Below are 57,424 nucleotides of genomic sequence, written 5' to 3' on the forward strand. Positions count from 1 at the left end.
AATAACTGTTTATTCGTAATGAATTTACTGTCAGTCACTCTTCAAGACTTTTTTATATCGTTTGCCGATATTGTCTTGTGAGTGCCCACACAGATTGTCTGATTAAATTGTTAAAGAGCAGTGCCACAGCAAGCTGTGGCGCGGGCCGCATATGTTATGCAATTCCGCTGTGAAGTCAAGTGATTATTGCCTGACTTCTTACCGTCACCCCAACCGCGTAATCGCCGTTGCCGTGTCAGTGGAGGCGCATTATAGGCACTTCCCCGCGGCTTACAAGCGCTAAATGCAAAAAAGCGACCAACCGCCTACTATTTATCCATAACTGTATTAAAGCGGCAGTTTTTCCAGCGAATAAAAACCATAACGCTGTAATACCGGCCAAAGCGTGGCGACATTAGGCGTGATCTTCAGACAATACACCAGGTTCTTTTCTGTCGAGAGCGGCGGCTGTTCAAGATTCGCCACCAGCCATACGGTTCTTCTCGCAATCGCTGCGCCTGAATCCACAAACCGGGTGCCGTCAGGTAGAGCTAGTTGCAGTTCATTCGTTAATAACGGGAAATGTGTACAGCCGAGCACAACCGTATCGGGAGGCTCCGGTAAACGCAGCCACGGACGCAGGGTTTTCCGCAACTCTTCTATCGGGATCGTTTCCCCTTGCAGCTTAGCTTCAGCCAGTTCAACCAGTTCGGAAGACCCAAGTAAAAGTATCTGGCAGTCATTGGCGAATCGAGCGATAAGCTCATGCGTATAAGACCGTTGCACAGTGGCCCGCGTAGCCAGCAGACCAACGATACCGTTACGCGTCAGTTTGGCGGCAGGCTTAACGGCAGGCACCACGCCGACGACCGGAAAAGCGAATCGCTCCCGCAAGGCCGGGAGAGAAATGGTGCTGGCGGTATTACAGGCAATGACTACCAGCGCCAGCTGGTGACGTTGCTGAACCGCGGTAACAATTTCAACGACGCGTTCGATAATGAACTGCTGCGGTTTTTCGCCGTAGGGAAACGCTTCATTGTCGAATGCGTAGATATAGTGGAGATCCGGCAACAACTGCCGAATCTCATTGTAAACAGACAACCCGCCCACACCGGAGTCAAATACCAGAATAGTGGGACGGGCTGGCAGGTCAGAAAGTATAGCTTCCGGTGAGATAATATTCTCGTCCTGCCGTTCGGTAGCCATATGCCGTCTCATAATCTTTATCAAACAGGTTGGCGATTCTACCACGAACCGTTAGCTGAGAGGTTATCGGATATGATGCGGCGAGATCGACGGTGCTGTAGCTTGGCAGACGGCGCTGCTGAGAGTTAAACATATTTGGACTGTTATCATATCGTTTACCGTTGTACTGATAAGCGATATTCATATCAATATCAAACATGGTCCAATCAACCTGATAGGAAGCTTTTTGCTTGGATCGACGCGGCAATAGCGTATTATCGGAATCCCGTCGAGGATCCAGATACTCTAACGTCAAGCGGTGACTAAATATCCCCGTATCAATATTACCTGTCCACTCAACGCCTTTAATGGTGGCTTTATCTGTATTGAAATACTTATTGGTAACGAAATCGTAATCTATTAGGTTATCAATTTTGTTGCGATAAGCGGATAAACGCCATGACAAAGATCCCGTCAGCCCTTCCACGCCGGCTTCCCATTGGGATGACTCTTCTGCCTTAATATTTTCATTGCCCCAGATACCGTATATCTGGCCGAAAGCAGGAGCACGAAACGCAGTCCCGTATGATACGGTGAAACGATAATCGGGTATAAACTCCCAGCCCGCAGCTGCCTGCCAAGTGTTATGACGATTATACTGGCTACTATCGTCTGTACGTATAGCCCCCTCTAATGTTACTTGATCAAAATATTGTTGCTGCGCGGTAAGGTAGAGTCCCGTGTTTTCACGCGCATGTCCTTGATTACTCGTTCCCGGCTTATTTTCCTCTCTGCGCCAATCAACACCAGCACTGACCGAACCCTTTAATATCTGTAGCGTATTGCCCCACAGCAAACTTCGTTGCGTCACTTCATTTAACGAATAACCGGGGGCATAGTTCCCCTTGGCAGATTCAAAGTTATAATCCTTATATGTCTGATAACTCCCAATAAGCTGCGATGCAAAATCGCGATTCTGGAATTGTAAACCACCGTCAAAATTTCGGCTGTATAGCTGCCGCCGATCGCTGGAATCAGCAAACACCTGATCATAATCGGTCTTATTGCCGTAGCCATACGAACGCACAAAACCAGAAACCGAATCACTGAATTTCTGCTCTACGCTTCCCCACAGAGACTTACTACGAAAACCGTCATTATCGCTGTCTGCCGGAACAGATGACGTAGGATACACATTGAAACCCTGCGTCTCTTCAAAAGAGCCAGCTAAACTTATCGCGGTATTGTCACCAACATGCTGGCGTATGCCGCCATCGTAAATTTGATATTTATGTGAACCGACACCCGCTTCCAGTTTTCCTCCGTCAGCCTCTTTCTGGGTAATGATATTAATTACCCCACCGATGGCTTCCGGGCCATAAACGGCTGAGCGAGGGCCTCGGATATACTCAATACGCTGTACCAATGACATCGGTATCTGGTTGAAATCCACGCTACCGGTCACACCCGGGGAAGCCATACGAATTCCGTCAATTAGCACAAGTACATGGCTGGAATTTGTGCCGCGAATAAACATTGATGCACTTTGTCCACGCCCCCCGTTCTGGGCAATATCCACGCCGGGCAGTCTACGCATCACATCAGTCAGACTTTTAGCCTGCCAACGATCGATATCATCACGGGTAACGATATCCATCGGCGCCAGTACAGATGAAACAGGCTGCGGAAAACGATTTGCCGTCACCACCATCGTGTCAGCCCCCTCTTGCGCCCAGGAGGAAAAAGCCGCGGCGGAGAGCGCGGCCAGCAACGTTATTTTTTTATTAAACATGAATCGAGCATCCAACCATAGATAAGGATGCCGCATTACCATGATGAATAGCACGCGATGATCATGGTCACTGCGACGTATACCGGCAGGTCTTCGGGCTTGGGGCCGTTGTTACCATGATGCAAAACAGACATGGTGGAACAACAAAGAGCGATGACTTCCCATCTTCAAAAGACAGTGTCTGCATAAATGCTATCGTTCAGGCTACCCTTACCGCTGCGCGTCAGCTCCAGATTCACACTGGATTCCCTTTTAACTCAGATTGCGAGGCCGGACGACCATGCTATGATCGCCTTACGCAGATGTCTAGACTTCCATTTCACGACCAACCGTTCGCGCGACAAAACTGGACATCCCGACCGGATTCCCTACAATTCCGGCCAATAAAATCCTTTTAGATGCCGTTCAGACGAGAAAACCATGACGCCAGAAACCCTGCCCATTGATCAGTACGACGACCAGCTCGCACAAAAAACGGAACGTCTGTGCGGGATGATGGCGCAGTTTGATGCGCCGGCGCCGGCCGTTTTCCGTTCCCCAACCAGCCATTACCGGATGCGCGCCGAGTTTCGTATCTGGCATGATGGTGACGATCTCTACCACATTATGTTCGATCAGCAGACCAAGCAGCGTATCCGGGTCGATCAATTTCCTGCGGCCAGCGAGTTGATTAACCGACTGATGCCGCTGCTGATTGCCGCATTACGGCCCAATCCGATCCTGCGCCAGAAGCTATTCCAGATTGACTATCTTTCCACATTAAGCGGCGAAGTGGTGGTTTCCCTGTTATATCACCGGGCGTTGAATGACGAATGGCGACAGCATGCCAGCACGCTGCGGGACGCGTTACGCTCACAGGGTTTTCAGCTCCAGCTTATTGGGCGAGCGACAAAAACCAAAATTTGTCTGGATCGGGATTATGTAGACGAATGTCTGCCCGTCGCAGGACGGAATATGGTTTATCGCCAGGTGGAAAACAGCTTCACCCAGCCTAACGCGGCGATGAATATTCAAATGCTGGAATGGGCGTTGAAAGCCACTGAAGGCGCAACCGGTGATTTGCTGGAATTGTACTGCGGCAACGGGAACTTCTCACTGGCGCTGGCGCGCAATTTTGATCGCGTTCTGGCGACCGAAATCGCCAAGCCTTCGGTGGCTGCGGCGCAATATAACATTGCCGCCAATCATATTGATAACGTGCAGATTATCCGCATGGCGGCGGAAGAATTTACGCAAGCGATGAACGGAGTGCGTCAGTTTAAGCGTTTACAAGGCATTGATCTGACGGGCTATCGCTGCGAAACCATTTTCGTCGACCCGCCGCGCAGCGGGCTGGATACAGAAACGGTCAAACTGGTACAAGCTTATCCGCGTATTCTCTACATTTCCTGCAACCCGGAAACGTTGTGCCAAAATCTGGAGACGCTGACTGAAACCCATAAAATCAGCCAGTTGTCGCTGTTTGACCAATTCCCCTACACCCACCACATGGAGTGCGGCGTGCTGTTGGAGCAACGCCGGTAATCGTTGTCATGCAGGCGGTCTCAACCGCCTGTGTTCATAATTCGGGCGGCTCGCGCTCTTCGGCTGATTTACGGCCCCTCAGCTTAAGACCAATCCAGAATACCAACGCCACGCAAAGAATCGAGGGAACAAAGTTTGAGCCGATGGCGGGGTACTCAACACGTACAATCGCGCTATAGAGTAACAATCCTAACAAGAAACAGGCGGCCGCCAGCATAGGAATACCTTCCGGCATGCTGTGGTGCATATAACGCTGGTGCAGACAATATACGGATAAGACCAGCGCAATCAGGGGGAATATCGAAAAAGGAACGAGGGTGCTGAACAATGCCGCAAATGAGCCGTTAACCGACAAACCGGCGACCAGCGCCAGAAGCAGCGTACCTTTTTCCCGATGATGATGAGGTTGTTCTGTCATGGCCTTTCCTTTCTCATGCCTGTCTACACCTAAAATTTACGACGTACCGGATGTGTTGTCCTGCTCTTTGCGATACCAGTAGTAAGCGCCTTTAGAAATCATACGCAGTTGCAATACCAACCGCTCCTCCAACTGCCTCCGCTGTTCCAGGCCGACATCCAGCGCCTCCGCCCCGGCGCTGAAAACAATGGTGACCATCGCTTCCGACTGCGCTTCCGCAAAACTACGCGGGATATGATTTTCGACTTCCAGATAGTCCGCCAGTTCAGCGATAAAATGCTGGATCTCACGGGCCACCGCCGCACGAAATGCGGCGGAAGTTCCCGAGCGCTCACGTAATAACAGCCTGAAAGCATTTGGGTTATTACCAATGAACTCCATAAAGGTTGAAACGGATGTTTTTATTACGCTGCCGCTTTTGGCAATCCGCTGCCGTGCCTGACGCATCAACTGACGCAACATGAGCCCGCTTTCATCCACCATCGTCAGCCCCAGTTCATCCACGTCACGGAAGTGACGGTAGAAAGAGGTGGGCGCGATACCGGCTTCACGCGCGACTTCGCGTAAACTCAGGCTGGCAAAACTGCGTTCAGCGCTTAACTGGCTGAACGCCGCCTCAATAAGGGAACGACGAGTCCGTTCTTTTTGTTGTGCTCTGACACCCATTATCCTGCCTAAATCATCTGCTTTCCTTTCCAGAAAGGCACTATAGCAAACTTTATTGTCAGCATACTGAGACAAAGTTTGTCATATTAAAAATGTGATAACCGCTTTCCATAATAACAATAAGGATGATTGGGTTCCTTTACGGCAGATGTTACAATTACGTTATTGTTTTGTATAACCCAGGTTTCCCCTACTATGACTATGCAACAGCAATTCGATTATGACGCCATCGTTATCGGTTCCGGGCCCGGCGGTGAAGGCGCCGCCATGGGGTTAGCCAAACAGGGCGCAAAAATAGCGGTGATTGAACGGCACTATAATGTCGGCGGCGGTTGCACCCATTGGGGAACGATTCCCTCCAAAGCGCTGCGCCATGCCGTCAGCCGTATTATTGAATTCAACCAAAACCCGCTATACAGCGATAACGCCCGCGTTATCAGCTCTTCATTCGCCGACATTCTTCGCCACGCAGACAGCGTTATCGGCCAACAAACCCAAATGCGTCAGGGATTTTACGAACGTAATCAGTGCGACCTGTTCTCTGGCGAGGCGCGGTTTATTGATGCGCATACCCTTGCCATTCATTACCCGGACAATACCCACGATACGCTGACCGCGGCCAATATCATTATTGCCACAGGTTCGCGCCCCTACCATCCGGCAGAAGTCGACTTCAACCACGCCCGAATCTACGACAGCGATTCCATACTGCAACTCGATCACGAACCTCGGCACGTCATCATCTACGGGGCGGGGGTAATTGGCTGTGAGTACGCGTCCATTTTCCGTGGTCTTAACGTCAAAGTTGATCTGATCAATACCCGCGATCGCCTGCTGGCCTTTCTCGATCAGGAGATGTCGGACGCTCTGTCTTATCATTTCTGGAACAACGGCGTGGTGATCCGCCATAACGAAGAATTTGAAAACATTGAGGGCGTGGATAACGGGGTCGTCGTTAACCTCAAGTCAGGTAAAAAGATGAAGGCCGATTGCCTGTTGTACGCCAACGGTCGCACCGGCAACACCGAAACGCTCGGTCTGGAACAAATCGGCCTGAGCACCGACAGCCGCGGTCAACTCAGCGTCAACAGCATGTATCAGACCGGGCTGGCGCACATTTACGCCGTCGGCGACGTCATCGGCTATCCCAGTCTGGCCTCCGCTGCTTACGATCAAGGTCGCCTTGCCGCCCAGGCCATCATCAAAGGCGATGCCAGCGCCCATTTGATTGAAGATATTCCCACCGGGATTTATACCATTCCTGAAATCAGTTCCGTGGGGAAAACCGAGCAGCAGCTCACGGCAATGAAAGTACCTTATGAAGTAGGCCGCGCGCAGTTCAAGCATCTGGCGCGCGCGCAGATTGTCGGAATGAACGTGGGAAGCCTGAAGATCTTATTTCATCGGGAAACGAAAAAAATACTGGGGATCCACTGCTTTGGCGAGCGAGCGGCGGAAATTATTCATATCGGGCAGGCGATTATGGAACAGAAAGGTGAAGGTAATACTATCGAATACTTCGTTAATACTACCTTCAATTATCCAACCATGGCAGAAGCCTACCGGGTTGCGGCGCTAAACGGGTTAAACCGCCTGTTTTGACACGGATTCCATATAAACTTGCATATGCTCGCGGATGGTATCGGCCAATTGTTCATAGCGTCCGCGCAGCGGCGAGCCGGGGCGATAAACCAGTGCAATGGTGCGCTTCGGCTCGGGTTTATAGCAGGTCAAATAGCAAACGCCGTCGCGCTCGCGCTCATGCGGCACCGATAGCGATGGCAACAGCGTGATCCCGCTGCCTGCCGCCACCATGTTGCGCAGCGTTTCCAGGCTGGTCGCGCGGAAATGCGTATCTTCGTCGGCGCCGGCCTGAAAACAGAACCCCATTGCCTGATCGCGCAGACAATGCCCGTCCTCCAGCATCAGTAGTTTTTCACCGGCCAGATCGGCCATCGCCACCCGTTCCCGATTCGCCCAGGGGTGATCCTGATAAATGGCCAGCTTCATCGGCTCATCAAACAAGGGCACTTCGATAAAGGCTTCGGACTCTTTCACCAGCGCCAATATGGCGCAATCCAGCTTGCCGCTGTCCAGTTGCGCCAAAAGCTGATGGGTCTGTGCTTCATGCAGATACATTTCGAGCTTGGGGAACGTACGGTGCAACATCGGAATGATTTGCGGCAGCAGGTAGGGGCCGACTGTCGGGATCAGGCCGATATGCAACGGCCCCGACATCGTTTCGCCCTGCTGGCTGGCCATCTCTTTCAATACTTTCACCTCGCGTAATACGGTACGAGCCTGTTCAACCAGCAATAAACCCGCCTGGGTAAACAGGACTTTTCTACTGGTTCGTTCCAGCAGCATAACCCCTAATTCATCTTCCAACTTACGGATTTGTCCACTGAGTGTTGGCTGACTAACGTGGCAAGAATCCGCGGCACGTCGAAAATGACGATGTTCTGCTAACGCCACCAAATACTCTAAATCCCGAATATTCATTTATTATTCTCCTTATCATGATAGCAAACAACGATAGATAGAGTGGCAACGAGAGATTATCCCTATCAATATCTAAAGTAAATAATACCTTCCATCGAAGCATATCTATTTATTTCTACCTAAATAAAACAATATTTTACTATTAATAGGTCGAGTCCGTGTCTATCAGTCAGGAACCGCCGCCAATGACTTCCTAAGCGTCAGAGCGCTCAATGAAATGCGGTCAGAACAGCGAGTTGTTCAGTAATAAACCGTCATGGTTTTCGATTCATCGGCCAACGCTTCCCGCTATCCGTCACGCTATAACGAGTTAGCAGACGTATTCAAGCAATTTGGCATTGATAGCATTTTGTGTATTTCGATTAACAACGCATTTGTGATGAATGCCGGGAAAACAGGCCAACATGCGCATATATCGCATTCATGCGCGACGAAAAAGTGAACTCAATAATGGCATGAATATGCCGATGGTAAAAACCAACTTTGGATTTTTACCCGGTGAAAGGAGGTATTATCCGGGGTGGAGCGCGAAAGGACGGTTCAGTGCAAGCAGGATGGAGCCAGGGAGATTTTTCAGCGGCGTGAAACCCTGCCGCCGCAGGGTTTTCATTCATCCATCCCGTTCAGGCGATAGCGGGGCGCACGCCCAACGTATGACAAATCGCGTAGCTCAATTCAGCGCGATTGAGGGTATAGAAGTGGAAATCTTTTACTCCTTCACGGCTCAGGATTTTCACCATATCCATAGCTATGGATGCGCCGACCATTTTACGGGTCTCAGGATCATTATCCAGACCGTCAAACATCGCCGTCATCCAGTTCGGCACACGAACGTTAGTCAGGGTGGCGAAGCGCTGTAACTGCTTGAAGTTGGATACGGGCAGGATACCGGGCACGATCTCGACATCAATGCCGGTGGAAACGCAGCGGTCACGAAAACGGAGGTAGCTTTCCACATCAAAAAAGAACTGGGTGATCGCCCGATTAGCGCCGGCGTCGATTTTACGCTTCAGATTGATCAGGTCAGCCTGAGCGCTTTTGGCCTCCGGGTGTACTTCCGGGTAGGCCGCAACGGAAATATCAAAGTCGCCGACTTCTTTTAGCAGCGAGACTAAATCGGCAGCATACATTTTCGGTTTGCCGCCGCCTTCAGGTAAATCTCCGCGCAACGCCACGATATGTCGAATACCGCTCTGCCAGTAATCTTGCGCGATTTCACGCAGATGGTCGCGAGATGCGTCAATGCAGGTAAGATGCGGCGCCGCTTCCAGACCCGTGCGTTCTTTAATCGTCTTAATGATGCTATGAGTACGGTCACGCTCACCAGAATTCGCTCCGTAGGTGACGGAAACAAACTTCGGCTTGAGGCTGCTCAGACGGTCAATGGAATTCCACAGCGTTTTTTCCATTTCATTGGTGCGCGGTGGGAAAAACTCAAATGAAACATTAATTTGTCCCTGTAGTTCCGCGAGACTTTGATTCAGCGCTTCCCGCTGGTTTGCGTGAAAAAAACTCATCCTGCCACCCCATCAACCGTTGCCGTGATTATTATTTGCAAACGTCTATACGTTTAGACGTCTATATAGAAAATGACGCAATCTGCCTAAAGAGTCAATGCTTTTAATCGGGATAGACGGTGATGATTACTCATGTAACGTGAAGGATATTCATGATGGCGCGCGACGGCGGCAACGAACGGCGAGTCGCTCGTTACCGCCGTGATCATTGGCCTTAAAGCAGCTGCGCCAGACGATTTAAATCCGACTGGATAGCCCCGGCCGTTACATCCCGTCCGGCGCCCGGACCGCGGATCACCAGCGGATTATCCCGATACCAGCGGCTTTCAATGGCAAATACGTTATCGCACGGCAACAACGACGCCAGCGGGTGATCGGGTCTTACCGCCTCAACGCCGACGCGGGCCTTACCGTTACTGTCAAAGCGGGCGACATGACGCAAGACCAGCCCCATTTCCTGCGCCGCCTCCAATCGTTGCAGCATCTGCTCATTCAGCGATTCGCCATTCTCAAAGAATTGATCGACGGAACCTTGCTCTCCCCCCGCCGGAACCAGTGATTCAACACGAACCTGGCTCGGTTCAATTTCATATCCGGCCTCACGCGCCAGGATCACCAGCTTACGCATGACATCCTGACCTGACAGGTCGACGCGCGGATCGGGTTCCGTCAATCCTTGCTGACAGGCCTGATCGACCAGCTCGGTGAACGGCACTGAACCATCAAATTGCAGGAATAGCCACGACAGCGTGCCAGAGAAAATGCCGCTGATCGCCAGAATACTATCGCCGCTTTCCCGCAGATCCCTGACGGCAAAGTTCACCGGCAAGCCCGCGCCGACAGTGGCGTTGTATAACCAGTGGCGGCCGGTTTTGGCGAAAGCATCCCGGATCTGGCGATAATTATTGCCGCCGGAAGCGCCCGCCAGCTTATTCGCGCTGATCACATGGAAACCGTAGCTGGCGAAATCAAGGTATAAATCGGCAACCGACTCGCTGGCGGTCACATCCAGCACCACTAAATCGTCAAACGGATGCGCGCGCATCCACAGGAACAGATCTTCGCCATCATGCTCCCGCGCTTCATTCTCAAAAAAGGCTAATACCCGGCTGGCATCCAGACCGTCGTAATTCAACAAACTGCGGGTACTGTCCACCACGCCGGCGAGAATAAACTCAAACCCGGTGCGGGCGGAAATATTGGTCTGCTCGCGGGCGAACAGCTCCAGCCAGCGGGAACCGATATTTCCCTTGCCGAACAATACCAGACCAATGCGCTTTTCCGCCCGGAACAACGAATGATGCAGCCCGCGGATCAGGTGTTCTGTCGGCCCGACGCGCAGCACAGCCACCAGACTGATGCCATCTTCCGACTGCCAGATAAACTCGGTCGGCTGATCTTTCAATTGCTGGTAAAAGCGGTGACTATGCAAAGGATTTTTGCAGACGCCGGCGCCCACCATCGCCACCAGCGCCAACCCTTCGCGCATCGTTAATCGCGCGGGCACCGCAGCCTGGTTGAGTAACCGCCAGGCGCTATCGACCACCTCAGAGGTGTAGCACAGTTGCAGCAGGTTGCGATCGTGATGGATCCCCGTCGCCAACGGTTTTATCTGCGCGCGATTCAGTAGCTGTTCAATCTCTTTTTGTATCAGAGAGAAGTCATGTTCCGTCGGCACCTGAACTTCAATCAGACAAACGTCATCATGGCTGGTGACGATTTTGGCCCCCGTACCGGAGGCCAGTACGCGCTCGATACGGGTAGAACCCTGTTCCGGCTGGTAACTGCAACGCAGTTGCAGATCGATATCGCTGCCGGATACCGGCTGTAACGTGCGGGTATGCAGCACCGGCGCGGCCAATCGCGCCAGTTCGCTGACCTCATCCAGCCGCAGCAGCGGCAGCAGACAGGCATCCTTAACTTTTCGCGGATCCGCGCTGTAAACCCCGGCGACATCACTCCAGATGGTCACACGTTCAACGCCGGCCAACGCACCGATTTGCGTCGCGGAATAGTCGCTGCCATTGCGTCCCAGCAATACCGTTTCACCGGCATCGTTACGACAGATAAACCCGGTAACCACCAGACGCTGCCCCACATGCTGGGTCAGACGCTGTTGCAGCAAAGGCCAGGAACGCCCTTCATCCACCTGCGGCTGCGCCGCTCGCTCCGCACGCAGAAAGTCACGCGCGTCCAGCCAGGACGCTTGCATATCCAGATGGTTGAGCAGCGCGGACATCAGACGGGCCGACCAGATCTCGCCGTGTCCCACCACTTCGGCATACACGGCCTCGCTGATTTTGCCATCCAGAAGCGTCGCTAAACGCTCCAGATCGCGGATAAATTGGGTCGTCAGGGGGTTAGCCGCCTCGGGAGGTAATAACCCGGCGATCAGGTCGCTCTGATAGCGCCGCAACGCCTGCTGAACCTGATGCGCCGACAGTCGATCGCTTTGACTCAGCTTTAACCAGCTGATGAGCTGGTTAGTGGTGCCGCCGGCGGCGGAAACCACCATTAAATCGCCGGGCCGGCTGTATTCGGCCATAATACCGGCGACGCGCTGATAACACTTCACATCAGCCAGGCTACTTCCACCAAACTTATGCAGTTGCCGGCCAGTTACCGTTCCCGCTACTCCTGATGCACTCATTCTTACCTCTTCGCTGCGGCCTGAAATGCACGATCCAGATCGGCAACAAGATCATCACCGTCTTCAATACCGGTTGAAATACGCAATAACGTTTCGGAAATCCCCGCAGCGGCGCGCGCTTCCGGCGCCATACCGGCATGGGTCATCGTCGCGGCATGGGAAATAAGGCTTTCCACCCCACCCAGCGACTCCGCCAGCGTGAAGAACTCCAGCGATTCAAGGAAACGACGCAGAGTGTCTTCATCGCCGTCCAGTTCAAAACTGAGCATCGCGCCAAACCCGGATTGCTGACGACAGGCAATCTCGTGGCCGGGATTCTGCGGCAGTGAGGGATGATATAATTTTTTCACCAGCGGCTGTTGCTGTAAATACTCAACCAACTGTAGCGCATTTTTCTGCGCCGCCGCCACACGCGGAGACAACGTCCGCAGGCCGCGCAGCAGAAGATAACTATCAAACGCGGCGCCGGTTACGCCAATATTGTTGGCCCACCAGGCAAGTTCGGTTACCGTTTCCGGATCGCGGGCAATCACCGCTCCCGCCACCACGTCGGAATGACCGTTCAGGTATTTAGTGCAGGAGTGCACCACCAAATCCGCCCCCAGAGCCAGCGGCTGCTGCAACGCGGGACTCAGGAAGGTGTTATCCACCAGACTGATGGCGCCCGCGGCGCGCGCCGCCTGGCAAATAGCGGCGATATCCACCACGCGCAGCAGGGGATTGCTGGGACTTTCCACCAGCACCAGTTTTGGCTTCTCTTCCAACGCCGCGTTAAGGGCCGCTTCATCTCCCTGATCGACAAACTTGACGCGGAAAGCGCCCCGTTTGTCTAAACTGTCGAACAGGCGATAGCTGCCGCCATAGCAATCATGCGGCGCGACAAGCAGGTCGCCGGGACGCAGAAAAACCGTACATACCAGCATAATGGCCGACATGCCGCTGCTGGTCATGACCGCACCCGCACCGCCTTCCAGTTCGGCCAGCGCGCGCTGAACGACATCGCGGGTAGGATTGCCCCGGCGAGAGTAATCGTGCGTTCTTGGCTGATTAAACCCGGTAAAGTTATAGGTGCTGGAAAGATGAATGGGGGGAACAACGCAGCCATACTGTTCATCGTTATTTAATCCGCTGCGAACTGCGATCGTTGCCTGTTTACGCGTCATCTGCTCTTTTCCTGGCTGGAGGCTGAAGATAGGAACTCAAGAGTAAACTCAGTTGACTTGGACGTCAATACATCTAGACTTCTAAACTTCTTTGCGTATAGATTGAGCATAAGCGTAATAACCGCTAGAATCGTGGTATTTCATGACAGATGCTACACCCAATAGATTTCAGGATGCGGAAAGCCCACGCGCCGGCAATCTGAAAGATAACGGGTATATCTCCATTACGACTAATTTTTAAGGTATCCCATGGCTGAGTGGAACGGCGAGTATGTCAGCCCCTACGCTGAACACGGTAAAAAAAGCGAACAGGTGAAGAAAATCACCGTATCTATTCCGCTGAAAGTATTAAAGATACTAACCGATGAGCGGACCCGGCGTCAGGTTAACAACCTGCGTCACGCAACCAACAGCGAGCTGCTGTGTGAAGCCTTTTTACACGCCTTCACCGGCCAGCCGCTGCCCAACGATGAGGATCTGCGTAAAGAACGTAGTGATGAAATTCCAGAAGAAGCCAAAATCATCATGCGGGAAATGGGGATCAACCCGGATACCTGGGAATACTGAGCGGCGACGTAGACGTAAATGATTACACCGGGCGCATTGGCGATGTTTTTTGGTATTGGAATGACTGATTAAAACAGACGGATGAGAAACAACAAAGGCACCCCGAGGTGCCTTTGTTATCTTTACCGCTCGCCGGGTAAAAAACTTATTTCTTGGCGCCCGGTACGCTGAAACGCTTGTTGAAGCGCTCAACACGACCACCGGTGTCAACAACGCGTTGTTTGCCGGTATAGAACGGGTGGCAAGCGCCACAAACGTCCAGGTTCAGGTCGTGGCCCACGGTAGAGTGGGTTTTGATGACGTTACCGCAAGAGCATGTTGCCGTAACTTCAACATAATTCGGGTGAATACCTTTTTTCATGGGAAACCTCTGTTAAGGCCGTGTCGCTATCCAGCCCTGTTCCGCCAGACACCACACGAAAGTTGAGTAAGAAGTCGAATGCTTCAACCATTATACAATGCAGTATAATGGCGGCGAATCATACAGAAACTAACCATCCGATGCAATCGCATCCACACATTATCCTGCGCAACATGTACACTAGCGCTTTGCGCTATTTCACGCCTATGCCGCGGTTGGTTAAAATCGCCATATTCTGATCCCAGCCGGAGAAGTCATGACTGTCGCTCAGGTCGCACTCGCCGTGCCGTTAGCACGTACATTCGATTATATCCTCCCCGCGGGCGTTGCCCCCCAGGCGGGCGTACGCGTTAGCGTGTCTTTCGGAAACCGCAGGACGATCGGCATTATCGTCGCACTCAGCGAGTCCAGCGAGTTGCCGATGGAACAGCTCAAACCGCTGCACGCCATTCTCGACCAGCAACCGCTGTTTCCGCCCAGCCTGTGGCGCATTTTACTGTGGGCGGCGGACTACTATCACTACCCGATCGGGGAAGTGTTGTTTCATGCTTTACCCATTCTGCTGCGTCAGGGAAAGCCGGCGCACCGCGCGCCGCTGTGGCAATGGTTCGCCACGGAACAGGGTAAAGCGACGCCGCTGGATACGCTGAAACGCGCGCCGAAACAGCAACAGGCGATGGCGGCCTTATTTCAGGCTCCGCTTTATCGCCATCAGGTCAGCGAAACCGACCTGACGGAAACGGCGTTACAGGCTTTGCGTAAAAAGGGACTGTGCGATTTAAAAGCCGCCGAACAAGCGGTGCGCGACTGGCGTGAAAATTTCAGCATTTCGGGCGAGCGCCTGCGTCTGAATACCGAACAGGCCACCGCCGTGGGAGCGATCCGCAGTGAAGATAACCATTTTGCCGCCTGGCTGCTGGCGGGGATTACCGGTTCAGGGAAAACGGAGGTTTATCTCAGCGTGTTGGAAAACGTGCTGGCGGAGGGGAAACAGGCATTGGTGCTGGTGCCGGAAATCGGCCTGACGCCGCAGACCATTGCCCGCTTTCGCGAACGCTTCAATGCGCCGGTCGACGTGTTGCATTCGGGTCTGAATGACAGCGAGCGGCTTGCCGTCTGGCTGAACGCCCGCTCGGGCGAGACGGCCATCGTCATCGGCACCCGCTCCGCCCTGTTTACGCCCTTTGCCCGCCTGGGCCTGATCGTGATCGATGAAGAGCATGACAGTTCCTACAAACAGCAGGAAGGCTGGCGTTACCATGCGCGCGATCTGGCCGTATTCCGCGCCAGAGAAGAAAATATTCCGATAGTCATGGGCACCGCCACGCCGGCGCTGGAAACGCTGTATAACGTACAGATGGGTAAATACCGGCAGTTGACGCTCAGCAAACGGCCGGGGAACGCCAGACTGGCCAGCCAGCATATTCTTGATTTAAAAGGCCAGCCGCTTACCGCCGGACTGTCGCAGCCGTTAATCACCCGCATCCGGCATCATCTGGCTCAGGATAACCAGGTGATTTTATTTCTGAACCGGCGCGGTTTCGCCCCGGTGGTGATGTGCCATGAGTGCGGCTGGATTGCGGAATGCCCGCGTTGCGATCACTATTACACGCTGCATCAGCAGCAGCATATACTGAGCTGCCATCATTGCGATAGCCACCGCCCGGTGCCGGATCAGTGCCCGCAGTGCGGTTCAACCAATCTGGTTCCGGTCGGTATGGGAACCGAACGGCTGGAACAGGTGCTGACGCCGTTGTTTCCGCAAATACCGATTACGCGTATCGATCGCGACACCACCAGCCGCAAAGGCGCGCTCGAACAACAGTTGTCACAGGTGAGGCAAGGCGGCGCCCGCATCCTTATCGGTACGCAGATGCTGGCAAAAGGCCACCATTTTCCCAATGTGACGCTGGTTGCGCTGCTGGATGTGGACAGCTCGCTGTTTTCCGCCGACTTTCGCGCCGCCGAGCGTTTCGCCCAACTCTATACGCAGGTTTCAGGGCGCGCGGGCCGGGCGGGGAAAGCGGGAGAAGTGGTGTTGCAGACCCATCATCCGGAACATCCTTTGCTGCAAATCCTGCTGCAACAAGGCTATGACGCCTTTGCCGGTCAAACGTTGAAAGAGAGACAGAGCGTTTTTCTGCCGCCATTCACCAACCATATTTTGTTTCGCGCCGCCGATCATGATAATCAGCAGGCGGCGCTGTTCCTGCAACAGCTGAGGAATCTGCTGGAAAGCAGCCCGCTGCGGGATGAATCACTCTGGTTGCTCGGCCCGGTGCCGGCATTACAACCCAAACGCGCAGGCCGCTTTCGCTGGCAGTTGCTGTTGCAACATCCCTCACGGTCTCTGTTACAACGCCTGGTAAGAACATCAATCCCGTTAATCAACACGCTGCCGCAGTCACGTAAAGTGAAGTGGGTGCTGGATGTCGACCCAACGGACAGTTAGCGTGTCCAACGCTGCCGCTATTGCGAACCGCATCGAGAAACTGACATCTGTCACATTTTCTATGCAAATTAAGCAATGAAAATTGCGCTCAATCTGTTAAGACTGTTCGCGAAAGCAGTATGCTGACAAGAATGGCAACAATAAATACGAAACATAACGAGCGCTGTCATTGATGAATGATGGTTAGTCACCACAGCTGAAGGGGAAACAGACAACCCGGGCTGATAGCGCCAGTTTACGCTGACGCAAGGAGAAAAGCGTTGGAGCAGAAGAGAACCGTTACCACCGCGACGATGAAAGACGTGGCGGATAAGGCCGGCGTGTCAACGGCAACCGTATCCCGTACGTTGATGAATCCGGAAAAAGTATCCGCAACAACACGAAAAAAAGTAGAACACGCGGTTATTGCCGTGGGATATTCTCCCCATTCGTTGGCGCGAAACCTTAAGCGCAATGAATCACGCACCATTTTGACCATTGTACCGGACATCTGCGATCCTTATTTTTCAGAGATATTCAGAGGAATCGAAGAAACCGCGGCCGAACACGGCTATCTGGTGCTGATAGGCGATTGCGCCCACCAGCGCCAGAAAGAGAAAACCTTTGTCGACTTAATCATTACCAAACAGATTGACGGTATGCTGCTGCTGGGCTCCAACCTACCGTTCGATGCGGGCAAAGAAGAGCAGCGGAACCTGCCGCCGATGGTGATGGCCAATGAGTTTTCGCCTGAGTTGGAATTGCCGACCGTACATATTGATAATCTGACGGCCGCCTTTGAGGCTGTGCACTATTTGCATCAATTGGGTCATCAACGCATCGCCTGTATTGCCGGGCCAGAGCATATGCACCTGAGCCAATACCGCCTGCAAGGTTATGTGCAGGCATTGCGTCGCAGCGGCATAACCATTGATAATCAATATATTATCCGGGGCGATTTTAGTTATGAAACCGGGGTGAACGGCTTAATCGCGCTGATGAAGCACCCTCTGCCCCCCAGCGCTATTTTTTGTCATAGCGACATCATGGCGCTTGGCGTACTGTCGCAGGCGAAAAAAATGGGACTGGATATACCGCATGATATCTCCGTGGTCGGTTTTGATGATATCGAGCAAGCGCTATATTGCTCGCCGCCGTTAACCACAGTGGCGCAACCACGTTATCAGATCGGACGCGAAGCAATGCTGCTACTATTAGAGCAACTCCACGGGCACAGGGTTCATACCGGCTCCCGACTGCTGGCCAGCGAGCTGGTGATACGCGAGAGCACCGCGGCGCTGAATTATTCCCGTAGCCGGCTTTAAGACTTCTGGTGCTGGTCAAATATTTTAGGGTTCAGTAACATGGCCTCCTAATTACTTTATTCAATATTCAATTCACAGCGAAACGACAGTGGCACAAAGAGACTATGTCAGCCGGGGGCGCTCAGGCACGCGCCGGAAAAAGACGACCGGCCGGAGAAAGAGCAACACGTCAGGAACGTCCAAAATCATGATAGCTCTCGCTGTCGCCGTTTTGGTCACCTTTGCGGGCGGGTTGTATTTTATCGCCCATAATAAACCGGAAGAGTCGCCGGTATTGCCACATCAAAGTATGGGGAAAGGGAACGGATTGCCTCCCAAGCCGGAGGAGCGTTGGCGTTACATTAAAGAGCTGGAAAACCGCCAGCTTGGCGTTCCTTCCCCCACCGAACCCTCCGCCGGAGGAGAGGTTCAGTCGCCGGTACAGTTGACTGACGAACAGCGCCAACTGCTGGAGCAGATGCAGTCCGATATGCGCCGCCAGCCGACGCAGCTCTCTGAGGTGCCTTATAACGATCAGATCCAGGTGCCGCGTTCACAGGTAATCATCAAACCGCCGACGGAAACACCGGCGCCGGTTTCACGCGCGCCGGTCGCGGCGACGCCGGTCGCGCCGAAGCAGGAAGCCGTAAAACAACCTGAGACGCCTAAGCCGGAAAAAACGCAACGCTGGATTGTGCAGTGCGGCTCATTCAAAAGCATGGAGCCTGCCGAGTCGGTAAGAGCGCAATTGGCTTTTGCCGGCATTGAAAGCCGGATCGCCTCCAACGGCGGATGGAACCGGATCATGCTGGGCCCCTATAATAATCGTGCGGCCGCCGACAAAATGATCCAGCGTCTTAAGGATGCCGGGACGTCCAGCTGTATCCCGCTTGCCAGCGGGGGTTGAAAAATCCCGCCCCCTCCCCCATCTATAAATTCAATACGCCCCGCCAACCGCGGGGGTCTTTTTATTCGGTAACGGGGATTTACTCGTGACAACAATTGTAAGTGTACGCCGCAACGGCCACGTGGTCATCGGCGGCGATGGGCAGGCCACGCTGGGAAACACCGTGATGAAAGGCAACGTGCGAAAAGTGCGGCGTCTTTATAACGATCGCGTTATCGCCGGTTTTGCCGGCGGTACGGCAGACGCATTTACCCTATTCGAACTTTTTGAGCGCAAGCTGGAAATGCATCAGGGGCATCTGGTGAAAGCCGCCGTAGAACTGGCGAAAGATTGGCGTACCGATCGTATGCTGCGCCGGCTGGAAGCGTTGCTGGCCGTGGCGGATGAAAATGCATCACTGATTATTACCGGTAATGGCGATGTCGTACAGCCGGAAAATGATTTGATCGCCATCGGTTCCGGCGGTCCCTATGCGCAGGCTGCCGCTCGCGCGTTACTGGAAAATACGGAGTTAGGTGCGCGGGATATTGTCGAGAAATCGTTAAGTATTGCCGGCGATATCTGTATCTATACCAACCAGTTCCACACGATTGAAGAATTAGCCTCAAAGGCGTAAGGATCAACTATGTCTGAAATGACCCCGCGCGAAATAGTCAGCGAACTTGATAGCTATATCATCGGTCAACACAAAGCCAAGCGTGCCGTGGCGATTGCGTTGCGTAACCGCTGGCGGCGTATGCAGTTGGAAGAAGTGCTGCGCCACGAAGTCACGCCCAAAAATATCCTGATGATCGGCCCTACCGGGGTGGGTAAAACCGAAATCGCCCGTCGTCTGGCCAAGCTGGCCAACGCGCCTTTCATCAAGGTAGAAGCCACCAAATTCACCGAAGTCGGCTATGTCGGTAAGGAAGTCGACTCGATCATCCGTGATTTAACGGATTCAGCGATAAAAATGGTGCGTCAGCAATCCATTGAGAAGAACCGTCACCGCGCCGAAGAGTTGGCGGAAGAACGTATTCTTGACGTGCTGATCCCCCCGGCTAAAAACAACTGGGGGCAACCGGAAGAGAATGCCGAGCCATCGGCGACGCGTCAGACGTTTCGCAAGAAACTGCGCGAAGGCCAACTGGACGACAGAGAGATTGAAATCGATCTGGCCGCCGCGCCGGTCGGCGTCGAGATCATGGCGCCGCCGGGCATGGAAGAAATGACCAACCAGTTGCAATCCATGTTTCAGAATCTGGCGGGTCAGAAGCAGAAAGCCCGTAAAGTGAAAATCAAGGAGGCCTTCAAGCTGCTGATCGAGGAAGAAGCCGCCAAACTGGTTAACCCGGAAGAGCTGAAGCAGCAGGCGATCGAAGCCGTCGAGCAGCACGGTATCGTGTTTATCGATGAGATCGACAAAATCTGTAAGCGAGGTGAGAGTTCCGGCCCGGACGTGTCCCGCGAAGGCGTACAGCGCGACCTGCTGCCGCTGGTGGAAGGCTGCACCGTCTCCACCAAACACGGTATGGTCAAAACCGACCACATCCTGTTTATCGCATCCGGCGCATTTCAGGTTGCCAGCCCGTCGGATCTGATCCCCGAATTGCAGGGGCGCTTACCCATTCGCGTTGAATTACAGGCGCTGACGACGGAAGATTTTGAGCGTATCCTGACGGAGCCAAGCGCATCATTGACCGAGCAATACAAAGCATTGATGGCAACAGAAGGCGTCGGCATTGAATTCTCCACAGACGGTATCCGCCGCATTGCGGAAGCCGCGTGGCAGGTCAACGAGCGTACAGAGAATATCGGCGCGCGTCGTCTGCATACCGTACTGGAGCGTTTGATTGAAGATATCTCTTACGATGCCAGCGAAATGCACGGTCAAAACGTTACCATTGACGCAGATTACGTACGTAGTCACCTGGATGAATTAGTAGCAGATGAAGATCTGAGCCGATTTATCTTATAATCCGTTTTCACGGATCGTCCTGTTAACTGTCAAGTGGGAGGCCAAGGCCTCCCACTTGTGTTTATAGCACTGTCGTTACAGCAATTTTTTATAAACAGCCATATTCATATTATGGAAATTGAAGCACACCATGACCTCATCAATCCGTAGCAGCAAGACCAAAGCCTGGCTGGACAGTTTACGTCCTAAAACATTGCCATTAGCTTTCGCTTCTATCGTCACCGGCTCGGCGATTGCAAGCTGGCATAGCAGTTTTAAACCGGGAATTGCATTACTGGCGCTGCTGACGGCCGGATTACTGCAAATTCTTTCCAATCTGGCGAATGACTATGGGGATGCGATAAAAGGCAGCGACACCGAAGAGCGTATTGGTCCATTGCGCGGTATCCAGACCGGCGTCATTACCCTGCCGCAGCTACGCAATGCGCTGATCGTCACCATCGCCCTGACCATTATTTCCGGCGTCTCGCTGGTGATTGCCGCCTGTGAGAAACCAACCGACATCATCGGTTTTCTGGTGCTGGGGCTGCTGGCTATTCTGGCCGCCATCACCTATACCGTCGGGAACAAACCCTACGGTTATATCGGGCTGGGCGATATCTCAGTGCTGATCTTTTTCGGCTGGCTGAGCGTCGCCGGCTCCTACTATCTGCAAACCGGCCATTTCGATAGCATCGTCATGCTGCCGGCGACCGCCTGCGGGCTGTTGGCGACAGCGGTTTTAAATATCAATAACCTACGCGACATCGACAATGACCGCATCAGCGGGAAAAATACGCTGGCGGTGCGTCTCGGCGCGCAAAAAGCCCGCTGCTATCACACCGTATTGCTGCTGCTGGCGCCGGTTTGCCTCGGCCTGTTTGCCCTACTCTATCTGCATAGCCTGGCGGGCTGGCTGTTCATCCTGACGCTGCCTTTGCTGCTCAAACAGGCTATCTATGTTCTGCGCGAAACCAGCGCCTTCAGCATGCGTCCAATGCTGGAAAAAACCGTCAAGGGCGCGCTGCTGACCAATATTCTGTTTGCCGTGGGCGTTATGCTGAGCTGATGGCGGAAGTGAACGGTACGCAACAGTTTACTGATGCGTATCAAGTTAACATTTGATGATTTTGCCAACATCCGTCAGAAAGGGATATACTCATTACCCCAGCGGCAAACTGACGTAAATCCTATGAAATACGATACTTCCGAACTGTGCGATATTTATCACGAAGAGGTGAATGTTGTTGAACCTCTGTTCTCCAATTTTGGCGGGCGTACTTCATTTGGTGGGAAAATCACCACGGTGAAATGTTTTGAGGATAACGGCCTGCTTTATGACCTGCTGGAAGAAAACGGCAGCGGGCGCGTACTCCTGATCGACGGCGGCGGCTCGGTGCGCCGGGCGTTAATCAACGCGGAGCTGGCGAGGCTGGCGACCCAGAACGAATGGGAAGGCATTGTCATCTACGGCGCGGTACGTCAGGTAGACGATCTGGCCGAGTTGGATATCGGTATCCAGGCGATGGCGGCGATCCCGGCCGGCGCAGCCAGCGAAGGGATTGGCGAAAGCGATATCCGCGTTAATTTTGGCGGCGTCACTTTCTTCTCCGGCGATCATCTTTACGCTGACAACACCGGGATTATTCTGGCGGAAGATCCGCTGGATATTGAATAATCTGGTTCTACCGCCAAACGTATTGAACGGCGAAAAGGGCGAAAGGCCGCCCTTTTCTGAAAGCGTCAGACTTCTTCCATTTTCCCTAACAGGGCCCGCAGGCGCTCCTGCCATACCGTCTGTTCTTCTTTCAACTGCTCGTTCTCGCGCACCAGCGCTTCACGGGAACTGGCGGCAGCCTGCACGTCCTGCGACAAGGCGTTGTTCTTCTCTTTCAGCTCTTCAATTTCCATTTGTAACAGCGTAATCGTATCAATCGCTTGCTGAACTTTCGCTTCCAGCTTTTCAAATACTTCAAATGACATTCTTCAAACCCCTTTTAATCGCAAGGCATAAATTCAGTTAACGCTGACCCACAGCGTCCGCGCGGTCGCTACACGACGACACGCCTGACGCGGTTGCCTGTTTAATACGCCCCTGGACGTAATCCGATGGTGGACCTGACAACAGGTTGACCATAACAGAATTGTATGTAGCCAATGTATCCCTGTCTAGCAGACATCCCACACAACCGAGAGTGTGACACCTTTTATTTACCACCACTATCAGCACAAACTGAAAAAGAACCTTAACCGCTTGCCGCCTGATTGCTTATGTTAAGAAATTTAACCTGGCGCTTAACATGAGACATGCGTTACCAACCATAAAAGGCTAGCGAACTAAGCGAATACGCTCATTTTCTTGACGAACAACACACATTTTAATTTCGATATTTCTCGTTTTCGAACATTAACGATAAATTCACACTATAAATACATCAAAGCAGGGAGCGCTGTATTCAATGTCCCCCTGTAAACCCACTACTCTGTACTCTAGCCAGTAGGAAAATAATTATGAGTCAACTAAAAAGTTCTACCCTCAAAGGCCAGTGTATCGCCGAATTTTTGGGCACCGGTCTGCTGATTTTCTTCGGCGTCGGCTGCGTCGCCGCCTTGGTATTGACAGGGGCCAGCTTCGGGCAATGGGAAATCAGCATCATCTGGGGTCTTGGGGTGGCGATGGCTATCTACCTGACCGCCGCGATTTCCGGCGCTCACCTCAACCCGGCCGTCACCATCGCCCTTTGGCTGTTTGCCTGTTTCGATCGCCGGAAAGTCGTGCCCTATATTCTGTCGCAGATCGCCGGCGCCTTCTGCGCCGCGGCGCTGGTCTACGGCCTGTATCACAACCTGTTCGTCGATTTTGAGCAGACGCATAACATGGTGCGCGGCAGCACGGAAAGCCTGAACCTTGCAGGTATATTCTCGACTTACCCCAATCCCCACATTTCCGTCGGGCAGGCGTTTTTGGTTGAAACCGTGATTACCGCCATCTTGATGTGTCTGATTCTGGCGCTGACCGACGATGGCAACGGTATTCCGCGCGGGCCGCTGGCTCCCTTGTTGATCGGTATTTTAATCGCGGTCATCGGCGCCTCCATGGGGCCGCTCACCGGGTTTGCGTTGAACCCGGCGCGTGACTTCGGCCCGAAATTGTTCGCCTTCCTGGCGGGCTGGGGAGAGGTCGCCTTTACCGGTGGACGCGATATCCCTTACTTCCTGGTGCCGATTTTTGGTCCGCTGGTCGGCGCCTGCCTCGGCGCGTTCGGCTATCGCGCTTTGATTGGCCGTCATCTGCCATGCGATGTGTGTCAGACCGACAGCGAAACGATGACACATACGGAAACCCGCTAAATTTAGCGTTACAGCGATCCTCCTTTTACGGTTAACCATTACAGGATTTGATTTATGAACCCGGAAAAAAAATATATCGTCGCTATCGATCAGGGTACGACCAGCTCCCGTGCCGTGGTACTGGATCACGATGCCAATATCGTCAGCGTCTCACAGCGTGAGTTCAGCCAAATTTATCCGAAAGCCGGCTGGGTAGAGCACGATCCGATGGAAATTTGGGCTTCGCAAAGCTCCACCCTGGTGGAGGTGCTGGCCAAGGCAGGCATCAATGCGGATGAAGTTGCCGGCATCGGTATCACCAACCAGCGCGAAACCGCCATCGTATGGGAAAAAGAGACCGGTAAACCCATCTACAACGCCATTGTCTGGCAGTGTCGCCGGACGGCGGAGATCTGCGAAAAACTGAAGAAGGACGGGCTGGAAGAATACGTCCGCAATACCACCGGACTGGTCGTCGACCCGTACTTTTCCGGCACCAAAGTGAAATGGATTCTGGATCACGTGGAAGGCTCGCGTGAACGCGCTCAGCGCGGCGAATTGTTGTTCGGTACGGTCGACACCTGGCTGATTTGGAAAATGACGCAGGGACGCGTTCACGTAACGGATTATACCAACGCATCCCGTACCATGCTGTTCAACATCCACACCCTGGAATGGGATGAGCGTATGTTGCAGGCGCTGGATATTCCACGTGCCATGCTGCCCGAGGTGCGTAGCTCTTCCGAAGTTTACGGGCAAACCAATATCGGCGGTAAAGGCGGCACGCGTATTCCGATTGCCGGTATCGCGGGCGACCAGCAGGCGGCGCTGTACGGACAGCTTTGCGTTCACCCGGGCATGGCGAAAAACACTTACGGCACCGGTTGCTTCCTGTTGATGAATACCGGCACCGACGCCGTGCTGTCGAAACACGGACTGTTAACCACCATCGCCTGCGGGCCGCGCGGCGAGGTCAACTATGCCCTGGAAGGTTCCGTTTTCGTCGGCGGCGCCTCCATTCAGTGGCTGCGTGATGAACTGAAGCTGATTGGCGAGTCGATGGATTCGGAATATTTCGCCACCAAAGTCAAAGACACCAACGGCGTTTATGTCGTTCCCGCCTTTACCGGACTGGGCGCGCCCTACTGGGATCCCTATGCCCGCGGCGCTATCTTCGGCCTGACCCGCGGCGTCAATGCGAATCACATTATCCGCGCAACGCTGGAATCGATCGCTTACCAAACCCGTGACGTACTGGATGCCATGCAGGCCGATGCTAATACCCATCTGAAAGCCCTGCGTGTAGACGGCGGCGCCGTCGCCAACAACTTCCTGATGCAATTCCAGTCCGATATTCTCGGCACGCGCGTTGAGCGCCCGGAAATCCGGGAAGTCACCGCGCTGGGCGCTGCGTTCCTGGCGGGTCTGGCAACCGGCTTCTGGAACGATCTCGATGAGGTGAAAAGCAAAGCCACGATTGAGCGTGAGTTCCGCCCCGGTATAGAAACGGTCGAACGTAACTACCGCTACAGCGGCTGGAAAAAAGCCGTCGCGCGCGCCCGTAACTGGGAAGAACACGACGAATAATCATTTGCGGGCGCGCCTGGCGCGCCCATTTTACCTCGGTGGAGCAGGGCCTTAGAAACCCAACCGACCGGAGAGAAGATCGCAACGACGAGCGTCGTTCGGGATGTTACAGCAAGCTGTTACCGCTTTCTTGATCGCACTCATGCCGATACGGAGGCAATTCGTCGCCGGAAATAATTCATGCAACAAAAGCCATGCAATCCGCAAAAATCGTACCGATAACATAAACCGCCATACAATGGCGTATTGAAAAAACCAACTGTCATTTCACCAAGAATGTTACTTTCGTCGCCTGTCGGTAACAGGCTTCACATTTCATCGCTCTACGGTGCATAATCCCACTTTATTGTTACGCTATTCCTTCAGGTCGCTCCCTGCATGAAAAATCAACGCGTCACGTTACAGGACATCGCACAATTGTCCGGCGTCACCAAGATGACGGTTAGCCGTTACCTTCGCACGCCGGATAAAGTTGCGCCTGAAACCGCCAAACGCATTGCCCAGGTGATGGTCGAGGTCAATTACAGCGACGAGAATCAGAAAGAAAGTAAGCCGCCCGTCCTTGCGCCCCGTCTTGGCATACTGGTTCCTTCCTTTAATAACCAAATATTTTCCGATCTGCTGGCAGGGATCGAATCGGTAACGTCGGCCAATGGTTATCAAACGTTAGTCGTGAACTATGACTACGACAAAAACCGTGAAGAAGAGCAGATTATCAGCCTGTTATCGTGTCAAATTTCCGGTTTGATTCTGACCGACTCTGAACATACGCTGCGCGCCAACAAATTTTTGGATTCGGCGGAAATTCCGGTTGCTCAGGTTATGGATCTGGAACCGCTTGCCGGTCGCATTGTGGTGGGATTTAACAACTATCAAGCGGCGTATGATATGACCGGCGCGCTTTTAGCCAGCGGGAAACGTCATATCGTTTACTTCGGCTCCATGTCGGATATTCGCGACCGCAAGCGCTATCAGGGTTATAGCCAGGCGATGCAGGATGCGGGTCTGTCCCCGATGCAAATCACCCCGAATAAGGTTTCCTCGGTGTCGATCGGCTCCGGCATGCTGGCGCTGGTGCGCCAGATGTATCCACAGGTGGACGCGATTTTCTGTACCAATGATGATATTGCCGTTGGCGTGTTACAGGAATGCCTGCGCCTGTCTATTGCGGTTCCGGCACAGATGGCGATATCCGGTTTTCATGGTCTGGACATCGGCCAGGCCACAACGCCGGCCATTGCCAGCGTCGTCACCCCGCGCTTTGAAATGGGTAAAGTGGCGACGGACATTTTAATTAAAAAAATCAATAAACTCCCCACCATAGAGTACGTCGATCTCCATTATCGGCTTTCTCTTGGCGGAACGCTCTGAACCGACTGCAAAGCAATCGCCGGCGGTGGCCGCTCCCCCTTTCCATGATTTTTTCTGTCTGATGGCGACGCGCTGTAAGAATAATTGCAGCGCCGATCACGTTACCGGTAACATCTTTTTTTAACATTATTTACAGTGATCCGAATCACAAACCTGAAACCGAAAAACAGGTCTCATATTTGCATCGGTCAACAACAGAGTATTGCGTTATTTTTTGACGAATAAAAGAGATCATTAACAGCACATCAGGGTAGCGGTTATTTACTACCTTAATTAAAAAAGAACATTATTTCTGAAAATAAAATCAGAGGATAACATGTGGATTTTAATTTTAAAAATCCGCCGTTCTTTTTTTATCTGAAATGCAACGCATATTTGAAAATATTATTTTAAATTAAACAGGTAACCATGATGACAATTAAAAAATTGGCGGTCCGACGTTGGTGGTATTTAATGCCCATCATATTTATTACCTATAGTCTGGCCTATCTCGATCGGGCTAATTATGGATTTGCGGCGGCTTCCGGCATTGAAGTCGATTTAGGCATTACAAAAGGAACGTCCTCTTTAATTGGCGCGCTTTTTTTCCTGGGCTATTTTTTCTTTCAGGTGCCGGGGGCAATATATGCGGTAAAGCGAAGCGTGCGGAAATTAATTTTCTTCAGTCTGATCTTATGGGGAGTTTGCGCGGCCGCTACCGGTCTGGTCAGTAATATTCCGATGCTGATGGTGATCCGTTTTATCCTCGGCGTGGTGGAAGCCGCGGTTATGCCGGCGATGCTGATTTATATCAGTACCTGGTTTACCAAAGCCGAACGTTCTCGCGCCAATACCTTCCTGATTTTGGGAAATCCGGTTACGGTTCTGTGGATGTCAATTGTCTCAGGATACCTGATCAACGCCTACGGCTGGCGCGAAATGTTCATCATTGAAGGCGCGCCGGCTATTATCTGGGCCTTCTGCTGGTGGATTCTGGTACGGGATAAACCCGCCGACGTGTCATGGTTGAGCGCACAGGAAAAAGCCGATTTACAGGCGGTGATGGACAGCGAGCAGAAAAATATCAAACCCGTGCGTAACTATGGCGAAGCGCTGCGTTCACGCAATGTCATTATGCTCTGCGCCGTACACGCTTTATGGAGTATTGGTGTTTATGGTTTCATGATGTGGATGCCATCGATTATCAAATCCGCCGCGTCGATGGATATCGTTTCAGTTGGCTGGCTGTCGGCGCTGCCTTATTTTGCCGCCATTGTCACGATGCTGACCGTTTCGTGGCTGTCGGATAAAATGCAGAACCGCAAATTGTACATCTGGCCGTTGTTGCTGATTGCCTCCGCGGCTTTCTTTACCTCCTACTCAATAGGCAATCACCATTTCTGGCTTTCCTATGCGTTGCTGGTTATCGCCGCAGCCTGTATGTATGCCCCTTACGGCCCGTTCTTTGCCCTGATTCCCGAATTGCTGCCGAAAAACGTCTCTGGCGTATCCATCGGATTGATTAATAGTTTCGGCGCACTGGGCGCTTTCCTGGGCGCCTGGCTGGTGGGTTATCTGAATGGCATTACCGGCAATCCGAGCATGTCATACAGTTTTATGGCCGTCGCGCTCTTGCTTTCGGTGGTGATCATGACCAAAGTTCGTGCGCCCGCTCAGGAAAATCCCGCGATGCCCGTTACAAAGGAAAGCCTTACCCAACGTTAATCGCCGCTATCCGTGCCGTTCCGGCGGCACGGACAACGCCTGGTTCGCCCGCACGGCAGATAGCCGCGCGGCCGCCCGGATCTGTCCGCTGCTTGTCATTTTACGCTTCCCGCCATCGGGTGTGATAAAATCTTCGCCCACCAACTCCCTTCCCCGATTAACAACAGACAGGTATCCATGAAACGTGAATTAGCCATCGAATTCTCACGCGTCACTGAAGCGGCCGCGCTGGCAGGCTATAAATGGTTAGGCCGCGGCGACAAAAACGCCGCCGACAATGCGGCGGTACAGGCAATGCGTATTATGCTCAATCAGGTCAATATCAATGGTCGGATTGTCATTGGCGAAGGCGAAATTGATGAAGCGCCGATGCTATTTATCGGCGAGCAGGTCGGCACCGGTCAGGGCGATACGGTAGATATCGCCGTCGATCCGATTGAAGGCACGCGCATGACCGCCATGGGGCAGGCTAATGCGCTGGCGGTGCTGGCCGTTGGCGAAAAAGGGGCTTTTCTGCATGCGCCCGACATGTATATGGAAAAACTGATTGTCGGCCCTGAAGCCAAAGGCGTGATTGATTTGGCGCTTCCGCTGGCGGACAACCTGCGCAATGTAGCCCGAAAAATGAATAAACCGCTCAGCCGGTTAACGGTCATCACGCTGGCCAAACCACGTCATGACGCGATAATCGCCGAGATGCAGCAGTTAGGGGTAAAAGTCTTCGCCATCCCGGACGGGGACGTTGCCGCCTCCATTCTGACCTGCATGCCGGACAGCGAAGTCGATGTGCTGTACGGCATTGGCGGCGCGCCGGAAGGCGTTATCTCCGCAGCGGTGATTAGAGCGCTCGACGGCGACATGCAGGGCCGCCTGTTGCCTCGCCATCAGGTTAAAGGCGACAGCGAAGAGAACCGCCGTATCGGTATCGACGAGCTGGCGCGCTGCCAACAAATGGGGATTGAAGCCGGAAAAGTGTTGCAACTCAGCGATATGGCGCGCAATGACAACGTGGTCTTCTCCGCCACCGGCATCACCAAGGGCGATCTGTTGGAAGGCATCTCGCGCAAAGGCAATATCGCCACCACCGAAACGCTGCTGATCCGCGGTAAATCACGCACCATCCGCCGTATCCAATCCACGCATTATCTCGATCGTAAAGATCAGGCGTTGCATGATTTTCTGCTTTAAGGCGATGGTGAACGCCTCCGCATCAACCGGCTGAATTGTTTCACAGTTGTTAATAAATAGCGTATCTTAGTGGCGGCCAATTACTGGCCGCGCTGACGCGACGTAGATATCGTCAGACGCTGTAATTCACAGTACCGCCATAGAGACAGGAGCACAGAACGATGGCTGAATGGGTGACAGGCAAGGTTATTCAGGTGGAAAATTGGACAGAGAGCCTGTTCAGTATCCGGGTTCATGCCCCCACCGCGCCCTTCACTGCCGGGCAGTATGCCAAACTGGCGCTGGATGTAGAGGGCGAGCGCGTTCAGCGCGCCTATTCCTATGTCAACGCGCCCAGCGACCATAATCTTGAGTTCTATCTGGTTAACGTCCCTGAAGGGAAATTAAGCCCTCGTTTACACGCACTGCAACCCGGGGCCGACATCATGATAACCAAAGAGGCCGCGGGCTTTTTTGTGCTGGATGAGATCCCGCCGTGCGAAACCCTGTGGATGCTGGCAACCGGCACCGCCATTGGCCCTTTTCTTTCCATTTTGCAGGAAGGCAAAGATCTGGCGCGCTTTAAAAACATTGTGCTGGTTCATGCCGCCCGCTTTGCCCGTGACTTAAGCTATCTGCCGCTGATGCAGCAGTTGCAACAGCGCTACAACGGTCAACTGCATATTCAAACGGTAGTCAGCCGCGAGGAAGAAACCGGTTCGTTGACCGGCCGCATCCCTGCCCTGATCGCCAACGGCACGCTTGAATCCGCCGTGGGTTTATCCATGGATGCGCAGACCGGTCACGTCATGCTGTGCGGTAATCCGCAAATGGTGCGCGATACCCAGCAAATATTGAAAGAAGAACGGCAAATGACCAAACATCTGCGTCGCCGGCCCGGCCATATCACCAGCGAACACTACTGGTAATGACTCTTCAGCGGCGGAATCTTAACGGTTCCGCTTGCGGCCCAAAACGATTGTCGCCGGCGGTGCCGGCAAAAACGCCGCAGTCGAGAAACACCATCACGCAAATTAACGTGGGAATAAAACGGCCGATGCCCCACTGCCAGATAGATGGCAGCATCGACCAGTTACCGGCGGCCAGGATCCATGCCACTATCAACAATAGCGCCCACCAGCCGCTTTTATTACGATCGTGCAGGCGTTTTACCACTATCGCCGACGTTGGCCACAGCAACGCCACGATAGCGAACGCGGTGGATTGCGTATCCAGCCAGTTCTGTCCGGCCAACGTAAACAGCACCATCAACAGCGCCAGCCAGACGCCAAGCCAAATCCAGAAATCACGGCGGCCAATCCGGCCTTTAAATGAGAAACACCATTGTTGTAGCGTCATTAAATACAGAACCCTGAATTGCCATTTAAGCTTCGCCGAGTTTACCCTAACAGGGCGCAACGCCAGCAATCTTTATGTGAATTTTGACAAGCGCTCACGAATACCGCTTTAATCTGACGTATCGTCGTTACCGCCACTGTTGGCCCAATTTAAAATTCACCTGATAAAATGTATCCATGATAAGAAAAAGCCTCGTCTCCCTGTTTATCCTGCCCGCACTGGCGCTGTCTCCTCCCGGCGCATGGTCTGATCCGATTTTTCCGCCGAAAACGCCGGTTGCCGCGCCTTATCTGTTGGTGGGCGCGCCGACTTTCGACCAGACGATTGTGCAGTTTCGCACGCGTTATAACCTGAGTAACCCGACGCTGCCGATTGGCGAGTTTCGGGTGGTCGATACCGGCCACCACTCCACGCTGCTGACCCGTGCCGCCAGTAAAATCAACGATCGCCTGTATGCGTCAACCGCATTGGAGAGAGGGACGGGTAAAATCAAAACGCTGCAAATCACCTGGCTGCCGCAGCCGGAGGATACGGAAACAGAAGCCCGGCGAACGCAGGCCGTTCATTATATGGCGGCGCTGTCGCGGGCTTTTGTGCCTTCGCTGACGGAAGAACAGAGCATCAAAAAAATCAACGAACTGCTGGCGGAAGGTAAAGGGCAGCGTTTTTACCAGCAAACGGAAGGCGCTTTGCGCTATGTCGTGGCGGACAACCAAGAAAAGGGGCTAACTTTTGCTGTTGAACCGATTAAGCTAACGCTATCCGAACCGTGATCGACAGAGGAATTAATGACGAAAAACCGAGCCACGGCAACATTTCGTCTTTATACTGTTGCTAGTTCAAACTGCCGTCCGGCAGTAAAATTTTGATTCATTCGCTATTCCGCCTGGAGGAAAAAAAATGCGACATCCATTAGTTATGGGTAACTGGAAACTGAACGGTAGTACCGACATGGTCATTGAACTGATTGCCGGCCTGCGTCATGAATTGAGCGCGGTTGACGGCTGCGGCGTCGCCATCGCCCCACCGGCAATCTATCTGGATCAGGCCAATCACCAACTGGCCGGTAGCCGTATCGCGCTGGGCGCGCAAAACGTAGACGTGAATCTTTCCGGCGCCTTTACCGGTGAGACCTCTGCCGCCATGCTGAAAGATATCGGTGCGAAATACATTATCATCGGTCACTCGGAACGCCGTACTTATCACAAAGAAAGCGATGAGTTCATTGCTAAAAAATTCGGCGTCCTGAAGGAAACCGGTTTGATCCCCGTTCTGTGTATCGGTGAAAGCGAAGCTGAAAATGAAGCCGGTCAGACTGAAGCCGTCTGCGCCCGTCAACTGGACGCGGTGCTGAATACGCTGGGCGCCAAAGCGTTTGAAAACGCGGTGATCGCCTACGAACCTATCTGGGCTATCGGCACCGGCAAGTCCGCCACGCCGGCTCAGGCTCAGGCGGTTCACAAATTCATCCGCGATCACATCGCTAAACAGGATAAGGCGGTTGCTGAACAAGTTATTATTCAGTACGGCGGTTCCGTTAACGCGTCCAACGCGGCGGAGCTGTTTACCCAGCCGGATATCGATGGCGCGCTGGTTGGCGGCGCATCGCTGAAAGCGGACGCTTTCGCGGTGATCGTGAAAGCCGCGGCGGAAGCCAAACGCGGTTAACCCTATCCCCTAAAGCGTAAAAAGCTCCCTGCAACAGTAGGGAGCCTTCAGACCGTTGACAAACCTATCACCCTTTATCGAACGGTGATAATGGAATGGAAGAGTAAAGCGTCCGCGCCAGGGATGGCGCGGTTCGAGCTTACAGGGACGTACTTGCAGCGTCTTTACGATCCATCCATTATCGCCGCTCACCAGACTTTGTCAGCAAACTCAAGGCTCCCTGCAACAGCAGGGAGCTTTTTTATCGCCATCAATATTATTATTCCCCGCGGATTGCGGGAATTTGCTGGGTAATGCAGTGAATGTTGCCGCCGCCCAGCAGGATTTCACGGGCCGGCACCCCGCTTATCGTATAGTCCGGGAACATTTGCTGTAACAGGTCGCGGGCAATACCATCGGTACGCGCATCCAGCAGCGGGAAGATAATTTGCTGGTTGCTGATCAGGAAGTTGACATAGGAACCGGCCAGACGCGCGCCGGCAAGACGTTCAACCGCATTGCCGATATCCACGCCCCGCGCTTCTTCCGGAGTCGTATACAACGGCCCCGGCGCCGGCAGTTTCCAGATTTTCAGTTGGCGGCCCTGGGCATCCTTAACGGCGGAAAGCACCTGCCAGGCAGCCTGTGAACGCGCATATTGCGGATCGTTTTCGTCATCCGTCCAGTGCAGCGCCACTTCGCCCGGCCGCACAAAGCAACACATATTGTCGATGTGGCCGTCGGTTTCGTCGTTATAAACCCCCTCCTCCAGCCAGATAATCGTCGAGACGCCGAGATAATCACGCATCAGTTGTTCGATCTGCGCCTTACTCAGCTGCGGGTTGCGGTTGGGATTCAACAGACACTCCGCCGTGGTCAGCAATGTCCCTTCGCCGTCGGTATGAATCGAGCCGCCCTCCAGAATCAGAGGGGCTTCATAACGCGCGTCTTGATGATAAGCCAGCACCTGCGCGGCAACCTTTTCATCCTGGCGCCAGTCTTCATACAGACCGCCGAGTTCACCGCCCCAGGCGTTGAACCGCCAGTCGATGCCCCGCCGTTCTCCGGCCTGATTCAGCACCATCGTCGGGCCGGTATCGCGCATCCAGGCGTCGTCGCTTTCCATTTCAACCAGCGTGACGTTAGCGGGCATGATACGTTTGGCGTCATCCCTATAACGGGCAGGCACGCCCATGATCACCGGCGTTTTCCGCGCAATGGTTTCTGCTACCTGCGCAAAGGTTTTCTGCGCCGGCAGAGCATCATCCCGCCAGTTATCCCGGCGATAAGGCCACAGCATCCACACGGCATCCTGTGACGCCCATTCGGCCGGCATGACAAAACCGTCCTGATACGGCGTGGTCAATTGTGACATCAATTATCTCCGCGTCTTGCCGTCGGAACTGGCGATGGCGCCGTACATGTCCGGGCGACGATCGCGAAACAGTCCCCATGACGCGCGCTGCGCGGCAATGGCGTCTAAATCAAAGGTATGCACCAGTACGGTTTCATCGGTTTTGTTGGCTTGTTCCACTAGCGCGCCGGTTTGATCGGCGATGAAAGAGGAGCCGTAAAACGTCATTTCCAGGCCGTCGATGTATTTACTGGCTTCGGTGCCAATCCGGTTGGAGGCAATCACCGGCACCAGATTGGCGGCGGCGTGACCCTGCTGAACGCGAGTCCAGTGCGGTTGGCTGTCGATATCCGGATACGCCGGTTCCGAGCCGATGGCGGTTGGGTAGAAAATCAGCTCGGCGCCCTGCAACGCCAGGCAACGCGCGGTTTCCGGGAACCATTGATCCCAGCAGATGCCGACGCCGATTTTCGCATAGCGCGTCTGCCAGACTTTAAAACCGCTATCGCCCGGGATGAAGAACTGCTTCTCCTGATACGCCGGCCCATTGGGAATATGGGTTTTACGGTACAGATCGAGCACCGAACCGTCGGCGTCGATCACCACCAGCGAGTTGTAGTAAGCATTATTGGCGCGTTCGAAAAAGCTCAGCGGCAGAACCACTTCCAGCTCGGCCGCCAGCGCGGAGAAATGTTTGATCAGCGGGCTGGTTTCCAGTTCCTGCGCCAGAGCATAGTGTTCCGGGCTCTGGTCGATACAGAAATAGGGCGCGGCGAACAGCTCCTGAATCAGGATCACCTGAGCCCCTTTGGCATGGGCTTGCCGCACCAGCTTTTCGGCATTCTCAATATTCCTCGGCAAATCCCAGGAACACGCCATTTGTGTGGCGGCAACGGTAACTTTTGTCATGCGAAAACCTCAATAATAGCTATTTATACCCGCCGTCTTTTACCAGGCGGATATCAGCAGTTAGCACTATCACGCAGTTGCACCCAACGGGCGCGACCATAACGAGTTTAGGTCAACAAGCCTTCTAATGCGCGGACGGAAACACCTAGTCAGCGATTCACCGAAATGACACGCGCATTATGCCAGTTAAGGGCGTTTGCGTGCTATCTCAATGAACCTTCAGTTCCAGAAGAATCAATTGATCCGGCTTCCCCAATCCCGACGTGGTGTCGCCGGTCTGCGATCGTTAAAAAAAACCCCCGTAAAAACGGGGGTCGGTCGACAAACGGTAATTTCACCTTGCAGGCGGGACAGGCAGCGTCCGGCGCAGGCGAACTCAGGCTGTGGGCTTAGAACAGCTTCTTAGCCGTTTCCAGCCAGTCGCCCTTGAAAGGACGCTTCATATTCTCGATGGCATCGACGATGTCGTGGTGCACCAGCTTTTCATTCTGGATACCGACACAGCGGCCGCCGTAGCCTTGCAGCAGCAGGTCAATGGAATACGCGCCCATGCGGGAAGCCAGAATACGATCGTAGGCGACCGGAGAACCGCCGCGCTGAATATGCCCCAGCACCGTGGCGCGCGTTTCGCGACCGGTTTCTTTCTCAATATATTTCGACAGTTCGTCAATGTTGCAAATGTGCTCGGTAATCGCCACGATAGCGTGTTTTTTACCCTTCTCGATCCCAACCTTGATTTCCTGAACCAGATCTTCCGGGCTAAATTCCACTTCCGGCAGGACGATAAACTCACAACCGCCGGCAATCGCCGCGGCCAGCGTTAAATCGCCGCAATGACGCCCCATCACTTCGACAATGGAAATACGCTGGTGTGATGAAGAGGTATCACGCAGGCGGTCAATCGCCTCCAGCACCGTTTCCAGCGCGGTGAAGTAACCGATGGTGTAGTCAGTACCCGCGACATCGTTATCGATCGTGCCGGGTAAACCGATGCAAGGAAAACCCATTTCCGTCAGACGCTTGGCACCCATGTAGGAACCATCGCCACCGATAACCACCAGTGCGTCAATCCCCCGGGCTTTCATATTCTGAATGGCGACTTCACGCACTTTTTCATCGCGGAATTCAGGGAAACGCGCCGATCCGAGGAAAGTACCGCCGCGGTTGATCATGTCTGATACGCTATAGCGATCCAACTGAACCATCCGATTCTCATACAACCCCAGATAGCCATCATAGATACCAAAAACTTCCAACCCTTCTGTCAGTGCACAACGAACCACGCCACGAATCGCCGCATTCATGCCTGGGGCATCACCACCGCTCGTCAACACTCCAATTCTTTTAATCATGACAACCTCTGGACTTGTAGATGTAATTTCGCAGGATTTTTCTATCACATATCGGCCGTCGCCTTTTAGTCGACGGCAACCCTAATCTTTTGTAGGCATATTATATCAAATACCCATAGCTGAATTGATTCAGGTCAGACTAAATTGCGCAATAATTTTTCACAGCCATCACGTTTTAAGCATAAATTGACCAAAAGCAATATCAGTCAATCACCGGGCTATATATTCAATAGCCCTCGCTGCGTTTCCGGCACCGTTGAAACCGGATCCTGATGGATAATAATATCGGAACCGGGAAACCGACTGAGCAGCGCTCGCTCTATGTCGTCGGCAATCTGATGCGATTCAACCAGCGGCAATGAATCGTCCATTTCCAGGTGCAACTGGATAAACCGGGTAGGCCCGGAGCGACGGGTGCGTAAATCGTGCGCGCCACGGATGCCCGGCCAACCCGATATAATCTTGACGATCGCCTCGCGCTCCTCATTGGGCAACGCGCGATCCAGCAAAGACTGCACCGCTTCGTATCCCATACGTAACGCACTGTACAGAATATAGATACCGATGCCCAACGCAAACAGCGCATCCGCATGGGTGATGCCTTTCCAGCTTAACACCAGCGCCAGCAGAATCGCCCCATTCATCAACAGGTCGGACTGGTAGTGAAGCATATCCGCCCGCACCGCCTGACTATAGGTTCGTTTGACCACCCAGCGCTGAAATGACACCAGCAACAAGGTCGACACTAAAGCAATAACGGTTACGCCTATCCCCACCTCCGGCGCATGCAGCGTCTGAGGCGCGAGAGTATGTTGCAATCCCATCAAAATAAGGAACACGGCGGAACCGGAAATGAACATACTCTGCGCCAGCGCAGCCAGCGACTCCGCTTTTCCGTGACCGAAAGTATGTTCGGGATCGGCGGGCTGAAGCGAATAACGAACCACCAGAAGATTCACCAGCGATGCGCCGATATCGACCAATGAGTCCACCAGCGATGCCAGTAAACTTACCGAACCGGTGTACCACCAGGCAAACATTTTCATTATAAACAACAGAAGCGCTACGGTTGTCGCGCCAAACGCCGCCATCGTCACCAAACGTGCATACTGTGAACTCATCACGATCTCACTTAACACAAGAACATATCAGTTCATCACGGTATTGTTTAAAGCCTGAGCGTAACGCCTGAAGATAAAAACACACCACGCCAGCGCAATCAACGCCAGCACCGCGCCGATAAACCCGATTTCCGTCAGATTCAGGCGGGTAATCACCTGATTGCCGAGCAACGCGCCAGCGCCGATGCCAATATTATAAATACCGGAAAACAGCGACATGGCGACATCGGTCGCATCGGGGGCCAACGTCAGGACTTTGACCTGCATACTCAGCCCTATCGCCATGATCGCCGCGCCCCAGGCGCAACATACCAGCGACAGGCTGGCGCTGCTGAATGACAGCGGCAACAGCAGCAGCAGGCATAGCGACAACAGCGCGATAGCCGAAATCATAAAACCCGAAGGATATTTGTTGCTGTATTGGCTGAATAGTATGCTGCCGATAATCCCGGCGCCACCGAATAAAAGCAACAGTGCGGTAATAAATTCATCGCTCATCAACGCCACCTTTTGCACAAAGGGTTCGATGTAGCTGTAAGCGGTAAAATGCGCGGTGACAACCACGACGGTTAAACCATAAACGCAGAGCAGCGCGGGCCGTTTAAGCAGCTCAGGCAGGCTTTTTAACGATCCGGCGTGACTGCTGGGGAGTTCAGGCAACAGTTTCATCATGACCAGCATAATCACGCCGGCGACAACGCCAATCAGCGCAAACGTGATCCGCCACCCCAAATACTGACCAATCACCCGCCCTAGCGGCAAGCCCAGAACCATAGCCAGCGCGGTTCCGGTAGCCAGCAAACTCAACGCCTGCGCCTTTTTATCCTTGGGCGCCAGACGCACCGCTAAAGACGCCGTGATCGACCAGAAAACCGCGTGAGCCAACGCCACGCCAATGCGGGAGATCACCAGGATCCAAAAATTCCACGCCAAAGCGGATAGCAGATTACTGACCGCAAACAGAATAAAAATTTTAATCAGCAGGCGCCTGCGTTCCATATTGCTGGAAAGCAACATACAGGGCAACGACATCAGCCCGACGACCCAGGCATAGATAGTAATGATGAGTCCCACCTGCGCAGCGTTCATCGAAAAGCTGGCGGCGATATCGGACAGCAAGGCGACGGGGGCAAATTCGGCGGTATTGAAAATGAATGCAGCCAGGGAAAGGCTGACAACTCGCAACCAAGCGATCGATCTGGGAGAACGGGTCATTTATGTTGATATCGAAAGTTAAAATAAAAGAATGCGCAAATCGGCTCGGTGAGGGGATTACGCGGAGCGCCAAGACTAATGGGAAAGTATGACGCTAAGGTGCAAAAGTGTAAAACTGAAATCCACCGTCGGTTTTTCCTAACTATCCAAACACTGCGCCCCAGACGCGAGATACCCGCGTCTGGGGCCTCATATTACTGTAGTTTCAACGTATGAATGATGCTTTCCGCTTCACTCTGGGCCTGCTGCTGGTTATCCGCCGGGAGCGTAATTTGCAGCGTCAACAGATGATCGGCCACCTTACCCAGCACAACGGACGAATAGGCCTGCTGGCCGCTACTGGTAATGATGCTGTCCAACTGCTGCAATTTCTGCCCGTCCACCTCAATGGTTTTATTGGTCACCACCTGAAGATTGGCGTCGCGCGTACGCTGCTGGTCTTCCAGACGCTGGGTCAGCACGGTCAGCTCTTCAGTGGTATTGTCGCCCAAAATCACGATCGCCGCTTTTTGCCCGCTCTCATTGGCATAAACGTGCATATTATTGGTCTGTGTACCCAGCTTACCGCTTTGGTCTTTCATATCGGCCGGCAGGGTAAAGGTGACCTTGCCGGACAGCAGTTCGATGTGCTGACCGGCTGACGCTTCCGCCGCCGGCGTGTCCTGTGCCGGTGTTTTCGCGACGTCTTCCGTTTTGCCGTCACAGGCGGCGAGCATGACAACCAACGCACTCATTGCGAGGTATTTCACTACATTCGGCATAGGGTTCCCTTTCTCTTTGGTTAGAACAGATGAAAAACATTATCGCACGCTATTCGGTCGGCAAAACAAGCAGTTTGTTGTCACAAGCCATAAACCCGACCATACGGAACAGTGGCGACAAAATACCTAGCGACGGCTTGCCGCGGACTGATAAGCGCCGCCGAGCGGCAGTTCACTCAGGCGTTTCAGCACCATATTCAGCATAATCCCATACATAGGCAGGAAGAAAAGCAAGCTGATCAACAGCTTGAAAGTATAGTCCACCAGCGCGATTTCAACCCAGTTCGCGGCCATAAAGGGATCGGTGCTGCGGTAAAATGCAATAAAGAAAAAGGCCAGCGTATCACTGAAGTTGCCAAATACGGTGGATACCGCCGGCGCCACCCACCAGGCGTTGCGCTGACGCAACCGGTTGAAAACGTGAACATCCAAAATCTGCCCCAATACGTACGCCATAAAGCTGGCGCAGGCGATGCGGGCCACCACGATATTGAGCTGCCCGAGCGAAGCGAATGACTGCCACTCTCCCTGATAAAACAGGGCTGAAACCCAATAGGAAATCAGCAATGCGGGCACCATTACGGTCAGAATGATACGACGCGCCAGCGGCGCGCCGAAAATCCGCACGGTCAGATCGGTCGCCAGAAAAATAAACGGAAAGGTGAAAGCCCCCCAGGTGGTATGAAAACCGAAAATCGATACCGGGAGCTGCACCAGATAATTACTGGAAGTAATGATCAGAATGTGGAATAACGAAAGCCAAACCAGCGCCGTCAGCCGCTGTCGGGGAGTAAAACGATACATAATGTGACCTTTTTGGTTATTGGGGTGAGGGAACCCAAAAAATAACGTTGAAAAACGCTCCTGGCGTTTTTTTATGGCGGGCTATCCCTGCCCGCCACCCATGAGGGCCGCCGCAAGCGGCGTTGAAAAACGCTCCTGGCGTTTTTTTATGCGGCGCGGGCGCATAATACGCATTTATGCCGGCAATGCAATGGTTGTTTTTTGCGCAAACGTTGTCGTGACTTGCGTCGAGAAATCCCCAGCGTAAACTAAGGCGGTTTTCCTTATTGCCATTCATTACAGAGAACGTTGATGACCGATCCTTTTGCCAATCCCGATAAAACCCTTGATGCCCAGGGACTGCGCTGCCCCGAACCGGTGATGATGGTGCGCAAAACGGTACGCCAGATGGAAACCGGACAAACGTTACTGGTTATTGCCGACGATCCCGCAACGCTGCGTGATATTCCCGGTTTCTGCCGCTATATGGAACATGATCTCTTAGCGCAGGTGACCGGGCAGTTACCCTATCGTTATTTACTGCGCAAAGGCGGTAACGCATAACGCCCCGCCGGCAGGGCGTCAGATCCTGATTAATCCTGCCTTCTGAGCAACCGGAGCGCATTGAGCGTGACCAGCGCCGTGGCGCCGGAGTCCGCCAACACCGCCAGCCACAGGCCGGTAATCCCCATGATGCTGGTGATCAGAAACAACGCTTTCAGCCCCAGAGCGAGAGCAATGTTCTGGCGAATATTATGATATGTCGCCCTCGACAGCCGGATCATGACCGCCAATCCGTCCAGACGACTGTGGGTTAGCGCGGCGTCGGCCGTTTCCAGCGCCACGTCAGTGCCGCTGCCCATGGCAATACCGATGGTCGCCGCTTTCATCGCCGGCGCATCGTTGATGCCATCCCCCACCATCGCCGTTGGCTGCTGCCGATTAAGTTCGCTGACCGCCCTGACCTTATCGGCAGGCAGCAAACCGGCCCGGTAATCAATCCCCAACTCGCCGGCGATAGCGGCCGCCGCCCTGGGGTTATCGCCCGTCAGCATAATGCAACGGATATTCAGCGCCTGTAGTCTGCCCAGCGCGGATACGGCATCATGGCGCAGCGTATCCCGCAGCGCCAGCAAACCAAGCACGCTGCCGTCTTGCTGCACAACCACCACGGTTTTTCCTTCCTGCTCCAATGCGTCAACGCGTTGTTGCCAGTCCGTATTCAGCGTCCCCGCCGCCAGCTTGGCCGGCGAACTGACCTGAAGACGTTTACCCGCAATCATGCCCTCGACGCCGACGCCCGCCAGCGTCCGGCGGTTGTCCGCGACGGGCAGAAACGCGCTCGCCGCCAGCGCCCGTTGCACGATGGCTTTCGCCAGCGGATGGTGCGATCCTGATTCCACGGCGGCGGTACGCGCCAGCAATGACGTCTTGCTGATGCCTGTCGCGGGTAAAATATCGGTAACCTGCGGCCTGCCTTCGGTTAAGGTGCCGGTTTTATCAAAAGCGACGGTACGGATGCCGCCCAGCGATTCCAACGCCGCGCCGCCCTTAATCAGCGCCCCCTGACGGGTAGCCGCCGCCAAACCGGAGGTGATCGCGGCCGGCGTGGAAATCACCAGCGCGCAGGGACAGCCAATCAGCAACAGCGTCAACCCGCGGTAAATCCACTCCTGCCAGAGTTGCGCCAGTAATAAGGGCGGTATCAGAATAACCAGCAACGACAGCAGCATGATGGCCGGGGTGTAATAACGGCTGAAACGGTCGAGGAAACGCTCTATCGGCGCCCGACGCTCTTCCGCTTCTTCTATCAATTGCAAAATGCGGTCAATCGCGCTATTGCCCGGCTGAGAAACCACCCGCAACTGCGCCATCCGGTCGACACACAGGCTACCCGCCGCCACCTTATCGCCCTGCTCCCGTTCAACGGGAACCGACTCCCCGGTCAACGCACTTTCATCAAAACTGGCTTCCGATGTGAGCAGTTGCGCATCGGCCGGCAGCCGACCGCCGGGAGCGACTTCAATCACATCGCCGGGAGACAGGCTGGCGACGGACACCCGAACACGCCGTTCATTTCTGATCACCGTGGCGTCTTCGGGGAGCAGCGCCATTAGCGCGGTCACGCCGCGCCGCGCACGGTTGGCCGCATAAGATTCCAACTGTTCGCCCAGCATAAACAGCAACAAAATAACCGTGGCTTCCGTGGTGGCGCCGATCAGCAACGCGCCGACAGAGGCCACGCTCATTAATGTTTCAATCGCGAAAGGCGTACCCGAGCGGATAAGCTGTAGCGATTTTTTCAGGATCGGAATGAGTCCGACCACGGTGGTGGCGATAAACGCAATTTGGCCGCCTGACACGCTCACCAGCGAGAGACCCCAACTGGCCGCCGTCAGCGATGCAAAAAGCGCCAGAAAGCCGTACTCATCGACAAAACGACGTGAATCAGGAGAAAGGGGAGTTTGCGGCGCGATATCCTGCAAAGTAAAGCCGATCTGACCAACGGCATGTCGTACCTGTGTCCGGACATCGTCACGGGCATCGACAACCAGTTTTTCGGTTGCGAACAGCACTCTGGCCTGCTCTATTCCGGTAAGTTTTCTTACTGCGTTTTCAATTTTACGCGCGCATCCGGGGCAGTCCATTCCGCTGATTTTCCAGCTAAACCGCTGATGCAACGAAGGTCGGTCGCCGTCGGGGTCGTCGGAATCGGCATTATCGCCGCTTTCCGACAGGCTTTGATCCGGGCCGCGGCCGGTATCGGCGACGGCAGCCGCAGTATGTTTTACCGAACAGCAGTTTTTTTCCGCGCCTGATGATTGACGGGCATGTTCATGGCAGCAGGCGGCTTTCCCCGCGCTGGGATGATGGTGCTGATGAGAATGCATATCTTCCTCCCGTGTTGATGATAGTGATTCTCATCGGAAACTTTACACCGTCATATCAGGCTAATCCAGCGTTTCACCTACCCGCCGGCATTAAAAATACAGCGAACGAACGATTAAGAAATGGCCGCCGAAATAACAGGCCGCCACAATGGCCTGATGGGCGCGAAAATTAATGCGGTAATGGTGAATAAGCCAGGCCGCATGGGCGATAAACAGCAACGCGCTGCCCGCCAGCAACGAGAAGTTATAGTCCGTTCCGAGAGCAAAGTAACGCTCGCCGGCAATCCAGACCATCAGGGCGGTCATAATGATAAACGCGCATACCGGCCAGCGCTGCGCGTCCAGGCGGCTCCAGATAATCACCATCAACACGGCGGCCAGAATGATCAGCGCCAGCGCCAGCGGCCAGAAAAACGTGAGCGTCATCTGGCCGGTGAAAAAACTCACCGTATACAGCAGATGAGAGAGAAAGTAGGCGCCGAACGCATAGAGGATCCGCTGTGTCGGCAATAGCAGCAAGGTATCGGCAACCAGCGAGGCCAGCAGCCCGATAACGATCAGATAGCCCGGCGCACTCAGTATCGGCGTTTGCCAGGCCAGCGCCAGCAGTAACAACAGGGTAACGGGTTTGAACAGCCAGCGCTGCCACACCGGCCCACGGTAGCTGGCGTCAACGTACAGCCAGCCGGAAAAGAGCACGGCAATAAACGACCAAAGCATAAATTGTCCTTATTTTGTAGTAGACAAGCCGGAACCAGGCGTCCCGGAATCAGTGTTATCTCTTCCTGAGTAATTCATTCTGTCGCCGCATCCATGCCTTTATTCATTCAGTGTAGGAGATTGTCATGGGGATAAACAACATCGGGCCGGACTGATGCGCATACCGGTGCTTCATGCTATGTTATCGACCCGTTTGAACCGCTGATTGGCGCACGTGATTATCTTGAAGGAGAGTTTGGTCGAATGAGCAATGAATCCGCACTTTATCGTATTCAGTTCATGAATAACGGTAAAAACTATCAGCTTTATGTGCGTGAGTTGGTGCCAAGCAACCTGTTTGGTTTTATTGAAATTGCTGACTTCGTATTCGATAGCCAATCAACGTTACTGGTCGACCCTTCCACAGAAAAACTGAAAACCGAATTTTCAGGCGTCAGCCGCAGCTTTATTCCTTTGCAAGCGGTGATCCGTATTGACGCGGTAACGGAAAAGGGCAGCGCCCGCATTTCCGAGCTGGGCGATAACGTCACGCATTTTCCTTACCTTCCGGGCAAAAAAACCTGACGAATGCGTGAACTCCCGCCGCTTCTGCTGCTGGCCGTCGCGCTGATCCTGACGCTGGCATGGCGCCAATATCGGCGCCAGCGCAATCAGGAGGCATTGAATGATGCCGCGCCGCTGCGAACTCTGTTGACGGAGGTGAAAACCAAACGTGAATTTCTTCGCTCCCGCAGCCGTTCCCGTGAACATCAGGTGATGATGCCGGAAGCGTGGCGTTATGAGGCCACGTTTCGTCCGCTACAGGGTGGCGCCGACATCACGCTCCGGCTCAGCGCGTCGGACTATCATCAGTTGGATAAAGGCATGCGGGGCATGTTGCAGGTAAAAGGCACCCGCTTCGTCGGCTTTACGCCCCGTCTGACATAATGATTATTTCCCGGACGGTTTAGGCTGTTTTTTCTGCCAGGCGAGCAGTTCAAATACGCCAAATAGGAAAATACGCGCCTGAAGGGCGGGACTCAACGGCGGATTTCCCTTCGGCTGGCTGGACTTCAACAGCAGCAGTTGAAAACCATGCATCAGGATGGTGAACACCATCGCCACCGTCATAAAAATATTCAGCGGCCGGGGGAAAGGATGGAACAGATTAAGTACCAGAAATCCCCACACGCCCAGCATCAATAATCGGCCCAGATTAATCCATATCACTGCGTTCCCCTTGTTTTCTCTTGGCGGATATATAAACGATACGCTACCTGACCGGCGATTTTTTCGCGGTGCGGCAGCCAGTTGTCCGGGATCGCCAACTGCCTGTTTTCCGCCTCGGTTTCCACATAGATCCACGCCTCCGGCGCAAGCCATCCTTGCTGTTCCAGCAGCGATAACGCGTCATTCAATAAATCCTTGCGGAACGGCGGATCGAGAAAGACCACGTCAAACGGCTCCCCCGCCTGAGCCAGCCAGCGCAGGGTATCAGTATTAACCACCTGCGCATTTTCTGCCCGGAGCAACGTCAGATTTTGCGTTAATTGCCGCGCCACGCCGCGCTCGGCCTCCAACAGCGTGGCATGGGCGGCATAACGCGATAACGCCTCCAACCCCAAAGCCCCGCTGCCCGCAAAGCAGTCGAGGCAGCGGGACTCCTGGATAACCGGCGCCAGCCAGTTGAACAGCGTTTCGCGCACCCGATCGGCGGTGGGCCGCAAGCCCGGGCTATCGGGAACCGGAAGTTTTCTGCCGCGCCACTGACCACCGATGATTCGGATCTGTCCGGCGGCTGACGATGCGTTTTTTTTAGCCATAGCTCACGTTGTAATTGCCGTGCCGGACAACCTGTCGGCACTTTCGGGGAAATTTAGGCGCTATTCTAACGGCGGTTCAGTACGGAGGGAATGTCAAACATGGCGCCGACATGCCGCGGGGGCGCAAATTGCCGCTTTGACATACCTGGTTACCGAGATGTCCTCGCCGGCCGCGTGTTGCTGTCGACAGGAAAGTGGTAAACTCGTGGTTTATGGGTAACCTGTTTATAATCACAAAGTTTCTTTGATTTCCAATATTTATTCGCCGCAGCAGACGGCGTGGAGCGCGATTGCAACATGACAAAAGAAAAGAAGCGCGGTTTTTTTTCCTGGCTGGGGTTAGGCCGACAGGAAGAAGAACCAAAAGAGCAACCGCAAGATAAATCTGAAATGCCGGATACGTCAGCGGCGGATCCGGTCGCCGATACAGCAGCACATCAGGGCGTTGACCGCGAAACGGCATCCGGTGAAGCGCCCATTCCGCCCGCCGAAATACCTACCGTGCGGGAATTGCCGGAAGAGGCGCCTGCGGAAGCGGAAGAACTGACGCTGGAAACCGCGCCGGCGGCGGAGACGGTAACGAATACCGAACCGTTGGGAGTTGAAGCGATCGCCGCGCAGCCCGATCGGTTGGTTGAAGCCGAGCCGGATGAGCTTCAGTCCGATGACGCCGCGCCGGTGACGCACGAACAGGAGCGTCCGACCAAAGAAGGCTTCTTTGCCCGCCTGAAACGCAGCCTGGTGAAAACCCGCCAGAATCTGGGTTCCGGATTTATCGGATTGTTTCGTGGCAAGAAAATCGACGACGATCTGTTTGAGGAACTGGAGGAACAGTTGCTGATTGCCGACGTCGGCGTCGAAACCTCGCGAAAGATCATTGCCAGCCTGACGGAACACGCCAACCGCAGACAGCTGAAAGATGCTGAGACGCTGGTTGTTAAGCTGAAAGAAGAAATGGCGGCCATCCTTGCCAAGGTTGATGAACCGCTGAATATCGAAGGCAAAACGCCTTACGTGATCCTGATGGTCGGCGTCAACGGCGTGGGTAAAACCACGACGATTGGCAAAATGGCGCGGCAGTTTCAGGCTCAGGGCAAATCGGTCATGCTGGCGGCGGGCGATACCTTCCGCGCCGCGGCGGTCGAACAGCTTCAGGTGTGGGGCCAGCGCAACAATGTGACGGTGGTGGCGCAACATACCGGGGCCGACTCGGCGTCGGTGATTTTCGACGCCATCCAGGCCGCCAAGTCCCGCGGCGTGGATGTGTTGATTGCGGACACCGCCGGCCGTTTGCAGAACAAAGCCCATTTGATGGAAGAATTGAAGAAAATCGTCCGCGTGATGAAAAAGCTGGACAACGATGCGCCGCATGAAGTGATGCTGACGCTGGACGCCAGCACCGGACAGAACGCGGTGAGTCAGGCTAAGCTGTTCAACGAGGCCGTCGGGCTGACGGGGATCGCGCTGACCAAACTTGATGGCACCGCAAAAGGCGGGGTGATTTTCGCCATCGCCGACCAGTTTGGTATTCCTATCCGCTATATTGGGGTAGGAGAAGGTATCGAAGATTTACGGCCATTTAAAGCCGACGATTTTATTGAGGCACTTTTTGCCCGAGAGGATTAAAACGGATGATTCGTTTTGAACAAGTCAGTAAAGCCTATCTCGGTGGACGTCAAGCCTTGCAGGGGGTGGATTTTCATCTGCGCCCGGCAGAGATGGCCTTTCTGACCGGTCATTCTGGCGCGGGGAAAAGCACCCTGCTGAAACTGATTTGCGGCATTGAACGTCCCAGCGCAGGGCAGATTCTGTTTGGCGGGCACAATATCAGTCGCTTAAAAAAGCGTGAAGTGCCCTTTCTGCGCCGCCAGATCGGCATGATCTTTCAGGATCACCATCTGCTGATGGAACGCACCGTTTATGACAATGTGGCGATGCCGCTGATCATCGCCGGCGCCAGCAGCGAAGATATCCGCCGTCGGGTGTCGGCGGCGCTGGACAAAGTCGGTCTGTTGGATAAAGCCAGAAACTATCCCATCCAGCTTTCCGGCGGTGAGCAGCAGCGAGTCGGCATTGCGCGGGCGGTGGTCAATAAACCCGCCGTTTTGCTGGCGGATGAGCCAACCGGTAATCTGGATGACGTGTTGTCCGAAGGTATTTTGCGCCTGTTTGAAGAGTTCAACCGGGTGGGGGTAACGGTATTGATGGCAACCCATGACACCGGGCTGATATCCCGGCGTAATTACCGGGTCCTGACGCTGTCCGATGGACGCATGATTGGGGGAAACCATCATGGCGAATAACAGCCGTAATGTGAAAAAACCCGGTTCGAAAGCCAAGTCGTTGCGCGGCGGCTGGCAGGAACAGTGGCGTTACGCTTGGATGAATACGCTGGCCGATATGCTGCGTCAGCCGCTGGCGACGCTGTTGACCGTGATGGTGATTGCGATTTCCCTGGCGTTGCCGAGCATTTGCTATCTGGTGTGGAAAAACGTCAATCAGGCCGCAGCGCAATGGTATCCCACGCCGCAGTTAACCGTCTATCTGGATAAATCCCTGGATGACAATGCCGCCCAGACGGTGATCGTCCAGCTTCAGTCGGAAGACGGGGTCGAAAAGGTTAATTATCTGTCGCGCAATGAGGCGATGGGCGAGTTCCGTAACTGGTCTGGCTTTGGCGGCGCGCTGGATATGCTGGAAGAGAATCCGTTGCCGGCGGTTGCCATTATCACCCCGAAAATGAACTTCCAGAGCGCCGACACGCTTACCACGCTGCGCGATCGGGTTGCGGCCACGCAAGGCGTGGATGAAGTGCGCATGGACGACAGTTGGTTTGCACGGCTGGTGGCGTTAACCAGTCTGGTCGGGCAAATTTCGGCGACCATCGGCATCCTGATGATCATCGCGGTCTTCCTGGTGATCGGCAACAGCGTCCGGCTGAATATTTTCAGCCGCCGGGAAACCATTAACGTCATGAAGCTGATTGGCGCGACGGATGGTTTTATCCTGCGGCCGTTTCTGAATGGCGGCGCGGTCATGGGATTTGGCGGCGCGGTACTGTCGCTGATTCTGTCGCAGGCGCTGGTGTGGAAACTCAGTTCGGTCGTCACTCAGGTGGCGTCGGTGTTCGGCACCACGTTTACGGTAAAAGGGTTGAGTTGGGATGAGTCCCTGCTGCTGTTGCTTATCGCGGCGATGATTGGCTGGCTGGCCGCCTGGCTGGCAACGGTTCAACATTTACGCCGTTTTACACCACAGTAATCTTTTTTTGCTATACTCTTCCCCTGTGATTCAGGCTGTGAGCACAGGGGAAAAACCCTCAGCCGCTACGTTTCTTTCACCGCCGTCGTCACAGGTTTTCCTCTGTTATTCGTCTTGATATGTTAAATAAAATGGATAAAAATAGAGGAACTTGTGAACGAAATCACAGTCTGAATAAAGAAGGTTATTTTGCCGGGTTGCCGAAATAACGGCAGCCTGAGGCGATGTTAATATCGCGATTTATCTGTGACTATCGCATGAGCGGTCTTCTTCGGAAGCATCGCATACAGAGCAGTAATGAGAGGGGTTGAATGACCAAAGATATGCAAACTTTCACCTTAGTTTCCCAAGGCAGTCTGGAAGGTTACATTAGAGCCGCCAATGCCTATCCGATGCTGACGGCGGAGGAAGAGCGGGCTCTGGCTGAACGACTGCATTATCAGAGCGACCTGGACGCTGCCAAGCAGCTTATTCTTTCGCATCTGCGTTTTGTTATTCATGTTGCCCGTAATTATTCCGGCTACGGCCTGCCTCAGGCGGACCTGATTCAGGAAGGGAACATCGGCCTGATGAAGGCGGTGCGTCGCTTTAACCCTGAAGTGGGCGTTCGTCTGGTTTCCTTTGCCGTGCACTGGATTAAAGCCGAAATTCACGAATATGTGCTGCGTAACTGGCGTATTGTGAAAGTCGCGACCACCAAAGCTCAGCGTAAATTGTTCTTTAACCTGAGAAAATCGAAAAAACGCCTTGGCTGGTTTAATCAGGACGAAGTCGAACTGGTGGCGCGTGAGCTTGGGGTAACCAGCAAAGACGTGCGTGAGATGGAATCCCGCATGGCGGCGCAGGATATGACTTTTGATCCGACGCCGGATGAGGACACTCATGATGGCAAAGCCATGTCGCCGATGCTTTATTTGCAGGATAAATCGTCCGACTTTGCCGATGGCATTGAAGAAGATAACTGGGAAAACCATGCGGCGGATAAGCTCACCTATGCGCTGGAAGGATTGGATGAGCGCAGCCAGCACATTATTCGCGCACGCTGGCTGGACGATGACAACAAGTCAACGTTGCAGGAATTGGCTGACCAGTATGGCGTATCCGCAGAACGGGTACGGCAGTTGGAAAAGAATGCGATGAAAAAGCTGCGCGTGGCGATTGAAGCCTAAGCGAAAGCAGCAACATTTCCACGGCCGGGCATTGCCCGGCCGTTTTGTTTTTACGTTGAAAATTTCTCTCGGAAATTTTTTAATTCTGCTTGCGGATATAGCGCCAGCCGCCGGATACCGGTGAGAAACCGCAGCTAATCATGAATCTCCCCAGCACCGACTCATTAACCGTGGCATGATCGGCGGTTGCCAGCCAACACTCGTTGATATCGGGTAATTGCCTGAGCACCTCTTCGATGAGATATAGCCCCACCCCGCGTCGCCGGGTCTCTACGCGCACCACAAGATCGCTCAGTTGAGCGTATTCCCCTTTGATTTCCACCATTACCCCCGCCAGCAGCCGATCGTTAAAGCGGGCGGCAAATAAACGACGATCCGGCGCCAGTTCCGCTTGCAGCAGATCGAGGTTCTGATGCGGCCAGATTTTAGCCAGATCAATTTTATCCTGGTGGCTGAATTCTGTAAGACACTCAACGGTCAGTTTCATTTACTAGCACTCCATCAAATGAGTGAAGAATAATGTAACAGGGAAAATGTTTTTCTCTTCACTTATTTCCCGAGTAATACATCAACAATTAAGGCGTAAAGCAGCATAACTGACTATATATAAATTAAACACTGACTTTTAAGGCTAGTGTTTTATGCTGACCACATCGTTTGTTTCTGACAATGGAAGTTGATTTGCAGCATAATATTCCTGTTTAATAATATGAAAAATAAAGCCTTATTAGAATTCATTACTAATAATAAACCTAAGCTGTTCTTATGTATAAGAAAAAAGCTTGGTATGACACTGGGCGGTCAATTTTCGGCAATATCCATAATGAAAAATGGGGTAACACGAATGAAATTTAGTAAAGGTAAAGTATTGCTGATGGGATGCATGGCTATCGCCTTGAGCCAGACAGCGAACGCCGCGGATATCAAGGTGGCGGTTGTCGGCGCGATGTCCGGCCCGGTAGCGCAGTATGGCGATATGGAGTTCATCGGCGCGCGCCAGGCCATTGCCGATATCAATGCCAAAGGCGGCGTGAACGGCAATAAATTGGTTGGCGTTGAATATGATGACGCATGCGACCCGAAACAGGCCGTTGCCGTCGCCAACAAGGTCATTAACGACGGTATTCGTTATGTGATTGGTCATCTTTGTTCTTCCTCCACGCAGCCCGCATCCGATATTTACGAAGAAGAAGGCGTGATTATGATTACGCCCGCCGCCACCAACGCCGACCTGACCACACGCGGCTACAATATGGTGCTGCGTACCACAGGACTGGATTCCGATCAGGGTCCCACCGCGGCGAAATACATTGTCGAAACCATCAAACCCCAGCGTATCGCCGTTGTGCATGATAAACAGCAATACGGCGAAGGACTGGCTCGCTCCGTTCAGGATAGCCTGAAACAAGCAGGCGCGAATATTGTTCTGTTTGAAGGTGTGACGGCGGGCGACAAAGATTTCTCAACCCTGGTTGCCCGGTTGAAGAAAGAAAACGTGGACTTCGTTTATTTCGGCGGATACTACCCGGAAATGGGACAGATTCTGCGTCAGGCACGTCAGGCCGGCATGACCACCAAATTTATGGGGCCGGAGGGGGTAGGCAACTCTTCGCTGTCCAATATCGCGGGCGGCGCATCGGAAGGCATGCTGGTCACGCTGCCCAAGCGTTACGATCAGGTGCCGGCCAACCAGCCGGTTGTTGATGCGCTGAAGGCGAAAAAGCTGGATCCGACAGGCCCGTTCGTCTGGACGACCTATGCCGCATTGCAGTCCCTGACGACCGCCATGCAGCGCAGCGGCAGCATGGAACCGGAAGAACTGGTGAGCGATCTGAAAGCAAAACCCGTTGATACCGTTATGGGACCATTAAGCTGGGACGCAAAAGGCGACCTGAAAGGGTTTGAGTTTGGCGTATTTGAGTGGCATGCAGACGGTACTTCCAGCGTCGTGAAGTAATCCCTGCATCTGTATTAATCCCTCAATACCGTTGCCCCCGCGATCGCAAGACGCGGGGGCGGCATTTAAGGTTAAGGTATGTCCGAGCAGTTCCTCTATTTCTCTCAGCAGATGTTCAACGGTCTGACGTTGGGCAGCACGTATGCGCTGATCGCCATTGGCTACACCATGGTTTACGGCATTATCGGCATGATTAACTTTGCCCACGGCGAAGTTTATATGATCGGTAGCTATGTCTCTTTTATCGTTATCGCCGCCCTGATGATGATGGGTATTGATGCGGGCTGGTTATTAATCGGCGTGGCCTTTATCGCCGCCGTGGTGATTTCCAGCGCCTATGGCTGGAGCATCGAACGCGTCGCCTATCGGCCGGTGCGAACCTCCAAACGCCTTATCGCCCTGATTTCCGCCATTGGGATGTCTATTTTCCTGCAAAACTACGTCAGCCTGAATCAGGGTTCACGCGACGTAGCGCTGCCCAGTCTGGTCACCGGGCAATGGACGCTGGGCGAAAGCAACGGCTTTGCCGCGACGATCGGCGCCATGCAGTTGATTATCTGGATCGTGACTTTCCTCGCCATGTTGGCGCTGACGCTGTTTATTCGTTATTCCCGCATGGGGCGCGCCTGTCGCGCCTGCGCCGAAGATCTGAAAATGGCCAGCCTGCTGGGCATCAGCACTGACCGGGTGATTTCCCTGACCTTTGTGATCGGCGCGCTGATGGCGGCGGTCGCCGGGGTGCTGCTGGGGCAGTTCTATGGCGTGATTAACCCCTACATCGGCTTTATGGCGGGCATGAAAGCCTTTACGGCGGCGGTGCTGGGCGGCATCGGCAGCATTCCCGGCGCCATGATCGGCGGGCTGATTCTGGGCGTGGCGGAAGCGCTGACCTCGGCTTATCTGAGCACGGAATACAAAGATGCGGTGTCGTTCGCATTATTGATCGTGGTGCTGCTGGTGATGCCTACCGGCATTCTGGGTCGTCCGGAGGTTGAGAAGGTATGAAGCAGCTCAATCTTATCAATGCATTCGTCTCGGCGTTTATGCTGCTGGTGTTGGCCGCCTTTATCATGGGCATGCAACTGGAGCTGGATGGCACCAGGCTGGTGGTTCGCGGAGCCGATCAGGTTCGCTGGTATTGGATCGGCGCGGGCTGCGTGGTGGTGTTCTTCTTCCAGCTTATCCGCCCGTTCTTCCAGCAAAGTCTGAAAAAATTTTCCGGCCCGTCCTTGGTGTTGCCGAGCTTCGACGGCAGTACGCCGCGGCAAAAATTGCTGGCGGCGGCATTGATTATCGCCGCCGTCTCCTGGCCGTTTCTGGTGTCGCGCGGAACGGTGGATATTGCTACCCTTACGTTGATCTACGTGATGCTGGGGCTGGGGCTTAACGTGGTGGTCGGGCTGTCCGGCCTGCTGGTTTTGGGCTATGGCGGCTTTTACGCCATCGGCGCCTATACCTACGCCTTGCTGAACCACTATTACGGTTTAGGTTTCTGGGAAAGCCTGCCGCTGGCAGGCATGACGGCCGCCCTGTCCGGCTTCCTGCTTGGCTTCCCGGTGTTGCGCCTGCGGGGTGATTATCTGGCGATTGTTACGCTGGGGTTTGGCGAAATTGTCCGAATTCTGCTGCTGAACAATACCGAAATCACCGGTGGTCCGAACGGCATCAGCCAAATTCCAAAACCGACGCTCTTTGGCCTGGAGTTCAGCCGCAGCGCGCGCGACGGCTGGGATACCTTCCATAACTTCTTCGGTCTGAAATACGACCCCAGCGATCGCATCATTTTCCTTTATCTGGTGGCGCTGCTGCTGGTGGTATTAACGCTGTTTGTGATTAACCGCCTGTTGCGTATGCCGCTGGGGCGGGCCTGGGAAGCGTTGCGCGATGATGAAATCGCCTGCCGTTCGCTGGGCCTGAGCCCGACCAGAATCAAACTGACGGCGTTTACCATCAGCGCCGCGTTCGCCGGGTTTGCCGGTACGCTGTTCGCCGCGCGTCAGGGGTTTGTCAGCCCGGAATCATTTACCTTCGTGGAGTCGGCCTTTGTGCTGGCGATTGTGGTGCTGGGCGGCATGGGATCGCAATTTGCGGTGATCCTGGCGGCGATACTGTTGGTGGTTTCCCGGGAGCTGATGCGCGATCTGAATGAATACAGCATGTTGCTGCTGGGCGCGCTGATGGTGTTAATGATGATTTGGCGTCCGCAAGGTTTGCTGCCGATGAAGCGTCCGCAGATGAAGCTGAAAGTCAGTAAAAAGGAAGAGCAGGCATGAGTACGCAGCCATTATTATCGGTCAGAGGCCTGATGATGCGTTTCGGCGGCCTGCTGGCGGTCAACAACGTTGAACTGGATATTCATGCGGGCGAAATCGTTTCTCTGATCGGCCCGAACGGGGCGGGGAAAACCACGGTATTCAACTGCCTTACCGGATTTTATCGTCCCACGGGCGGCACGATCATGCTGCGCGATCGGCATCTGGAAGGATTGTCCGGACAAAAAATCGCCCGTATGGGGGTAGTGCGGACCTTTCAGCACGTGCGTTTATTCCGTGAAATGACGGTGATAGAAAACCTGCTGGTCGCCCAGCATCAGCACCTTAAAAGCGGCGTATTCGCCGGGTTGCTGAAGACGCCGGCGTTCCGCCGCGCGGAAGCCGATGCGCAGGATCGCGCCGCGGTCTGGCTGGAGCGTGTGGGTTTGCTTGAACTGGCGAACCGTCAGGCCGGCAACCTGGCCTACGGTCAACAGCGTCGGCTGGAAATCGCCCGCTGCATGGTCACCCGGCCCGAACTGCTGATGCTGGATGAACCCGCCGCCGGTCTGAATCCAAAAGAAACCGAAGAGCTGGACCTGTTGATCGCCGAACTGCGCGATAGTCATCAGGTTTCGGTGTTGTTGATTGAGCATGACATGAAGCTGGTGATGGGGATTTCCGATCGGATTTACGTCGTCAATCAAGGCACCCCGCTGGCTCACGGAACCCCGGCTGAAATTCGTAATAACCCGGATGTTATCCGTGCGTATCTGGGGGAAGGATAAGGTTATGTTGTCATTAAATCAGGTTTCGGCCCATTACGGTAAAATTCAGGCGCTGCATCAGGTTAGCCTGCATATTGAGCAAGGCGAAATCGTTACGCTTATCGGCGCCAACGGCGCCGGTAAAACCACGCTGCTGGGTACGCTATGCGGCGATCCGCGCGCGACGGAAGGCACCATCACCTTTGATGGGAAAGACATCACCCACTGGCAAACCGCGCAGATTATGCGTGAGGCGATCGCCATTGTTCCCGAAGGCCGCCGCGTATTTTCCCGCATGACGGTGGAAGAGAACCTGGCGATGGGCGGATTTTTTGCCGCGCGTGACCAGTATCAGCAAAGAATCGAACGGGTCTACGAACTGTTTCCGCGCCTGTTCGAGCGTCGCGCTCAGCGGGCCGGCACCATGTCCGGCGGCGAGCAGCAGATGCTGGCGATCGGCCGGGCGCTGATGAGCCAGCCGCGCTTATTGCTGCTGGACGAACCATCGCTGGGGCTGGCGCCGATTATCATCCTGCAAATTTTTGACACCATCGCGCAGCTGCGTGAAGAAGGCATGACCATTTTCCTGGTGGAGCAAAACGCCAATCAGGCATTGCGGCTGGCCGATCGCGGTTATGTGCTGGAAAACGGCCATGTGGTGCTGGAAGATACCGGTGCGGCATTACTGGCGAATGAAGCGGTACGTTCAGCCTATCTGGGCGGTTGATGGCTAGCAGGCCGATGAACCCGGCCTGCTCAATAAAGGTATAAGAAGATAAATGGCTACTGAAGGGTTACTGGCGCAACGCATCGCGCAGTTGAAAAGCTCCGCTATTCGCGAATTGCTTAAGCATAGCAAGATGGACAATATTATCTCGCTGGCGGGCGGCATCCCGTCCGACGCGCTGTTTGATTTCGACGGCCTGAATCAGGCGACGCAGTTGGCCATTACCGAGCAGCCGAAAACGGCTTTCCAGTATGGATTAACCGAAGGCAGCCACCTATTGCGTGAACGCATTGCCGATCTTTGCGCGGCGCGCGGCGTGAAAACGCAGGCGCAAGACATGGTGGTGACGGCGGGTTCACAGCAGGCGCTGGATTTAATCATGCGTGCGATGATCGATCCCGGCGACGTCTTTGTCGTTGAGCGCCCTACCTACCTTGCCGCTTTGCAAACGCTTGAGCTGGCGCAGGCGCAGGTGATGTCGGTGGCCTCGGACGAACACGGCATGGTGGTGGATGAACTGGAAGCCTTGTTGCAGAAACAGCGCATCAAAGGCGTATATATCGTGCCGAATTTCGGTAATCCCAGCGGCGTCACCCTGAGCTACGCGCGCCGTAAACAGCTGATCGCGCTGGCGGAGCGTTATGGTTTCGTCATTATCGAAGACGACCCGTACGGCGAATTACGCTTTACCGAAGAACGCCACCCAACGCTGTTCCAACTGGCTCAGGAGGAGCTTGGCAGCACGGAATACGTGCTTTACACCTCGACGTTTTCAAAGATCCTGGCGCCCGGCCTGCGCCTCGGCTGGGCGATCCTGCCGGACTGGCTGCTGCACAAGGTGGCGATTATTAAACAGGCCGCGGATCTGCACGCCAGTTCGCTGTCGCAGACCGTGGCGGAATGTTATCTGGGGTTGGGGCGTCTGGATGCGCAGATTGAAAAAATCCGCCATGCCTACAAGGAAAAAAGCGAGCTGTTGTCCGGCCTGGTGGCGGCGGAGTTGGGCGAGGTGATGACCTTTAACCCGCCCAAGGGCGGGATGTTCCTGTGGGCGAAATTTCGCCACACCTTCAATACCACCGACTGGCTGAAGCAGACGCTGAAACAGGGCGTGGTGTTCGTGCCGGGCGAGTTCTTCTTCCCTGACGCGCCGGACTATTCGACGCTGCGCTTCTCCTTTGCGACCGCGACGCCAGAGCAGATGCATGAGGCGATAGCACGGCTGCGCCGCGCGCTGTAACGGCGACGCGCCCCGCATCCGCCGGATCAACGGCGGATGCGGGAAACGGCGCGATCAGATAATCAGCCACAGCGCC

General features: G+C 54.0%; 55 protein-coding genes and 1 riboswitch (1 of these 56 cut by a window edge). Of the genes, 31 read left to right on the top strand and 24 right to left on the bottom strand.

From position 1 onward, the window contains the following. Window positions 1-327: 327 nt before the first annotated feature. Both murI and btuB read right to left on the bottom strand, forming a co-directional pair. Entirely contained in the window at window positions 328-1,185 is an 858-nt protein-coding gene (gene murI / locus HOY33_RS11900) for a glutamate racemase (protein WP_172290434.1), read from the bottom strand. Beyond that, window positions 1,130-2,956 (bottom strand): TonB-dependent vitamin B12 receptor BtuB, encoded by a 1,827-nt coding sequence (gene btuB / locus HOY33_RS11905; protein ID WP_172290435.1) that lies wholly within the window; start codon window positions 2,954-2,956, stop codon window positions 1,130-1,132. The genes murI and btuB overlap by 56 nt, the downstream gene beginning before the upstream one ends. Window positions 2,957-3,022: 66 nt before the next feature. Continuing rightward, window positions 3,023-3,246, bottom strand: a riboswitch (cobalamin riboswitch). A 130-nt stretch (window positions 3,247-3,376) separates the two neighbouring features. On the opposite strand from btuB, the gene trmA reads away from it, so the two are divergent. Further along, complete coding sequence (gene trmA, locus HOY33_RS11910) at window positions 3,377-4,480, top strand: tRNA (uridine(54)-C5)-methyltransferase TrmA (RefSeq protein ID WP_172290436.1); 1,104 nt, start codon at window positions 3,377-3,379, stop codon at window positions 4,478-4,480. 34 nt (window positions 4,481-4,514) lie between these two features. Here trmA and HOY33_RS11915 read toward each other — a convergent pair whose 3' ends face one another. Continuing rightward, entirely contained in the window at window positions 4,515-4,898 is a 384-nt protein-coding gene (locus HOY33_RS11915; RefSeq protein WP_172290437.1) for a YijD family membrane protein, read from the bottom strand. 36 nt (window positions 4,899-4,934) lie between these two features. Continuing rightward, window positions 4,935-5,567 (bottom strand): HTH-type transcriptional repressor FabR, encoded by a 633-nt coding sequence (gene fabR, locus HOY33_RS11920; protein ID WP_172290653.1) that lies wholly within the window; start codon window positions 5,565-5,567, stop codon window positions 4,935-4,937. Window positions 5,568-5,765: 198 nt separating this feature from the next. On the opposite strand from fabR, the gene sthA reads away from it, so the two are divergent. After that, window positions 5,766-7,166 carry a Si-specific NAD(P)(+) transhydrogenase gene (sthA, locus tag HOY33_RS11925; protein ID WP_172290654.1) on the top strand — a complete coding sequence of 467 codons (1,401 nt, stop codon included), beginning with the start codon at window positions 5,766-5,768 and terminating at the stop codon, window positions 7,164-7,166. On the opposite strand, the gene oxyR is transcribed toward sthA, so the two are convergent. From oxyR to metB, 4 genes are all read right to left on the bottom strand, one after another. Next, window positions 7,149-8,066, bottom strand: coding sequence for a DNA-binding transcriptional regulator OxyR (oxyR, locus tag HOY33_RS11930; protein WP_172290438.1), 918 nt, complete (start codon window positions 8,064-8,066; stop codon window positions 7,149-7,151). The genes sthA and oxyR overlap by 18 nt on opposite strands. 623 nt (window positions 8,067-8,689) lie before the next feature. Then, window positions 8,690-9,583: a methylenetetrahydrofolate reductase gene (gene metF / locus HOY33_RS11935; protein ID WP_172290439.1), complete on the bottom strand. Its 894-nt coding sequence runs from the start codon at window positions 9,581-9,583 to the stop codon at window positions 8,690-8,692. 214 nt (window positions 9,584-9,797) lie between these two features. Beyond that, complete coding sequence (locus tag HOY33_RS11940) at window positions 9,798-12,233, bottom strand: bifunctional aspartate kinase/homoserine dehydrogenase II (RefSeq protein ID WP_172290440.1); 2,436 nt, start codon at window positions 12,231-12,233, stop codon at window positions 9,798-9,800. 2 nt (window positions 12,234-12,235) lie between these two features. Continuing rightward, window positions 12,236-13,396, bottom strand: a complete 1,161-nt coding sequence (gene metB / locus HOY33_RS11945) for a cystathionine gamma-synthase (RefSeq protein ID WP_172290441.1) — start codon at window positions 13,394-13,396, stop codon at window positions 12,236-12,238. Window positions 13,397-13,645: 249 nt separating this feature from the next. On the opposite strand from metB, the gene metJ reads away from it, so the two are divergent. After that, window positions 13,646-13,963, top strand: a complete 318-nt coding sequence (gene metJ, locus HOY33_RS11950) for a met regulon transcriptional regulator MetJ (RefSeq protein WP_121574058.1) — start codon at window positions 13,646-13,648, stop codon at window positions 13,961-13,963. A 145-nt stretch (window positions 13,964-14,108) separates the two neighbouring features. Here the strand turns inward: metJ and rpmE are convergent, their stop codons facing one another. Next, window positions 14,109-14,324, bottom strand: coding sequence for a 50S ribosomal protein L31 (rpmE, locus tag HOY33_RS11955; RefSeq protein ID WP_172290442.1), 216 nt, complete (start codon window positions 14,322-14,324; stop codon window positions 14,109-14,111). Window positions 14,325-14,580: 256 nt separating this feature from the next. On the opposite strand from rpmE, the gene priA reads away from it, so the two are divergent. The 7 genes from priA (at window position 14,581) to rraA (ending at window position 22,580) form a co-directional block, all read left to right on the top strand. After that, entirely contained in the window at window positions 14,581-16,776 is a 2,196-nt protein-coding gene (gene priA / locus HOY33_RS11960) for a primosomal protein N' (protein WP_172290443.1), read from the top strand. A gap of 293 nt (window positions 16,777-17,069) precedes the next feature. After that, entirely contained in the window at window positions 17,070-18,080 is a 1,011-nt protein-coding gene (gene cytR / locus HOY33_RS11965) for a DNA-binding transcriptional regulator CytR (RefSeq protein ID WP_370541637.1), read from the top strand. Between the two features lie 88 nt (window positions 18,081-18,168). Beyond that, window positions 18,169-18,966 (top strand): cell division protein FtsN, encoded by a 798-nt coding sequence (gene ftsN / locus HOY33_RS11970; RefSeq protein ID WP_172290445.1) that lies wholly within the window; start codon window positions 18,169-18,171, stop codon window positions 18,964-18,966. Between the two features lie 85 nt (window positions 18,967-19,051). After that, window positions 19,052-19,582 (top strand): ATP-dependent protease subunit HslV, encoded by a 531-nt coding sequence (hslV, locus tag HOY33_RS11975; protein WP_172290446.1) that lies wholly within the window; start codon window positions 19,052-19,054, stop codon window positions 19,580-19,582. A gap of 9 nt (window positions 19,583-19,591) precedes the next feature. Beyond that, window positions 19,592-20,923, top strand: a complete 1,332-nt coding sequence (gene hslU, locus HOY33_RS11980) for an HslU--HslV peptidase ATPase subunit (protein WP_172290447.1) — start codon at window positions 19,592-19,594, stop codon at window positions 20,921-20,923. A 130-nt stretch (window positions 20,924-21,053) separates the two neighbouring features. Next, on the top strand, window positions 21,054-21,971 hold the full coding sequence (locus tag HOY33_RS11985; protein ID WP_172290448.1) for a 1,4-dihydroxy-2-naphthoate polyprenyltransferase: 918 nt from the start codon (window positions 21,054-21,056) through the stop codon (window positions 21,969-21,971). Between the two features lie 123 nt (window positions 21,972-22,094). Beyond that, window positions 22,095-22,580 (top strand): ribonuclease E activity regulator RraA, encoded by a 486-nt coding sequence (gene rraA, locus HOY33_RS11990; RefSeq protein WP_172290449.1) that lies wholly within the window; start codon window positions 22,095-22,097, stop codon window positions 22,578-22,580. Between the two features lie 65 nt (window positions 22,581-22,645). On the opposite strand, the gene zapB is transcribed toward rraA, so the two are convergent. Next, a complete protein-coding gene (zapB, locus tag HOY33_RS11995) occupies window positions 22,646-22,885 on the bottom strand; it encodes a septal ring assembly protein ZapB (RefSeq protein ID WP_172290450.1) in 240 nt (79 codons plus the stop codon). Window positions 22,886-23,413: 528 nt separating this feature from the next. Between zapB and HOY33_RS12000 the strand changes: the two genes are divergently transcribed. From HOY33_RS12000 to fpr, 6 genes are all read left to right on the top strand, one after another. Continuing rightward, a complete protein-coding gene (locus tag HOY33_RS12000) occupies window positions 23,414-24,253 on the top strand; it encodes an MIP/aquaporin family protein (protein ID WP_172290451.1) in 840 nt (279 codons plus the stop codon). A gap of 54 nt (window positions 24,254-24,307) precedes the next feature. Then, window positions 24,308-25,819 (top strand): glycerol kinase GlpK, encoded by a 1,512-nt coding sequence (gene glpK, locus HOY33_RS12005; protein WP_172290452.1) that lies wholly within the window; start codon window positions 24,308-24,310, stop codon window positions 25,817-25,819. A 378-nt stretch (window positions 25,820-26,197) separates the two neighbouring features. Beyond that, window positions 26,198-27,190, top strand: coding sequence for a LacI family DNA-binding transcriptional regulator (locus HOY33_RS12010; protein ID WP_172290453.1), 993 nt, complete (start codon window positions 26,198-26,200; stop codon window positions 27,188-27,190). A gap of 408 nt (window positions 27,191-27,598) precedes the next feature. Next, window positions 27,599-28,894 (top strand): MFS transporter, encoded by a 1,296-nt coding sequence (locus HOY33_RS12015; RefSeq protein WP_172290454.1) that lies wholly within the window; start codon window positions 27,599-27,601, stop codon window positions 28,892-28,894. A gap of 177 nt (window positions 28,895-29,071) precedes the next feature. Next, on the top strand, window positions 29,072-30,082 hold the full coding sequence (gene glpX / locus HOY33_RS12020) for a class II fructose-bisphosphatase (protein WP_172290455.1): 1,011 nt from the start codon (window positions 29,072-29,074) through the stop codon (window positions 30,080-30,082). A gap of 161 nt (window positions 30,083-30,243) precedes the next feature. Beyond that, window positions 30,244-30,990, top strand: coding sequence for a ferredoxin--NADP(+) reductase (gene fpr / locus HOY33_RS12025; RefSeq protein ID WP_172290456.1), 747 nt, complete (start codon window positions 30,244-30,246; stop codon window positions 30,988-30,990). A 7-nt stretch (window positions 30,991-30,997) separates the two neighbouring features. On the opposite strand, the gene HOY33_RS12030 is transcribed toward fpr, so the two are convergent. Beyond that, on the bottom strand, window positions 30,998-31,420 hold the full coding sequence (locus HOY33_RS12030) for a DUF805 domain-containing protein (protein WP_172290457.1): 423 nt from the start codon (window positions 31,418-31,420) through the stop codon (window positions 30,998-31,000). A 176-nt stretch (window positions 31,421-31,596) separates the two neighbouring features. Between HOY33_RS12030 and HOY33_RS12035 the strand changes: the two genes are divergently transcribed. Both HOY33_RS12035 and tpiA read left to right on the top strand, forming a co-directional pair. Next, window positions 31,597-32,193: a DUF1454 family protein gene (locus HOY33_RS12035; protein ID WP_172290458.1), complete on the top strand. Its 597-nt coding sequence runs from the start codon at window positions 31,597-31,599 to the stop codon at window positions 32,191-32,193. A 127-nt stretch (window positions 32,194-32,320) separates the two neighbouring features. Then, entirely contained in the window at window positions 32,321-33,088 is a 768-nt protein-coding gene (gene tpiA, locus HOY33_RS12040; RefSeq protein WP_172290459.1) for a triose-phosphate isomerase, read from the top strand. Between the two features lie 259 nt (window positions 33,089-33,347). Here tpiA and aguA read toward each other — a convergent pair whose 3' ends face one another. The 7 genes from aguA to HOY33_RS12075 all read right to left on the bottom strand — a co-directional run bounded on the left by aguA (window position 33,348) and on the right by HOY33_RS12075 (window position 40,583). Continuing rightward, complete coding sequence (gene aguA, locus HOY33_RS12045) at window positions 33,348-34,442, bottom strand: agmatine deiminase (RefSeq protein WP_172290460.1); 1,095 nt, start codon at window positions 34,440-34,442, stop codon at window positions 33,348-33,350. Between the two features lie 3 nt (window positions 34,443-34,445). Then, window positions 34,446-35,330 (bottom strand): N-carbamoylputrescine amidase, encoded by an 885-nt coding sequence (gene aguB, locus HOY33_RS12050; protein ID WP_172290461.1) that lies wholly within the window; start codon window positions 35,328-35,330, stop codon window positions 34,446-34,448. A gap of 389 nt (window positions 35,331-35,719) precedes the next feature. Beyond that, the gene (gene pfkA / locus HOY33_RS12055; RefSeq protein WP_172290462.1) at window positions 35,720-36,682 is read right to left on the bottom strand and encodes a 6-phosphofructokinase; all 963 of its coding nucleotides are present in this window, start codon (window positions 36,680-36,682) and stop codon (window positions 35,720-35,722) included. A 218-nt stretch (window positions 36,683-36,900) separates the two neighbouring features. Further along, window positions 36,901-37,803, bottom strand: coding sequence for a CDF family cation-efflux transporter FieF (gene fieF, locus HOY33_RS12060; RefSeq protein ID WP_172290463.1), 903 nt, complete (start codon window positions 37,801-37,803; stop codon window positions 36,901-36,903). A 27-nt stretch (window positions 37,804-37,830) separates the two neighbouring features. Beyond that, a complete protein-coding gene (locus HOY33_RS12065) occupies window positions 37,831-39,018 on the bottom strand; it encodes a sugar transporter (protein WP_172290464.1) in 1,188 nt (395 codons plus the stop codon). Between the two features lie 194 nt (window positions 39,019-39,212). Further along, window positions 39,213-39,779 carry a DcrB family lipoprotein gene (locus tag HOY33_RS12070; RefSeq protein ID WP_172290465.1) on the bottom strand — a complete coding sequence of 189 codons (567 nt, stop codon included), beginning with the start codon at window positions 39,777-39,779 and terminating at the stop codon, window positions 39,213-39,215. A 126-nt stretch (window positions 39,780-39,905) separates the two neighbouring features. Then, entirely contained in the window at window positions 39,906-40,583 is a 678-nt protein-coding gene (locus HOY33_RS12075; protein WP_172290466.1) for a 7-cyano-7-deazaguanine/7-aminomethyl-7-deazaguanine transporter, read from the bottom strand. Window positions 40,584-40,874: 291 nt separating this feature from the next. Between HOY33_RS12075 and tusA the strand changes: the two genes are divergently transcribed. Then, window positions 40,875-41,126: a sulfurtransferase TusA gene (gene tusA / locus HOY33_RS12080; RefSeq protein WP_172290467.1), complete on the top strand. Its 252-nt coding sequence runs from the start codon at window positions 40,875-40,877 to the stop codon at window positions 41,124-41,126. Window positions 41,127-41,155: 29 nt separating this feature from the next. Here the strand turns inward: tusA and HOY33_RS12085 are convergent, their stop codons facing one another. Together HOY33_RS12085 and HOY33_RS12090 are read right to left on the bottom strand one after the other, a co-directional pair. Beyond that, a complete protein-coding gene (locus HOY33_RS12085; RefSeq protein WP_172290468.1) occupies window positions 41,156-43,453 on the bottom strand; it encodes a zinc/cadmium/mercury/lead-transporting ATPase in 2,298 nt (765 codons plus the stop codon). Window positions 43,454-43,543: 90 nt separating this feature from the next. Continuing rightward, window positions 43,544-44,173 (bottom strand): lysoplasmalogenase, encoded by a 630-nt coding sequence (locus tag HOY33_RS12090; RefSeq protein ID WP_172290469.1) that lies wholly within the window; start codon window positions 44,171-44,173, stop codon window positions 43,544-43,546. 243 nt (window positions 44,174-44,416) lie between these two features. On the opposite strand from HOY33_RS12090, the gene HOY33_RS12095 reads away from it, so the two are divergent. Continuing rightward, a complete protein-coding gene (locus HOY33_RS12095; protein WP_172290470.1) occupies window positions 44,417-44,737 on the top strand; it encodes a DUF1820 family protein in 321 nt (106 codons plus the stop codon). A gap of 3 nt (window positions 44,738-44,740) precedes the next feature. After that, the gene (locus tag HOY33_RS12100; RefSeq protein WP_172290471.1) at window positions 44,741-45,100 is read left to right on the top strand and encodes a DUF2500 domain-containing protein; all 360 of its coding nucleotides are present in this window, start codon (window positions 44,741-44,743) and stop codon (window positions 45,098-45,100) included. A 3-nt stretch (window positions 45,101-45,103) separates the two neighbouring features. Here the strand turns inward: HOY33_RS12100 and HOY33_RS12105 are convergent, their stop codons facing one another. Beyond that, the gene (locus tag HOY33_RS12105) at window positions 45,104-45,379 is read right to left on the bottom strand and encodes a DUF1145 family protein (protein WP_172290655.1); all 276 of its coding nucleotides are present in this window, start codon (window positions 45,377-45,379) and stop codon (window positions 45,104-45,106) included. After that, complete coding sequence (gene rsmD / locus HOY33_RS12110; RefSeq protein ID WP_172290472.1) at window positions 45,379-45,975, bottom strand: 16S rRNA (guanine(966)-N(2))-methyltransferase; 597 nt, start codon at window positions 45,973-45,975, stop codon at window positions 45,379-45,381. Before rsmD ends, HOY33_RS12105 begins: the two co-directional genes overlap by 1 nt. A gap of 297 nt (window positions 45,976-46,272) precedes the next feature. On the opposite strand from rsmD, the gene ftsY reads away from it, so the two are divergent. From ftsY to rpoH, 4 genes are all read left to right on the top strand, one after another. Further along, window positions 46,273-47,601: a signal recognition particle-docking protein FtsY gene (gene ftsY, locus HOY33_RS12115; protein ID WP_172290473.1), complete on the top strand. Its 1,329-nt coding sequence runs from the start codon at window positions 46,273-46,275 to the stop codon at window positions 47,599-47,601. 5 nt (window positions 47,602-47,606) lie between these two features. Then, window positions 47,607-48,278: a cell division ATP-binding protein FtsE gene (gene ftsE, locus HOY33_RS12120; RefSeq protein WP_172290474.1), complete on the top strand. Its 672-nt coding sequence runs from the start codon at window positions 47,607-47,609 to the stop codon at window positions 48,276-48,278. Next, window positions 48,268-49,236 (top strand): permease-like cell division protein FtsX, encoded by a 969-nt coding sequence (gene ftsX, locus HOY33_RS12125; RefSeq protein WP_172290475.1) that lies wholly within the window; start codon window positions 48,268-48,270, stop codon window positions 49,234-49,236. Before ftsE ends, ftsX begins: the two co-directional genes overlap by 11 nt. A gap of 311 nt (window positions 49,237-49,547) precedes the next feature. Further along, window positions 49,548-50,405 carry an RNA polymerase sigma factor RpoH gene (gene rpoH / locus HOY33_RS12130; RefSeq protein WP_172290476.1) on the top strand — a complete coding sequence of 286 codons (858 nt, stop codon included), beginning with the start codon at window positions 49,548-49,550 and terminating at the stop codon, window positions 50,403-50,405. A 79-nt stretch (window positions 50,406-50,484) separates the two neighbouring features. Here rpoH and panM read toward each other — a convergent pair whose 3' ends face one another. Beyond that, window positions 50,485-50,892, bottom strand: a complete 408-nt coding sequence (gene panM, locus HOY33_RS12135; RefSeq protein ID WP_172290477.1) for an aspartate 1-decarboxylase autocleavage activator PanM — start codon at window positions 50,890-50,892, stop codon at window positions 50,485-50,487. 357 nt (window positions 50,893-51,249) lie between these two features. Between panM and HOY33_RS12140 the strand changes: the two genes are divergently transcribed. The 6 genes from HOY33_RS12140 (at window position 51,250) to HOY33_RS12165 (ending at window position 57,348) form a co-directional block, all read left to right on the top strand. Next, complete coding sequence (locus tag HOY33_RS12140) at window positions 51,250-52,362, top strand: branched-chain amino acid ABC transporter substrate-binding protein (protein WP_172290478.1); 1,113 nt, start codon at window positions 51,250-51,252, stop codon at window positions 52,360-52,362. A 78-nt stretch (window positions 52,363-52,440) separates the two neighbouring features. Next, window positions 52,441-53,367, top strand: a complete 927-nt coding sequence (livH, locus tag HOY33_RS12145; protein ID WP_172290479.1) for a high-affinity branched-chain amino acid ABC transporter permease LivH — start codon at window positions 52,441-52,443, stop codon at window positions 53,365-53,367. Continuing rightward, window positions 53,364-54,635 (top strand): high-affinity branched-chain amino acid ABC transporter permease LivM, encoded by a 1,272-nt coding sequence (locus HOY33_RS12150; protein WP_172290480.1) that lies wholly within the window; start codon window positions 53,364-53,366, stop codon window positions 54,633-54,635. The genes livH and HOY33_RS12150 overlap by 4 nt, the downstream gene beginning before the upstream one ends. After that, on the top strand, window positions 54,632-55,402 hold the full coding sequence (livG, locus tag HOY33_RS12155; protein ID WP_172290481.1) for a high-affinity branched-chain amino acid ABC transporter ATP-binding protein LivG: 771 nt from the start codon (window positions 54,632-54,634) through the stop codon (window positions 55,400-55,402). Before HOY33_RS12150 ends, livG begins: the two co-directional genes overlap by 4 nt. Beyond that, window positions 55,371-56,108, top strand: coding sequence for a high-affinity branched-chain amino acid ABC transporter ATP-binding protein LivF (gene livF, locus HOY33_RS12160; RefSeq protein ID WP_172290482.1), 738 nt, complete (start codon window positions 55,371-55,373; stop codon window positions 56,106-56,108). The genes livG and livF overlap by 32 nt, the downstream gene beginning before the upstream one ends. A gap of 52 nt (window positions 56,109-56,160) precedes the next feature. After that, complete coding sequence (locus HOY33_RS12165; RefSeq protein ID WP_172290483.1) at window positions 56,161-57,348, top strand: PLP-dependent aminotransferase family protein; 1,188 nt, start codon at window positions 56,161-56,163, stop codon at window positions 57,346-57,348. 54 nt (window positions 57,349-57,402) lie between these two features. Here the strand turns inward: HOY33_RS12165 and HOY33_RS12170 are convergent, their stop codons facing one another. Beyond that, on the bottom strand, window positions 57,403-57,424 hold the 3' portion of the coding sequence (locus HOY33_RS12170; RefSeq protein WP_172290484.1) for a GntP family transporter. Its footprint extends 1,337 nt past the window's final position; 22 of the gene's 1,359 nt are visible here — the last part of the coding sequence; its start codon lies beyond the right edge, outside the window; its stop codon occupies window positions 57,403-57,405.

The organism is Brenneria sp. hezel4-2-4, from assembly GCF_013155275.1.
Lineage (GTDB): Bacteria > Pseudomonadota > Gammaproteobacteria > Enterobacterales > Enterobacteriaceae > Brenneria.

What these genes read in the sequence shown, in the direction of transcription:
- murI (WP_172290434.1), bottom strand. Translation starts at nt 1,185, where the DNA reads ATGGCTACCGAACGGCAGGACGAGAATATTATCTCACCGGAAGCTATA.
- btuB (WP_172290435.1), bottom strand. Translation starts at nt 2,956, where the DNA reads ATGTTTAATAAAAAAATAACGTTGCTGGCCGCGCTCTCCGCCGCGGCT.
- trmA (WP_172290436.1), top strand. Translation starts at nt 3,377, where the DNA reads ATGACGCCAGAAACCCTGCCCATTGATCAGTACGACGACCAGCTCGCA.
- HOY33_RS11915 (WP_172290437.1), bottom strand. Translation starts at nt 4,898, where the DNA reads ATGACAGAACAACCTCATCATCATCGGGAAAAAGGTACGCTGCTTCTG.
- sthA (WP_172290654.1), top strand. Translation starts at nt 5,766, where the DNA reads ATGCAACAGCAATTCGATTATGACGCCATCGTTATCGGTTCCGGGCCC.
- oxyR (WP_172290438.1), bottom strand. Translation starts at nt 8,066, where the DNA reads ATGAATATTCGGGATTTAGAGTATTTGGTGGCGTTAGCAGAACATCGT.
- metF (WP_172290439.1), bottom strand. Translation starts at nt 9,583, where the DNA reads ATGAGTTTTTTTCACGCAAACCAGCGGGAAGCGCTGAATCAAAGTCTC.
- HOY33_RS11940 (WP_172290440.1), bottom strand. Translation starts at nt 12,233, where the DNA reads ATGAGTGCATCAGGAGTAGCGGGAACGGTAACTGGCCGGCAACTGCAT.
- metB (WP_172290441.1), bottom strand. Translation starts at nt 13,396, where the DNA reads ATGACGCGTAAACAGGCAACGATCGCAGTTCGCAGCGGATTAAATAAC.
- metJ (WP_121574058.1), top strand. Translation starts at nt 13,646, where the DNA reads ATGGCTGAGTGGAACGGCGAGTATGTCAGCCCCTACGCTGAACACGGT.
- rpmE (WP_172290442.1), bottom strand. Translation starts at nt 14,324, where the DNA reads ATGAAAAAAGGTATTCACCCGAATTATGTTGAAGTTACGGCAACATGC.
- priA (WP_172290443.1), top strand. Translation starts at nt 14,581, where the DNA reads ATGACTGTCGCTCAGGTCGCACTCGCCGTGCCGTTAGCACGTACATTC.
- cytR (WP_370541637.1), top strand. Translation starts at nt 17,070, where the DNA reads ATGAAAGACGTGGCGGATAAGGCCGGCGTGTCAACGGCAACCGTATCC.
- hslU (WP_172290447.1), top strand. Translation starts at nt 19,592, where the DNA reads ATGTCTGAAATGACCCCGCGCGAAATAGTCAGCGAACTTGATAGCTAT.
- HOY33_RS11985 (WP_172290448.1), top strand. Translation starts at nt 21,054, where the DNA reads ATGACCTCATCAATCCGTAGCAGCAAGACCAAAGCCTGGCTGGACAGT.
- rraA (WP_172290449.1), top strand. Translation starts at nt 22,095, where the DNA reads ATGAAATACGATACTTCCGAACTGTGCGATATTTATCACGAAGAGGTG.
- zapB (WP_172290450.1), bottom strand. Translation starts at nt 22,885, where the DNA reads ATGTCATTTGAAGTATTTGAAAAGCTGGAAGCGAAAGTTCAGCAAGCG.
- HOY33_RS12000 (WP_172290451.1), top strand. Translation starts at nt 23,414, where the DNA reads ATGAGTCAACTAAAAAGTTCTACCCTCAAAGGCCAGTGTATCGCCGAA.
- glpK (WP_172290452.1), top strand. Translation starts at nt 24,308, where the DNA reads ATGAACCCGGAAAAAAAATATATCGTCGCTATCGATCAGGGTACGACC.
- HOY33_RS12010 (WP_172290453.1), top strand. Translation starts at nt 26,198, where the DNA reads ATGAAAAATCAACGCGTCACGTTACAGGACATCGCACAATTGTCCGGC.
- HOY33_RS12015 (WP_172290454.1), top strand. Translation starts at nt 27,599, where the DNA reads ATGATGACAATTAAAAAATTGGCGGTCCGACGTTGGTGGTATTTAATG.
- glpX (WP_172290455.1), top strand. Translation starts at nt 29,072, where the DNA reads ATGAAACGTGAATTAGCCATCGAATTCTCACGCGTCACTGAAGCGGCC.
- fpr (WP_172290456.1), top strand. Translation starts at nt 30,244, where the DNA reads ATGGCTGAATGGGTGACAGGCAAGGTTATTCAGGTGGAAAATTGGACA.
- HOY33_RS12030 (WP_172290457.1), bottom strand. Translation starts at nt 31,420, where the DNA reads ATGACGCTACAACAATGGTGTTTCTCATTTAAAGGCCGGATTGGCCGC.
- HOY33_RS12035 (WP_172290458.1), top strand. Translation starts at nt 31,597, where the DNA reads ATGATAAGAAAAAGCCTCGTCTCCCTGTTTATCCTGCCCGCACTGGCG.
- tpiA (WP_172290459.1), top strand. Translation starts at nt 32,321, where the DNA reads ATGCGACATCCATTAGTTATGGGTAACTGGAAACTGAACGGTAGTACC.
- aguA (WP_172290460.1), bottom strand. Translation starts at nt 34,442, where the DNA reads ATGTCACAATTGACCACGCCGTATCAGGACGGTTTTGTCATGCCGGCC.
- aguB (WP_172290461.1), bottom strand. Translation starts at nt 35,330, where the DNA reads ATGACAAAAGTTACCGTTGCCGCCACACAAATGGCGTGTTCCTGGGAT.
- pfkA (WP_172290462.1), bottom strand. Translation starts at nt 36,682, where the DNA reads ATGATTAAAAGAATTGGAGTGTTGACGAGCGGTGGTGATGCCCCAGGC.
- fieF (WP_172290463.1), bottom strand. Translation starts at nt 37,803, where the DNA reads ATGAGTTCACAGTATGCACGTTTGGTGACGATGGCGGCGTTTGGCGCG.
- HOY33_RS12065 (WP_172290464.1), bottom strand. Translation starts at nt 39,018, where the DNA reads ATGACCCGTTCTCCCAGATCGATCGCTTGGTTGCGAGTTGTCAGCCTT.
- HOY33_RS12070 (WP_172290465.1), bottom strand. Translation starts at nt 39,779, where the DNA reads ATGCCGAATGTAGTGAAATACCTCGCAATGAGTGCGTTGGTTGTCATG.
- HOY33_RS12075 (WP_172290466.1), bottom strand. Translation starts at nt 40,583, where the DNA reads ATGTATCGTTTTACTCCCCGACAGCGGCTGACGGCGCTGGTTTGGCTT.
- tusA (WP_172290467.1), top strand. Translation starts at nt 40,875, where the DNA reads ATGACCGATCCTTTTGCCAATCCCGATAAAACCCTTGATGCCCAGGGA.
- HOY33_RS12085 (WP_172290468.1), bottom strand. Translation starts at nt 43,453, where the DNA reads ATGCATTCTCATCAGCACCATCATCCCAGCGCGGGGAAAGCCGCCTGC.
- HOY33_RS12090 (WP_172290469.1), bottom strand. Translation starts at nt 44,173, where the DNA reads ATGCTTTGGTCGTTTATTGCCGTGCTCTTTTCCGGCTGGCTGTACGTT.
- HOY33_RS12095 (WP_172290470.1), top strand. Translation starts at nt 44,417, where the DNA reads ATGAGCAATGAATCCGCACTTTATCGTATTCAGTTCATGAATAACGGT.
- HOY33_RS12100 (WP_172290471.1), top strand. Translation starts at nt 44,741, where the DNA reads ATGCGTGAACTCCCGCCGCTTCTGCTGCTGGCCGTCGCGCTGATCCTG.
- rsmD (WP_172290472.1), bottom strand. Translation starts at nt 45,975, where the DNA reads ATGGCTAAAAAAAACGCATCGTCAGCCGCCGGACAGATCCGAATCATC.
- ftsY (WP_172290473.1), top strand. Translation starts at nt 46,273, where the DNA reads ATGACAAAAGAAAAGAAGCGCGGTTTTTTTTCCTGGCTGGGGTTAGGC.
- ftsE (WP_172290474.1), top strand. Translation starts at nt 47,607, where the DNA reads ATGATTCGTTTTGAACAAGTCAGTAAAGCCTATCTCGGTGGACGTCAA.
- ftsX (WP_172290475.1), top strand. Translation starts at nt 48,268, where the DNA reads ATGGCGAATAACAGCCGTAATGTGAAAAAACCCGGTTCGAAAGCCAAG.
- rpoH (WP_172290476.1), top strand. Translation starts at nt 49,548, where the DNA reads ATGACCAAAGATATGCAAACTTTCACCTTAGTTTCCCAAGGCAGTCTG.
- panM (WP_172290477.1), bottom strand. Translation starts at nt 50,892, where the DNA reads ATGAAACTGACCGTTGAGTGTCTTACAGAATTCAGCCACCAGGATAAA.
- HOY33_RS12140 (WP_172290478.1), top strand. Translation starts at nt 51,250, where the DNA reads ATGAAATTTAGTAAAGGTAAAGTATTGCTGATGGGATGCATGGCTATC.
- livH (WP_172290479.1), top strand. Translation starts at nt 52,441, where the DNA reads ATGTCCGAGCAGTTCCTCTATTTCTCTCAGCAGATGTTCAACGGTCTG.
- HOY33_RS12150 (WP_172290480.1), top strand. Translation starts at nt 53,364, where the DNA reads ATGAAGCAGCTCAATCTTATCAATGCATTCGTCTCGGCGTTTATGCTG.
- livG (WP_172290481.1), top strand. Translation starts at nt 54,632, where the DNA reads ATGAGTACGCAGCCATTATTATCGGTCAGAGGCCTGATGATGCGTTTC.
- livF (WP_172290482.1), top strand. Translation starts at nt 55,371, where the DNA reads ATGTTATCCGTGCGTATCTGGGGGAAGGATAAGGTTATGTTGTCATTA.
- HOY33_RS12165 (WP_172290483.1), top strand. Translation starts at nt 56,161, where the DNA reads ATGGCTACTGAAGGGTTACTGGCGCAACGCATCGCGCAGTTGAAAAGC.